The 57,671-nt window shown below is 61.3% G+C and carries 48 protein-coding genes, 1 tRNA gene and 1 pseudogene (1 of these 50 running past the window's edge); 27 read left to right on the top strand and 23 right to left on the bottom strand.

The genetic code is table 11. The features are described from left to right. The 8 genes from J1G34_RS14290 to J1G34_RS14255 form a co-directional block, all read right to left on the bottom strand. Positions 1-2,311: the 5' portion of a DUF927 domain-containing protein gene (locus J1G34_RS14290; protein WP_222994233.1), read on the bottom strand. The gene continues 578 nt to the left of window position 1, outside the view; only the first 2,311 of its 2,889 coding nucleotides appear in the window; its start codon is at positions 2,309-2,311; its stop codon lies off the left edge, out of view. Continuing rightward, positions 2,308-2,580: a DUF3077 domain-containing protein gene (locus tag J1G34_RS14285; RefSeq protein ID WP_222994232.1), complete on the bottom strand. Its 273-nt coding sequence runs from the start codon at positions 2,578-2,580 to the stop codon at positions 2,308-2,310. The genes J1G34_RS14290 and J1G34_RS14285 overlap by 4 nt, the downstream gene beginning before the upstream one ends. Next, a complete protein-coding gene (locus J1G34_RS14280; protein WP_222994231.1) occupies positions 2,577-2,861 on the bottom strand; it encodes a hypothetical protein in 285 nt (94 codons plus the stop codon). The genes J1G34_RS14285 and J1G34_RS14280 overlap by 4 nt, the downstream gene beginning before the upstream one ends. Before the next feature lie 527 nt (positions 2,862-3,388). After that, entirely contained in the window at positions 3,389-3,694 is a 306-nt protein-coding gene (locus J1G34_RS14275) for a hypothetical protein (protein ID WP_100491540.1), read from the bottom strand. Then, complete coding sequence (locus tag J1G34_RS14270; RefSeq protein WP_222994230.1) at positions 3,691-3,945, bottom strand: helix-turn-helix transcriptional regulator; 255 nt, start codon at positions 3,943-3,945, stop codon at positions 3,691-3,693. The genes J1G34_RS14275 and J1G34_RS14270 overlap by 4 nt, the downstream gene beginning before the upstream one ends. An 80-nt stretch (positions 3,946-4,025) precedes the next feature. Continuing rightward, positions 4,026-4,964 (bottom strand): hypothetical protein, encoded by a 939-nt coding sequence (locus J1G34_RS14265; protein WP_222994229.1) that lies wholly within the window; start codon positions 4,962-4,964, stop codon positions 4,026-4,028. Between the two features lie 246 nt (positions 4,965-5,210). After that, positions 5,211-6,446 (bottom strand): tyrosine-type recombinase/integrase, encoded by a 1,236-nt coding sequence (locus J1G34_RS14260; protein WP_222994228.1) that lies wholly within the window; start codon positions 6,444-6,446, stop codon positions 5,211-5,213. A gap of 167 nt (positions 6,447-6,613) precedes the next feature. After that, positions 6,614-6,690: transfer RNA gene (locus J1G34_RS14255), tRNA-Arg, on the bottom strand. Between the two features lie 370 nt (positions 6,691-7,060). Between J1G34_RS14255 and gabD the strand changes: the two genes are divergently transcribed. The 4 genes and pseudogenes from gabD to J1G34_RS27660 all read left to right on the top strand — a co-directional run. Then, positions 7,061-8,503 carry an NADP-dependent succinate-semialdehyde dehydrogenase gene (gene gabD / locus J1G34_RS14250; protein ID WP_065893843.1) on the top strand — a complete coding sequence of 481 codons (1,443 nt, stop codon included), beginning with the start codon at positions 7,061-7,063 and terminating at the stop codon, positions 8,501-8,503. A gap of 181 nt (positions 8,504-8,684) precedes the next feature. Then, positions 8,685-9,962 (top strand): 4-aminobutyrate--2-oxoglutarate transaminase, encoded by a 1,278-nt coding sequence (gabT, locus tag J1G34_RS14245; protein ID WP_065883128.1) that lies wholly within the window; start codon positions 8,685-8,687, stop codon positions 9,960-9,962. A 356-nt stretch (positions 9,963-10,318) separates the two neighbouring features. Then, complete coding sequence (locus J1G34_RS14240; protein WP_222994227.1) at positions 10,319-11,653, top strand: amidase; 1,335 nt, start codon at positions 10,319-10,321, stop codon at positions 11,651-11,653. A 16-nt stretch (positions 11,654-11,669) separates the two neighbouring features. Continuing rightward, positions 11,670-11,858: pseudogene (locus tag J1G34_RS27660) on the top strand (ADP-ribosylglycohydrolase family protein); the annotation flags it as partial. Between the two features lie 4 nt (positions 11,859-11,862). Here J1G34_RS27660 and J1G34_RS14235 read toward each other — a convergent pair. The 5 genes from J1G34_RS14235 to desA form a co-directional block, all read right to left on the bottom strand. Continuing rightward, on the bottom strand, positions 11,863-13,059 hold the full coding sequence (locus J1G34_RS14235) for a hypothetical protein (RefSeq protein ID WP_065895898.1): 1,197 nt from the start codon (positions 13,057-13,059) through the stop codon (positions 11,863-11,865). Positions 13,060-13,072: 13 nt separating this feature from the next. After that, positions 13,073-13,960 carry a nitrilase family protein gene (locus tag J1G34_RS14230; protein ID WP_065883122.1) on the bottom strand — a complete coding sequence of 296 codons (888 nt, stop codon included), beginning with the start codon at positions 13,958-13,960 and terminating at the stop codon, positions 13,073-13,075. A gap of 115 nt (positions 13,961-14,075) precedes the next feature. After that, complete coding sequence (locus J1G34_RS14225) at positions 14,076-16,019, bottom strand: flavin monoamine oxidase family protein (protein WP_222994226.1); 1,944 nt, start codon at positions 16,017-16,019, stop codon at positions 14,076-14,078. 277 nt (positions 16,020-16,296) lie between these two features. Beyond that, complete coding sequence (locus J1G34_RS14220) at positions 16,297-17,298, bottom strand: sensor domain-containing diguanylate cyclase (protein WP_065936123.1); 1,002 nt, start codon at positions 17,296-17,298, stop codon at positions 16,297-16,299. Positions 17,299-17,486: 188 nt separating this feature from the next. After that, a complete protein-coding gene (gene desA, locus J1G34_RS14215; RefSeq protein WP_057725344.1) occupies positions 17,487-18,671 on the bottom strand; it encodes a delta-9 fatty acid desaturase DesA in 1,185 nt (394 codons plus the stop codon). Between the two features lie 165 nt (positions 18,672-18,836). Here desA and dibA point away from each other — a divergent pair, with 165 nt between their 5' ends. From dibA to J1G34_RS14185, 6 genes are all read left to right on the top strand, one after another. After that, positions 18,837-20,750: a phosphodiesterase DibA gene (gene dibA, locus J1G34_RS14210; RefSeq protein ID WP_222994225.1), complete on the top strand. Its 1,914-nt coding sequence runs from the start codon at positions 18,837-18,839 to the stop codon at positions 20,748-20,750. Between the two features lie 300 nt (positions 20,751-21,050). Then, on the top strand, positions 21,051-21,233 hold the full coding sequence (oscA, locus tag J1G34_RS14205) for a sulfur starvation response protein OscA (RefSeq protein ID WP_003170956.1): 183 nt from the start codon (positions 21,051-21,053) through the stop codon (positions 21,231-21,233). Positions 21,234-21,298: 65 nt separating this feature from the next. After that, positions 21,299-22,309: a sulfate ABC transporter substrate-binding protein gene (locus J1G34_RS14200; protein ID WP_065893836.1), complete on the top strand. Its 1,011-nt coding sequence runs from the start codon at positions 21,299-21,301 to the stop codon at positions 22,307-22,309. A gap of 141 nt (positions 22,310-22,450) precedes the next feature. Beyond that, positions 22,451-23,269 (top strand): sulfate ABC transporter permease subunit CysT, encoded by an 819-nt coding sequence (gene cysT, locus J1G34_RS14195; RefSeq protein ID WP_065883112.1) that lies wholly within the window; start codon positions 22,451-22,453, stop codon positions 23,267-23,269. 13 nt (positions 23,270-23,282) lie between these two features. Then, complete coding sequence (gene cysW, locus J1G34_RS14190) at positions 23,283-24,155, top strand: sulfate ABC transporter permease subunit CysW (protein WP_065883110.1); 873 nt, start codon at positions 23,283-23,285, stop codon at positions 24,153-24,155. Positions 24,156-24,158: 3 nt separating this feature from the next. After that, positions 24,159-25,139, top strand: coding sequence for a sulfate/molybdate ABC transporter ATP-binding protein (locus J1G34_RS14185; protein ID WP_057725349.1), 981 nt, complete (start codon positions 24,159-24,161; stop codon positions 25,137-25,139). A 147-nt stretch (positions 25,140-25,286) separates the two neighbouring features. On the opposite strand, the gene J1G34_RS14180 is transcribed toward J1G34_RS14185, so the two are convergent. Continuing rightward, entirely contained in the window at positions 25,287-25,814 is a 528-nt protein-coding gene (locus J1G34_RS14180) for an Mpo1 family 2-hydroxy fatty acid dioxygenase (protein ID WP_065936122.1), read from the bottom strand. A gap of 83 nt (positions 25,815-25,897) precedes the next feature. Between J1G34_RS14180 and J1G34_RS14175 the strand changes: the two genes are divergently transcribed. Next, positions 25,898-26,584: a Crp/Fnr family transcriptional regulator gene (locus J1G34_RS14175; protein ID WP_122686307.1), complete on the top strand. Its 687-nt coding sequence runs from the start codon at positions 25,898-25,900 to the stop codon at positions 26,582-26,584. Here J1G34_RS14175 and uraH read toward each other — a convergent pair. Both uraH and J1G34_RS14165 read right to left on the bottom strand, forming a co-directional pair. Further along, a complete protein-coding gene (gene uraH / locus J1G34_RS14170; RefSeq protein ID WP_065893859.1) occupies positions 26,579-26,989 on the bottom strand; it encodes a hydroxyisourate hydrolase in 411 nt (136 codons plus the stop codon). The two genes, J1G34_RS14175 and uraH, sit on opposite strands and share 6 nt — an antisense overlap. 26 nt (positions 26,990-27,015) lie before the next feature. Further along, positions 27,016-27,489 carry a GlcG/HbpS family heme-binding protein gene (locus tag J1G34_RS14165; protein WP_057725353.1) on the bottom strand — a complete coding sequence of 158 codons (474 nt, stop codon included), beginning with the start codon at positions 27,487-27,489 and terminating at the stop codon, positions 27,016-27,018. A gap of 100 nt (positions 27,490-27,589) precedes the next feature. Here J1G34_RS14165 and J1G34_RS14160 point away from each other — a divergent pair, with 100 nt between their 5' ends. Then, positions 27,590-27,955 carry a response regulator gene (locus tag J1G34_RS14160; protein WP_057725354.1) on the top strand — a complete coding sequence of 122 codons (366 nt, stop codon included), beginning with the start codon at positions 27,590-27,592 and terminating at the stop codon, positions 27,953-27,955. 148 nt (positions 27,956-28,103) lie between these two features. Here J1G34_RS14160 and J1G34_RS14155 read toward each other — a convergent pair whose 3' ends face one another. After that, a complete protein-coding gene (locus J1G34_RS14155; RefSeq protein ID WP_065893833.1) occupies positions 28,104-29,108 on the bottom strand; it encodes an AraC family transcriptional regulator in 1,005 nt (334 codons plus the stop codon). A gap of 101 nt (positions 29,109-29,209) precedes the next feature. Here J1G34_RS14155 and J1G34_RS14150 point away from each other — a divergent pair, with 101 nt between their 5' ends. Next, positions 29,210-30,280 (top strand): fatty acid desaturase, encoded by a 1,071-nt coding sequence (locus J1G34_RS14150; protein WP_222994224.1) that lies wholly within the window; start codon positions 29,210-29,212, stop codon positions 30,278-30,280. Here J1G34_RS14150 and J1G34_RS14145 read toward each other — a convergent pair. Then, a complete protein-coding gene (locus J1G34_RS14145) occupies positions 30,267-31,082 on the bottom strand; it encodes an ABC transporter ATP-binding protein (protein WP_065935534.1) in 816 nt (271 codons plus the stop codon). The two genes, J1G34_RS14150 and J1G34_RS14145, sit on opposite strands and share 14 nt — an antisense overlap. Beyond that, on the bottom strand, positions 31,079-32,653 hold the full coding sequence (locus tag J1G34_RS14140) for an ABC transporter permease (RefSeq protein WP_222994223.1): 1,575 nt from the start codon (positions 32,651-32,653) through the stop codon (positions 31,079-31,081). The genes J1G34_RS14145 and J1G34_RS14140 overlap by 4 nt, the downstream gene beginning before the upstream one ends. 278 nt (positions 32,654-32,931) lie before the next feature. On the opposite strand from J1G34_RS14140, the gene J1G34_RS14135 reads away from it, so the two are divergent. Beyond that, on the top strand, positions 32,932-33,933 hold the full coding sequence (locus tag J1G34_RS14135) for an ABC transporter substrate-binding protein (RefSeq protein WP_122561802.1): 1,002 nt from the start codon (positions 32,932-32,934) through the stop codon (positions 33,931-33,933). 496 nt (positions 33,934-34,429) lie between these two features. On the opposite strand, the gene J1G34_RS14130 is transcribed toward J1G34_RS14135, so the two are convergent. Further along, positions 34,430-35,350: a LysR family transcriptional regulator gene (locus tag J1G34_RS14130; protein WP_222994222.1), complete on the bottom strand. Its 921-nt coding sequence runs from the start codon at positions 35,348-35,350 to the stop codon at positions 34,430-34,432. Between the two features lie 181 nt (positions 35,351-35,531). Here J1G34_RS14130 and J1G34_RS14125 point away from each other — a divergent pair, with 181 nt between their 5' ends. After that, positions 35,532-36,437 carry a TauD/TfdA dioxygenase family protein gene (locus J1G34_RS14125; RefSeq protein WP_065884684.1) on the top strand — a complete coding sequence of 302 codons (906 nt, stop codon included), beginning with the start codon at positions 35,532-35,534 and terminating at the stop codon, positions 36,435-36,437. 121 nt (positions 36,438-36,558) lie between these two features. On the opposite strand, the gene J1G34_RS14120 is transcribed toward J1G34_RS14125, so the two are convergent. Beyond that, positions 36,559-38,166: an alkaline phosphatase family protein gene (locus J1G34_RS14120; protein ID WP_222994221.1), complete on the bottom strand. Its 1,608-nt coding sequence runs from the start codon at positions 38,164-38,166 to the stop codon at positions 36,559-36,561. 183 nt (positions 38,167-38,349) lie between these two features. After that, positions 38,350-39,294: a LysR family transcriptional regulator gene (locus J1G34_RS14115; RefSeq protein ID WP_222994220.1), complete on the bottom strand. Its 945-nt coding sequence runs from the start codon at positions 39,292-39,294 to the stop codon at positions 38,350-38,352. 155 nt (positions 39,295-39,449) lie between these two features. On the opposite strand from J1G34_RS14115, the gene J1G34_RS14110 reads away from it, so the two are divergent. Further along, complete coding sequence (locus tag J1G34_RS14110; protein WP_222994219.1) at positions 39,450-41,774, top strand: TonB-dependent receptor; 2,325 nt, start codon at positions 39,450-39,452, stop codon at positions 41,772-41,774. On the opposite strand, the gene J1G34_RS14105 is transcribed toward J1G34_RS14110, so the two are convergent. After that, positions 41,745-42,932 carry a CynX/NimT family MFS transporter gene (locus J1G34_RS14105; RefSeq protein ID WP_222994218.1) on the bottom strand — a complete coding sequence of 396 codons (1,188 nt, stop codon included), beginning with the start codon at positions 42,930-42,932 and terminating at the stop codon, positions 41,745-41,747. The genes J1G34_RS14110 and J1G34_RS14105 overlap by 30 nt on opposite strands. 102 nt (positions 42,933-43,034) lie before the next feature. On the opposite strand from J1G34_RS14105, the gene J1G34_RS14100 reads away from it, so the two are divergent. The 11 genes from J1G34_RS14100 (at position 43,035) to J1G34_RS14050 (ending at position 57,430) form a co-directional block, all read left to right on the top strand. Next, positions 43,035-43,901, top strand: coding sequence for a LysR family transcriptional regulator (locus tag J1G34_RS14100; RefSeq protein WP_222994217.1), 867 nt, complete (start codon positions 43,035-43,037; stop codon positions 43,899-43,901). A gap of 223 nt (positions 43,902-44,124) precedes the next feature. Then, on the top strand, positions 44,125-44,931 hold the full coding sequence (locus tag J1G34_RS14095; RefSeq protein WP_122561794.1) for an energy transducer TonB: 807 nt from the start codon (positions 44,125-44,127) through the stop codon (positions 44,929-44,931). A gap of 28 nt (positions 44,932-44,959) precedes the next feature. After that, positions 44,960-45,679, top strand: a complete 720-nt coding sequence (locus J1G34_RS14090) for a MotA/TolQ/ExbB proton channel family protein (protein ID WP_065893821.1) — start codon at positions 44,960-44,962, stop codon at positions 45,677-45,679. Position 45,680: 1 nt separating this feature from the next. Further along, positions 45,681-46,082: an ExbD/TolR family protein gene (locus J1G34_RS14085; protein ID WP_065893820.1), complete on the top strand. Its 402-nt coding sequence runs from the start codon at positions 45,681-45,683 to the stop codon at positions 46,080-46,082. 647 nt (positions 46,083-46,729) lie between these two features. Beyond that, on the top strand, positions 46,730-47,311 hold the full coding sequence (locus J1G34_RS14080) for an alpha/beta hydrolase (protein ID WP_065896591.1): 582 nt from the start codon (positions 46,730-46,732) through the stop codon (positions 47,309-47,311). Between the two features lie 47 nt (positions 47,312-47,358). Continuing rightward, complete coding sequence (locus tag J1G34_RS14075; RefSeq protein WP_065893818.1) at positions 47,359-48,285, top strand: sigma 54-interacting transcriptional regulator; 927 nt, start codon at positions 47,359-47,361, stop codon at positions 48,283-48,285. A 106-nt stretch (positions 48,286-48,391) separates the two neighbouring features. Next, positions 48,392-49,174, top strand: coding sequence for a MetQ/NlpA family ABC transporter substrate-binding protein (locus tag J1G34_RS14070; RefSeq protein ID WP_065893817.1), 783 nt, complete (start codon positions 48,392-48,394; stop codon positions 49,172-49,174). Positions 49,175-49,869: 695 nt separating this feature from the next. Then, on the top strand, positions 49,870-50,952 hold the full coding sequence (locus J1G34_RS14065) for an efflux RND transporter periplasmic adaptor subunit (protein WP_222994216.1): 1,083 nt from the start codon (positions 49,870-49,872) through the stop codon (positions 50,950-50,952). Continuing rightward, on the top strand, positions 50,949-52,019 hold the full coding sequence (locus J1G34_RS14060; protein ID WP_065893811.1) for an efflux RND transporter periplasmic adaptor subunit: 1,071 nt from the start codon (positions 50,949-50,951) through the stop codon (positions 52,017-52,019). The genes J1G34_RS14065 and J1G34_RS14060 overlap by 4 nt, the downstream gene beginning before the upstream one ends. Further along, positions 52,016-55,081, top strand: coding sequence for an efflux RND transporter permease subunit (locus tag J1G34_RS14055; RefSeq protein ID WP_065893810.1), 3,066 nt, complete (start codon positions 52,016-52,018; stop codon positions 55,079-55,081). Before J1G34_RS14060 ends, J1G34_RS14055 begins: the two co-directional genes overlap by 4 nt. Positions 55,082-55,228: 147 nt before the next feature. Further along, entirely contained in the window at positions 55,229-57,430 is a 2,202-nt protein-coding gene (locus J1G34_RS14050) for a glycoside hydrolase (RefSeq protein WP_222994215.1), read from the top strand. Positions 57,431-57,671: the final 241 nt, after the last annotated feature.

Here is a 57,671-nt window from a genome sequence, read left to right as displayed (position 1 = left end):
TTTGAGTGATGAACTGCTCCACCGTGCGGCGAATGATCACCGTCCATCTGAGCATTTCGCCAGGCGCGCACAGTGCGTGCAGGAAAGCGGTGAGGGGCGTGCCGTAGTATTTGGCCACGCGGGCCTTGAGCGCATCGGAGAGGGCGGCAGCGTCCTCAAAACCATTCAGCACATCGAACATGCCGAGGCCTTTGCTGGCATCCGCTGGCACGGCGAGCATGCGAACCTCCATACCCGCTTTCAGCTCCTTGTTTGCGTCCGCCATGTGCTGCGCCAACGTCTTCTCGCCGGTCGAGAGAAACAGCAAGCGCCACTCCTGCACCTGTCGGCCCGCTTGTCCTCGATCATTCGCCCGGGCCTTGCCGGTGCCATTGCCGAGCATGTAGACCGTCTCGCCGATAATGCGCGGGTCGCACATGCCGATTTCATCCAGCACCAGGAGGCCGTCTGAGTGTGCAGCGGCGATGGACTCCAAGGCGTTATCTGTCGAGCGCCACGAACGCACCAGACGCGGCCCGCCATAAACCGAGGCTGCGACTTGCAAGTGAGTGGTCTTGCCGCCGGAGCTGTCGCCGTAGAGGTGGAAGCCGCCCGACTCATGCCCCAGCAGGTTCAGCAAAGGCCCTGCAAACGCCACAGAGACGACAAACGCCAAGCGGTGGTTGCCAACGCACAGTGCGCCGATTTGCTGCTGCCATTGCTCCAGAGAGCCCGCCTCGCTGATCGGTGGCAACTGCGCACCGGCCTCATAAAAATGCAGGTGTTCGGCGTGCGAGCCAATCTGTTGTTCGGGCAATAGAAACGCCTTGTCGTGCCAGCCCAAGCGCGTTACCAAGCGTGCGCGCTGGGCGCTGTCGAAGCCGCCGAGATAACTCTGCAGATCATTGCGTGCGTTACGCCCGGATCGACTTCCTGCAAGGCGCAAACCCATGTCTACCAGTGGACCTAGTACGTCCTTGCCGAAGTCACCGGTCATGGTTCGGGCTGGAATGTTCCAACGTTTTTTGGCGCCGTCCGGGTCGTCGAACTCGACCAACAAACCCCAGTTGTGGCCCTTGTCGTCGCGAGTGCGAGCGATGATTTCCAGAGGCGAACAGACGGGGCGCGCGTCGCCATCATCACCGGAATAAAACACCCCTTCAGGCGTCAGGCGAAAGCCGCCTGGCAACAGATCATTTTTCGATTTCGCGGGGCGTTTGGCGGGCGCCTTGGCCGCCTGTTCTCGGGGTTCAGTTGGCTCAGCGGCACTGCCGGAAAACTCACCGCTGCGCACCAGCTCGGCGACGTGCCCAGCGGTCCAGCCTTTGGCTAATGCGTCTGCTGCATCGTCGCCGTCAGCCCATTTTCCACCTTTGACGAGTGTCGGCTTGCCTCCTTTGCTGCTGGGCTTGAGCTTAAACACGTCGAGCGAGATTCGTTGCACTGACGCGGCGCCCAGCTCAATCAGCTTAAGCTCCACGGCGTCCATGCAGGTCTTGCCGCTGGCATCGTTATCCGGCCATAGCAGCACCGTTCGCCCTTTGAGTGGCGTCAGGTCGGCTTTGTGCCAAGAATTGGAGCCGTTCGGCCAGCACGTGGCTACGTGGTCGGGCATTAGTTCAGTGGCGGCGTCAGCAGCCTTCTCGCCTTCACACAACACCACAGGCGCATCGACACGCTGTGCCAGTTCATCCAGGCGCAGCAATGGCCGTGGTTCCGGCAATCCTTGCCAGCGCCATTGCGTGGTTTGTTCGTCGGAGCGCTTGCACCAGGTCAACGGCGCAAAGACCTTTCGCGGTTTGCCGCCTTCATCTGGGCCTAGGTCGAAGCGATACAGCGCCATGACCGGTTGGCCCTGTACGTCGCGATAGATCCACACTTTGGACGGAACACCGTGTTGCCGGTGTCTGGCTGGGCACTTGTTCATGGCCTCGGCCGGGATCGGCTGAATTGCGATCCACTCCGGCGTTGCGCTCTTGGCCGGTGCGCTTTTGGTAGTCGCAGAACCTGCGGAAACACTGAGCAGGTCCGCAAGCTTTTTGCAGGCCTCAACGTCCGTGCCGCCGTCGATGTAGCGCACCAGGTCGATCAGGTCGCCGCCCTTATCGCCGGTGGCAAAATCTGCCCAGGTGCCTTTGCTCAAATTAACCTTGAGTGAGCCTGCACGTTTGTCGGTGCGCGTAGGATTCGGTGTTGTGTATTCCTTGCCGCCGTCGACGCGTTTGCCGTTCGGCAGCCATTGAGCAAGCACGCGTTCGATGTTCTTCAAGGCAGCGCTTTTTACGTCGGCAAAGCTGGGGCGTTTTGAGGTGTTGCCGGTGCGCTGAGTCATGGTGCGATCCTCGACTCAAGCAACGCCTCGTTCACGTCATCGATCAGCGCTTTGGCCATCTCGCCGAGGTAGAACGCGGGCCAACTAAAACGCTCGCCCGCATCGCTGATGGCGGCGTCGAGGATCAGTTGATTGGCGTGGTGCAGAATTTGGGCGACGGCTTCAAGTGCGTCTTCCAGCGGGATACCGGCATTCACCCGAAACAGGTTTTGGCCGTTACCGTTGGCAGGGGAAAACTCGGAGCGTCCACGCGTGCTGGAGTGGGTCACAGCGCACCGCCTTTCTGGCCCATCGGCACAGAAGAGGCATCACCGTACATGGTGAGTGTTTTGATCAAGCCCAAGGTGCCGCGCACGTCCCAAATAACAGACGACAGCACGCGGTTGGAAAGCATGGGTTTATCGCCGTCTAAGTGATCTTCCAACAGCATGAGGACTGAGTCGGCACGGTCGAGCGCACAGGTGATGGCGTCGATAGGCAGACCGGCTTCGGCGTCCGGGCTGACGCAGAGTAGATCCTCGGGCAGTGCAAAGCCTGGGAGCATGCTCATTTGGCACCCCCTGCGGCTTCCAGGGCGCGAGCCTTGGACATATGGGCATTGTAACGGGAAAGGCGTGTAGCGAGGCTGGAGTTGGCGTGTAAAGCGGCGAGAGCCATTGCTCGATGAGCGGCGGCGCGAATTTTGGACGGATTGAGGGCAGGCATAGGTGACACTCCAAGTTTGAAGATGGAGCTGCCACTGATCGTCGCCAAACGAATTAGGGTGGCAGCTGTGCGCAGGTTGGCGAACCGGGAACTTGGAACCCGGCAGACCCGAAGGTCTCCCACGCACAGCTGCCATAACACGAAACGGCAGGCACAAAAAAAGCGCCTGCTGTCGGATGGGGCGCCTGTGCGCCAAGTAACTCGGGTCGCCAAACCCGGTCGCTGAATTTGCAGCGACGAGCAGAGGGTAACGTCCGTTTTTTGAAAGTGCAACTGTGCAGATGACTTGCGGATTTTTTCGATGCGGCATAAATTGATCAGGCATGTAGATTTACCTCAACGCCTCCGGTTGCCGCCGGGGGCGTTTTCGTTTCAGGCATGGACTTCCCAGCTCAGGGAAACAAAGGGCAAGAGGTCGCCTTCGAGGCAGGCGCGTGCATCCTCATAGGCGTCGATTTGTTGGCCTTCGTCGACGATGATTGCTTGGGGGGCTTGGCAGGGAACTGACAATGCGCACCAGATGCCATCTGCCCATCGCATCACCATCACATCCCGGTTAAGGCGTTTTTGCTCTGTGCGGTGGCGTTCAAAACGCTGCATACCTCGTGATGAGAAACCGACATTTCTGAGTACAGAAAAGGGCTGCAAGATGGCCCTGTTGGCTACACGATTTTTCATGCCGCCACCTGATCGCGGGCAGCGATGCGTGCGCGTGTCCATGCCTGAACTTCCCCCAATACCCACGCAACCGGAGCGCTTCGGGCATTGCTGTTACTCAGCTTTACCGGCAACGGGAATCCGCTATCAGGTTGACGCATCAGCTTGTAGATAGTCGGGCGTGCGAGCCCTACGATTGAAATGACCTCGGGCATGCGGATGAGGGTCATGGAGGGGTCATGCGAGGGAATTGCTTTTATTGCGGTAGTCATAGCGAGCTAACCCTTTGTTAATTGAGACAACGGGTCATACGCTACGCAGGGGAGGGGGAGTGGACTGTGTCTACTCCCTTTTATTTCAGAGGTCTAAGGCCCAGAGCGATCAAGTGCTCTCGAATGGTTTTTTTCGTGCCGTGGCCCGCCTGGTCGAAAAGCAGATTGGTCAGTTCAGCATCGGTCAGACTGCGCTTTTCACTTCTCCGGCCGTTAATGATTTGCTCAGCAGCCGCCTTGATTTTTGCCCGCCTATCCATAGCCAGGGTCTGTATCGCTGAGCTGGGATCTCGGTTCCCCTTACCGGCTTCTTGGCCCCTTCTCGTCGCCTTTGTCGACAAGGCATCGTCGAGAATTCGATGCATCAGGCTTGATGCGTTGAAGCCTTTTTTAAACACATCCATCTGCTCCACCTGGCGATAAAGACTCGCCATCAACAAAGCCTGGTTCGCCTCACCTAACAACGTAGCGAAGTTTTCTCGTGCTCGGATTTCGTTTCCGCTACTGCGGTCCCGCTCTTTTTCGATCAGGGCAAGGTACTGGCGGGGTGAGTCATGTTTCAGCTGTTCTATCAGATCTGCATCGATGTCGTAGGTCGCAAGCTCAAGATCGAATAGCCAATTTGCAAGCGTTTCCACAGCCTGAGTTCCCAGTACCAAGGCAATTGTCGCCACAAGCTGTGAGTCTGCTGCGGAATGACTGACCCCAAGATACCGTCGAATGACACTAGGCAATGAGCCTGCCTCTGCAAAACTGGCATGCTCGCTAATTGCATCGCGAAGTCGATAAAGGGTTCTTGTTACCGACTCTGCGCACTGAGCGTAGGAGCCGTCCTCAAGCCAGAACGATGTAGCGGTGTTGATCAGATCGAAGGCATCTTTGAAGTGTTCGTTGAACTGCGGAAATAGCACAAGGTTGCGAACGGCAATCTCGACTTCGTCCTGATCCCACACCAGGCACGCTACGTCGACGCCTGCAATTTCTAGCTCCTCTGCCTCGATGCCTTGTTCAATGTCCATTTAGGTCTCCCCGACGCCCCGAGGTCAGTGGGCTAACGCAGCGATTTGCGGATAAAAACGCCGATGCCAGCAGGGTCACGGTTGTGGCCGTTCTGTAACACGACTCCTCCATGTAACACGTGGTGCTCAAAAGTTTTTCAGCGCGTGTAATGCTGAATATATTCAATAAATACAATGACTTATTAGTTTTTGTAACGCGCGTAACACCCGTAACACTATTTTTGAAGGGGTATAGGGTTAACGGCTTCACACAGCCTTCCCAAATTGACCTTGCACTACATTTCCGGCCACTAGGGCATCAAGGTAATCGGCGTACCACTGCATCATCAATCTGCGCTGAGGCAGGTACACCGCTTTGTTATAGACTCCGGCAATACCCTCCTTTGCATGAGAGAGCTGGGCCTCAATGTGATTCTCATCGAAACCCTGCTCATTGAGTATGGTGCTGGCGATGTGACGAAAGCCGTGTCCTGTTTGCCGACCGGCATATCCCAGTCTGCGGAGCGCCATTAGAAAGACGGTGTTGCTACGGGGGATTGTCCTGTCTTTCCTACCTGGAAATAGGAGAGGGTACGCACCTGTAAGTGTTCGTAACTCAGTGAGCGCTTCAATTGCCTGTCGAGAGAGGGGCACCACATGTTCGCGACGACGTTTCATTCGCTCGGCTGGGATCGTCCATAGCTTTTTGGAAAGATCGATTTCTGACCAGCGTGCTTCTCGGATCTCGCTCGGGCGCGATGCTAATAAGGAAAGCAAGCGAAGCCCTATACGAACGTCCTTTGCGTGAGGGTAGGAGCTGATCGCTCGAAGCAGCGCAGGCAGTTCTTCAATCGAAACGTGTGCATAGTTTTCAGCGCTACGTGATTGCAGGAATTTGCTGAGACCTTCAAGGGGGTTGTGGACGGCTCGTCCTGTTACGCGGGCCAGGTCGTAGATCTCTTTGCAAAAGGCACGAACTCTGCCCATTTGTTCAATGATCCCCTTCTGCTCCATGCCGCGTAGAAACTCCATCCATTCCAGGGGCAGTATTTCTGTGTATACGCGTTTGCCGAACACGGGGAACACGTGCAGCTCAAGTGCGCCAAGCACTCGTCGAGACGTACCTGATTCCCAGCTTGTGCGTCTGGCCTCAAACCACTCGCGCCCTAACGCTTCAAAGGTGTTGTTGGCAGCAACCTGGTCTGCAACCTTCCGAGCTTGCTTGCTCACTAATGGATTTTTGCCGGTCGATGCGTCTTCCCGCAGTTGAGCTGCTTTCTGTCTCGCCAATGAGCCACTGATTTCCGGGTAGCCGCCGAGACCCAGCCAAGACCATTTTCCATCTGGCTTTTTGTAGCGCAGCTCCCATGATTTCTGCCCGTTAGGTTTCACCCGGAAGTACAGGCCATTCCCGTCCTGCTCCCGATACGTCGTGTGCTCAGGCTCCAGACCTGCAAGAGTGGTGTCTGCTAAGGGGCGGCGTTTGATTTCAGTGCGCTTCACTTCCTGTATGCCTCCAGTTATAGGAATCTCAAAGCATACACGTGGGCATACACGGCGGGAAGTTATAGGGGTAGACAGGGATGGATAGCCAGAAACAAGAAAGCCCGCACGGGGCGGGCTTCTTGGGGCGTTTCGTAGACTGTCTGAGACAGCCCGAGACTGCTATATGGTGCACCCGGCGGGATTCGAACCCACGACCCCTGCCTTCGGAGGGCAGTACTCTATCCAGCTGAGCTACGGATGCTTGTGCGGGCGACATCATACCCATGTCGACCTTGGGCGTCCATGCTGGTCTTTGGGCGTTTGAGTGTAGGAATCTGCCGTATAGAGGCCCTGCGCTGGGCGCCACTGAACGACGCAATGAAATCTGGGCCAGTTACGCTGATCAGAAAAATCCGGCAAAAGCCCCGTTTACGTTCTTTTTTTCGAACAGCCTATTGCCCCTTCCCCCCATTGATCCTAGGATTCGTTTGAGATTTCAAACGCTCTGTCTCCCGTGCGCGCTTTATTGATGTTGCGCACCGAGGCTGATTTCCCTGACGGCAGCCCACAAGGCGCCTTTCAATAACTCTAATTCGCTCCGCGTGCGCGCGGTGCTGTTAAGGAAAGCCTACATGCAGCTCAAAGATACCCAGTTGTTCCGCCAGCAAGCCTTCATCGATGGGGCTTGGGTCGATGCGGACAATGGTCAGACCATCAAGGTCAGCAACCCGGCCACGGGCGAGATTCTCGGTACTGTGCCAAAGATGGGCGCCGCGGAAACCCGCCGCGCCATCGAAGCGGCCGACAAGGCCCTGCCGGCCTGGCGTGCACTCACCGCCAAGGAGCGCGCCAACAAGCTGCGTCGCTGGTTCGAACTGCTGATCGAAAACCAGGACGACCTCGGCCGCTTGATGACCCTCGAACAAGGCAAGCCGCTGGCCGAAGCCAAGGGTGAAATTGTCTACGCCGCCTCCTTTATCGAGTGGTTCGCCGAAGAAGCCAAGCGCATCTACGGTGACGTGATTCCCGGCCACCAGCCCGACAAGCGCTTGATCGTGATCAAGCAGCCGATCGGCGTGACCGCAGCCATCACCCCGTGGAACTTCCCCGCCGCCATGATCACCCGCAAAGCCGGCCCGGCCCTGGCCGCTGGTTGCACCATGGTGATCAAACCGGCCTCGCAAACGCCGTTTTCGGCCCTGGCCCTGGTTGAGCTGGCGCACCGTGCCGGTATTCCCAAAGGCGTGCTCAGCGTGGTCACCGGCAGCGCCGGCGACATCGGCGGCGAGCTGACCAGCAACCCGATCGTGCGGAAATTGTCCTTCACCGGCTCCACTGAGATCGGTCGCCAGTTGATGGCTGAATGCGCCAAGGACATCAAGAAGGTCTCCCTGGAATTGGGCGGCAACGCGCCGTTCATCGTGTTCGACGACGCTGACCTGGATAAGGCCGTCGAGGGCGCGATCATCTCCAAGTACCGCAACAACGGTCAGACCTGCGTGTGCGCCAACCGTCTGTATATCCAGGATTCGGTGTACGACGCGTTTGCCGAAAAACTCAAAGTGGCCGTGGCCAAGCTCAAGATCGGCAACGGTCTGGAAGAAGGCACCACCACTGGCCCGCTGATCGACGAAAAAGCCGTGGCCAAGGTCAAAGAGCACATTGCCGATGCCCTGAGCAAAGGCGCCAAGCTGCTGGCCGGTGGCAAGGCGATGGAAGGCAACTTCTTCGAGCCGACCATCCTCACCGACGTGCCGAAAAACGCCGCTGTGGCCAAGGAAGAAACCTTCGGGCCACTGGCGCCGCTGTTCCGTTTCAAAGACGAAGCCGAAGTGATCGCCATGTCCAACGACACCGAATTCGGCCTGGCCTCGTACTTCTACGCCCGCGACCTGGGCCGTGTGTTCCGTGTGGCTGAAGCCCTGGAATACGGCATGGTCGGCGTCAACACCGGGTTGATCTCCAACGAAGTGGCGCCGTTCGGCGGCATCAAGGCCTCGGGCCTGGGCCGTGAAGGCTCCAAGTACGGGATCGAGGATTACCTGGAAATCAAATACCTCTGCCTGGGCATCTAAGCCCTGTAAGAGATTGCAACAGACGCAAAGGGCACGAGAGCGCTGTCCCTTTGCGTGTTTCACGTCGTTATTCGCAGTGGCCGGGAAAGCTGTGGCAGTCGATCATCGCATGCTGCCGTAGTTGCCTCCCCGTCACCTATCCTTGAACCACGCCGCCCGATGAGCGGCGAATGAGGACTTTATGAGCAAGACCAACGCATCCCTGATGAAACGCCGCGAAGCCGCTGTACCGCGCGGTGTTGGCCAGATTCACCCGATCTTCGCCGAATCGGCGAAGAACGCCACCGTGACCGACGTAGAAGGTCGCGAGTTCATCGACTTCGCCGGCGGTATCGCCGTGCTCAACACCGGCCACGTGCACCCGAAAATCATCGCGGCGGTGACCGCGCAGCTGAACAAGCTGACCCACACTTGCTTCCAGGTACTGGCCTACGAGCCCTACGTGGAAGTCTGCGAGAAAGTCGCGGCCAAGGTGCCAGGTGATTTCGCCAAGAAAACCCTGCTGGTCACCACCGGTTCCGAAGCGGTGGAAAACGCCGTGAAAATCGCCCGCGCCGCCACTGGCCGTGCTGGGGTGATCGCCTTCACCGGCGCTTACCACGGCCGCACCATGATGACCCTGGGCCTCACCGGCAAAGTCGTGCCTTACTCGGCCGGCATGGGCCTGATGCCAGGCGGTGTGTTCCGTGCGCTGTATCCGAACGAACTGCACGGTGTGAGCGACGACGACGCCATCGCCAGCATCGAGCGCATCTTCAAGAACGACGCCGAGCCGCGTGATATCGCTGCGATCATCATCGAGCCGGTGCAGGGTGAGGGCGGGTTCTACGTCGCGCCTAAATCGTTCATGAAGCGTCTGCGCGAGCTGTGCGACAAACACGGCATCCTGCTGATCGCCGACGAAGTGCAAACCGGTGCCGGCCGTACCGGTACCTTCTTCGCCATGGAGCAGATGGGCGTTGCCGCCGACCTGACCACCTTTGCCAAATCCATCGCCGGCGGCTTCCCGCTGGCCGGTGTGTGCGGCAAGGCCGAGTACATGGACGCCATCGCCCCGGGCGGCCTGGGCGGCACCTATGCCGGCAGCCCGATTGCCTGCGCCGCCGCACTGGCGGTGATGGAAGTGTTCGAAGAAGAGCACCTGCTGGACCGCTGCAAGGCTGTCGGCGAGCGCCTGGTGACCGGCCTCAAGGCCATCCAGGCCAAATACCCGGTGATCGGCGAAGTGCGTGCCCTGGGCGCGATGATCGCGGTGGAACTGTTCGAAGATGGCGACAGCCACAAACCGAACGCCGCAGCCGTTGCTGCGGTGGTGGCCAAGGCGCGTGACAAAGGCCTGATCCTGCTGTCTTGCGGTACCTACGGCAACGTGTTGCGTGTACTGGTGCCGTTGACCTCGCCGGACGAGCAATTGGACAAGGGCCTGGCAATCATTGAAGAGTGCTTTGCCGAGCTGTAAGCGGCAAGCCACAAGCTTCAAGTAATAAACGCTTGCAGCTAGTAGCTCCCACCTCGCTGCGCAAAGAAGCCGCCTCCTGAGCAAAAAACGCATATGCGGTTTTTTGTTCACGGGGCGGCTTCTTGCGTGATGTGCAGGCATTGCCGCTGGCCTGCTGCACCTCTTACCACATCCAGGACGGGGCAGGGCCGACCTGGCGCCGGCAAGACGATGGGACCTCGCACGAGGCTTTCCTGCCGGTGTCTTTATCTGACGGGCTCATCCCAACTCATTATGCGAAGCGGATGACATACATCTGCCTGCGGATCAGGCAGAGTTCCTGCTATCCACCCGTATGTGCAGGAGGTTTTTCACTCATGGCTCAACCTCATGGCTTCTTCCAGGGCAAAACTGTCGCAGAGCTTTCCCGACAGGTGCGCAACCAAGAGGTACGTTGCGTTCAACTCACTCAGGCGGCGTTGGACGCTATCCATCAACAGAACCCTGCGATCAATGCCTTCGTCTCGCTTAACGTGGCTGAGGCACTCCACACCGCACAATTGCTCGATAGGGAGATCGACGAGGGTCAGTATCGCGGGCCGCTGCACGGTATCCCCATCGCAATCAAGGACAACATCGATACTCGGGGTATGCCTACGACGTATGGTTCTCACCTGTTTCAAAACCACTGGCCTACGACTGATGCGCGTTGTGTCGCCCTGCTCAGGGCAGCCGGGGCGGTGGTGGTTGGTAAAACGCTGACCAGTGAGTTTGCGCTCGGCCCAACGGGCGAATTTTCATTTCAGGGGCCGTCTCACAATCCTCACGACCTGAACAGGGTCACGGGTGGGTCCAGCGCAGGGAGTGCCGCAGCGGTTGCCGGGGGGATGGTCCCCATCGCGATCGGCACTGATACCGCAGGGTCCATTCGTATTCCAGCGTCTTTTTGTGGCGTGGTTGGGCTCAAGCCTAGTTACGGGCGCATTTCTCTCGAGGGGGTTTACCCTGTCAGCGCCACCCTGGATCATGTCGGTCCACTGGCACAATGTGTAGAAGACATTGCCATACTGCTGGATGTACTCAGCGTCTCGCCAATAAGCTGCGTGAAACCTGCCGACAAACCTCGGGCGGTATGGGTGGACCCCAAGGCGATCCACGATGTGGACGAGCGCGTGCTTGCATGCTGCCGTGCACGATTCCACGCGATATTTGATACCGGACAACGTGCCGCCGATTTCGAAGCGCTGATTCCAGCGGTTCAAAGTGCTTTTAAAACCATTCTGCTCGCCGAGGCTTACGCCGTGCACAGTGCGTACCTGGAGGATGAGGGCAGCCATTTCAGCAGTGAGCTGAGAACTCGCCTCGCATCCGGCAAAGCGATTAGCGCCTGGCAGTATCTGAATGCGCTGGGAAGCCGCAAGTTGCTGCAGAGCCAAGTGGCTGAACTATTCGAAACAACTGATTTGCTGGTAATGCCATCTACCGCGATTGCGCCACCACGGTTTGGTCTCAAGAGCGTCACTGTCAACGGCGTTGAACATCCCATTCGAGAGGCCATCAATGGCTTGACGAGCGTCTGGAACCTGCTTGGTTTACCCGCCATCAATGTCCCCGCTGGCACCGTGGATGGTCTGCCCTGCGGGTTGCAAATCATTGCTGGCCCGAACCAGGATGAAAAGTTGTTGGCGTGGCTGGCGGCGCTGCAGGTTTAGTCTGCGCGCTCCGGGGTTGGCGGCTGCGAACCTGGGCGACGATGCAGGCATCACTGCCGCCATCGTAGGCCAGGTTGCAGGTGTGTATTACGGTGCGCAGGGCATTCTGCAGGTCTGATTAAACGCACTGTGGATGCGGGGCCAGATCCACGCCATTGCCTTGGCGCTGATGCAGGTGACGCACCAGGAAACCAGCCCATTCTGATGCGTTAATCCGCAATCACCATACCGATCAAAGGTACGATCAACACCGTACTGATCGCCATGGACAATACGTTGCCGATATACGGATGCATGTAGTCAGGCAGGCGCCCGGCAATTGCGCAGGCCAGCGGCGGGGCGATCAGGGCTCCCAACAATGCGCTGGTTACAATCACTGTCGCGTTTCCGCCATAGGTCAAGACGGCAGCGGGCACCACAGACACGAGAGGTACATAGGTTGGGTACCAACCACGCTCGCGCCATTGCCGGCGCCACAGGATGATGCCGATCAGAGAAGTCAGCGCTTGACCTGCAATCAGGTGTGGCAACCATCCAGATCCATAAGCGGGGCTCATTGGATTTAATGCATAGGCCAGCAATACCCCGGCGAGCAAACCCAGGCTGGCCCACTCATTGCCAAAGAATGGGGCTTCGGAGAAGTCCGCCAGCACGCGACGTAACGTCCAGCGTATGCCGTAGTCGGGTGTTTTCAGCGGGGCGGGGGGAGGGATGCCGGCCTTGGTTTCAGTTGCACGGCTGACCAGCGCCGGAAGTGCGCGGCAGAGTAAAAATGCGACCACGCTACCTAACGCCATGCCCAGGACATTGCCAATCACCACTGGCAAACCCAGGGGAATACAGAGGTAGTTGACCATCAACAGGCAGCTCGGCGTCACCAAAATCGCGCCGAGCAAGGCGCCGTTGAGCGTGACCTTCCATCCCCCGCCAAACAGCAACACCATGGCCGCCGGAAGTGACACAAATGCAGCGAACGTTGGTTGCCAGGAATCCGCTGTCAGGGTCCAGCCCCAGATCGCGTTGCTCAGCAGCAGTCCCAGCAATGAACTGGTCACCAACCAAGGCCAGAGCCCCGTGCCGTAGGCGATGCTGAAGCCTTGCCAGGCTTGCGCGTACCGACTGGCCCAGTAACCGAAAGCACCACCGAGCAGCAGACCGAGTGATGCGAACTCGTGTTTGTAGAAGGCCACTTCGCTGATATCGCCGACCACCCAACGTAACCACGCTATTGGCGAGGGCAGGCTGTCCATCATGTCGTTGTAACCTGGCCAGAGTACCGGTGCCGAGGTGGAGTAAGACACCGACAACGCAGTGAGTGACGCGACCAGGATGAGCGTGGCCGAGATCAGCATGACAAGGTGGCGAACAGATGAGTCCGATGACACTTTTGTGGGTATGTAATCCATGATCGACCCTCCGTCAGCGTGGCAGGCACGGGTGAAGGTGGTAGCCGAGCATCGTGTCATACAGGTCGCTCCGGCGATCCCGTTGCAGGTCGTTAAGGCTGTTCCAGATCGGCGCGCTGCGGGCGCTGGACAAGTCGATGTCGGCGTAAATGATCGCTTGCTCGTCGGATGAGGCGATTTTGCCGATGGGCCAACCGTTGGTGCCGGCAATCAGCGAGCACCCCAGGTAACGCGCATCCTGTTCTTCCCCGATGCGGTTGGCGGCAGCAATGAACACGTTGTTGGCGTGGGCGGCGGTCATGGTCAGGTAAGAGGCCATGCATTTGCCCGCTTCGTCGAACAGGGGCGGCGGGGTCCACACCCAGTTGTTCAGGCTGCAAATGATGTCGGCGCCTTGCTGGGTCAGTATGCGTGGGACTTCGGGGAACCAGATGTCCCAGCAGATCAGTAAGCCTATGCGGCCTATGGATGTTTCAAATACGGGGAATCCAAGGTTGCCAGGGGTGAACCAGAGTTTTTCCTTGTTCCAGAGGTGGGCCTTGCGGTATTTGCCAATCAGGCCATCGGGGCCCAGCAGCACTGCCGTGTCGAACAGCTGCATGCCTTCGCGCTCGGCCAGGCCCGCCACAAGATGTATTTGGTGAGCCTGGGCGAAGTCCATCCACGCCCGCAGGCTGGGACCGCCTGGAACGGGTTCGGCATGTAGATAGGCATCATGGCGATTGTTGAATAGATAACCGGTATTGGCCAACTCCGGAAGCACAATCAGATTGGCGCCATTGTTCACCGCTTGCAGGGCAAGGCTGAGGCTGGTTTCAAGGTTGGAGGCGCGATTGTGGGTACCGACTTGCGGATCAAATTGCACAACGGCGACGCGTACCGGGCTCGTGGAATCGTTCATCGTATAGACCTCTTTTTATTGTTATGAGCCCACCGGATCAGGTGGGCGTTTAATAGAAAGTCTTTTTTGCTTGTGCGTCAGTAGGCTGTTTCCTTTAGGGTCGTAGGCAGCTGCTCTATCGATTTGGCGGCCCTTGGTACCGGGGATATTCATCCAGGGTAAAGCCCCCATTGAACTTGGCGAGGGTGGTACTGCAGAGGTTGATCACTGCGTCGACGGCGCCACGTAGGCACGGCTCGGTCCAGCCCGCATCCACGGAAAACGATTCCCCGGCCAGATAAAGGCCGCTGACATGGGCATAGTCCCGGTTGTACTGCATCAAGCTGACTGCGTCGTAGTAGGTCCCCGCGCGATAGAGCTTGGCGCACCCTAGTGCGTTCTTGTCGGTCACCCAGCGTTGGACGATGGCGTTTTGTTTGTCGATGTAGGGCGATATCGCCGTTTTGATATTGGCGCTGCGTAAGAGGATGCGGTCCAGTTCCGTGACGCACTTATCGACCAAGGTTTGGTCGTCGAAAGAAGCCAGTTTGGTCGCGTCATCCTCCCAGGTGTAACTGAGCAAGATGCAGTCATAGGGATAGGCGTTGTGGTAGCGGTAGGTGTACACATCGTGGATAAAACTGTCGGTGACCATGATCTGGGGGATTTTTTTGTTTTTCGACAGAAAGCTTTTCTTGAGCGGCGCATAGACCTTGCAACTGGTTTCCCAGTGGGCGGTTTTGTAAGCATTGGTGACGGAATACGGCAGCATCGCCTGGCTGAAGTTTTCCAGCTGAATGTGTGTTTCGATAATCCAGGATGGCAGTGTCATGATCACGGCATCGAAATCTTCATGGCGTTCTGATGTGGTTGTGGGACTGCTGACCTGCCAGTCATAGGTCAAGCGGATTTGGCCGTTTTCAAGCTTGGTCAAGCGAGTCACTGAGGTGTCGGTAAGAAAGCCCTTCCCGCGTTGCCGACTGTGATCATAGAAGGACTTGCCGTCTAACTTGGCCTCCATAAAAAGCAGGCACTCGTCCAGTGCCGTTAGCCCCAGGTAACGCGGCGCATCGAACGGCAAGTCATTGCAGTCTTTGAGGGTGGTTTCCCCTAGATAAGGTGACGGAGCGGGATTGCCGTTAATGCCGACGCGCCCATGCACCAGTTGGAGTTGACTGCTGAAACCGAAGATCGCAGTACGTAAAGGGTAGAGGCAGCACACGTCATAAAACGCCCCCCAACTGCCATCGCCGATACCGATGGAATAGAAAAGGGTGGACTCTTCCTGGGTCATGCCGAGACCGCCAAAGTCCTCAGGAGTACGGGTGCTCCACGTAACGCTCGCCAACGCCACCAAGTCACGAAAGGACAGGCTTTGGTAACGTGCGACGATAGCGGCCCATAAGGATTCCCATAGTGGCGTGCCATACATCTGGGCGACTTCGTGCGTCATCTGATCGGCAAAACGGCACCACTTGGCATACACCTCCTGCAATTTTTCTGTTGGAGGTGGCGTGTGGCCTTGCGGGTTTTTCCAGATAAGCATCTGTGGCTGTGGCGTTCCCTCAAGTAACCCTTCGCGCAGGTAAATGCCGGTGTTGCGTACATGCGATGTGCCTGGGTTGGGAAAGTCGGACAGCTGCAGTTCAAAGAGTTTGCAATAGTAGGCCAGCAGCGATTGCCCATCTAAAGGCGATTCACCTGCCTGATTGAACATGGGCATGCGCATGGCGCCCATCTCGAAGGGGGTCTGGCCCAGCAGTGGAGATTGGCTGCGATTGAGCATCGATAGGTGACGCCCGCCAACCCGGTGAGACTGTTCCAACAATGTGACGTTGTTGAATCCGCACCGGAGTAATTCGCGCGCAGCGGTCAATCCGGTGATGCCAGCGCCAACGATGCAGATTTTGTAATCGGGTTGGGTTGCCTGGGCGATGCCAAAATCTTGTTCGACCAATTTGCGATAGTTGAAGCACAAGTCCGGAGGACTTGGGAACCGGCCTCGCCATGACGATGGGGCGTGGGCTGTTAAGTGCTTGGCGACCAGGGCGGGGTAGTCGTAGGTGGATCCGATGGTCATGGTTCATGCTCCAGAGTCTGGCCGGTCGGGAGGAATGACCGGCGGCAATGGCGAATGAATTTAGTACCGCGAGGAGGTGGCGGGGGGGTAGATCTTTGTGGTGAGGGTTGGGAGTCGGCTGGAGCGCGGGGCTGCCATCTTTCGACGGTCGTCCTACGGAGAAAATGCTATGAGTGATTGTTGTGGCCCAAGCGCAAAATGCGTTTTGGCGCAAGCTGCGCAGTGTGGAATAGAGACCTTGAAAAAAGCTGCGGGCAAGCCCCGTATTGGCCCCGACCTAACCCGCAATCACGCGGTTCTTGCCCTGACGCTTGGCCTCATACATCGCCGCATCGGCGCGGCCGAACAGTTTGTCCAGGGTTGAGTCATCTTCGCGCAGGCTGGTCAATCCCTGGCTGACCGTCACGGTAAACGCGTGGCCTTCGACACTGAAACTCAGCGCCTGGATTTCCTTGCCCAGTCGCTCGGCCACCTGCAAAGCCATCTCCGGGGCGCAGCCGGGCAGTACGGCGGCGAATTCTTCGCCACCGATGCGCCCGAACAGGTCGCCACGGCGCAACACGCCACGCCCGCTTTCAGCGATGCGCCGCAGCACTTGGTCGCCTTCCAGATGGCCGTAGGTGTCGTTGATGTCTTTGAAATCGTCGATGTCCAGCAGCAGGAATGCCAGCGGCGTGCCCTGCGCACAGGCGCTGTCAAAGGCCTGGTTGGCGAGCTCGAAGAAGTGCCGGCGGTTGCTGCTCTGGGTCAGCACATCGGTGGTGGCCAGGCGATGCAGTTCCAGCTCCAGGTGCTTTTTTTCGGTGATGTCCTCGGCGATGCCCACGACGATCATCGGCTTGCCCGGCTCGGCCTGCTGGTTGATGTAGCACTTGTCACTGAGCCAGCGGATCTGCCCGTCGAGCGTGACGATGCGGTATTCGCGGTCTTCCACGGCGCCCTGCTCCAATACACGGGCCAGGCTGTGTTCGGCATAGTCGAGGTCTTCGGGGTGGATGCTGTTGCGCCATTCCCGATGGTCGGCCAGGAGCAAACCGGCGCTGCGGCCGAATATCCGTTCGTAGGCGGGGCTGACGTACAGCACGCGACGGGTTTCCCAATCGATGGCCCACAGCACGGCGTTCACGCTCACCAGCAGCGAGCTGAGCAGCTGCTCACGCGCACTCAGGCGCTCGACCTCACCCTGGGCATGCATCAGCGCCAACAGCGTCGACGCGGCCGCCGGGCGCGGTGGCTGGGCAGAGGACACATCAGGCGTGCAGGGCTTTTCGTGAACCATCGGAACAACTCTCTCTGGGCGCGCCGCAGGATGGAACAGCGGTCACTACAAGCGGTCACCATGATGGCGAAGTGTTCTTTGAGAGAGGGGAATTGCGGTGAAGTTCCGTGATCGGGCTCGATTGGCGGTGCCCGGAAAATGGCGTCAGAAAGCCAATGTGCGGGAGGGCGAGCCCTCCCGCCGTCGCGTCAGACCCCTGCAGGGCGCAGTGAATAGGTCTTCAATTGGTGGGCAAAATCGCGCAGGGATTGGATACCGCTGGCTTCGGCTTCATGTACCCATTCCTTGATCGCCGCGAGCATGTCGTGGCCGTTGGTGCTGGTCTTGAGCCAGATCTGCTGCAGCGCCAGACGCTTCTCGTAGATCACGCTCAGTGCCTGGCTGTGCTCCAGCATGCTTTGGATGCGCACATGGTGGCGATCGCTCAGCAGGCTGGTTTCCCGCGACAACAGGCGCTTGGCGCGGTGGAACTGGTGGCGGACCGAGTGATCGACTTTCTCCAGCTCCTGCTTGACCAGCGGGCCGATGACCAATTTGCGGTATTGGGCCATGATCTGGAAGCGGTTGTTGAGGATCGCCATGGCGGTGTCCATGTCCAGGTGGCCCTTGCCTTCGACGCGGTGGGCGATCGGTGCGACGCGCTGCACCTTGGCCAGGCGCAGGAAGCTGAACACCTTGATCCAGGCCCAGCCCAGGTCGAACTCCCATTTCTTGACCGACAACTTGGCCGAGTTGGGGTAGGTGTGATGGTTGTTGTGCAGCTCTTCACCGCCCACGATGATGCCCCATGGCACCAGGTTGGTGGCGGCATCGCGGCATTCGAAGTTGCGATAGCCCACGGCATGGCCCAGGCCGTTGATCACACCGGCGGCCCAGAACGGAATCCACATCATCTGGATCGCCCAGATGGTGATGCCGATGGTGCCGAACAGCAGCAGGTCGATCACGCCCATGAGCGCCACGCCCAGCAGCGGGAAACGCGTGTACAGGTTGCGTTCGATCCAGTCGTCCGGGCAGTTCTTGCCGTAGATGCGCAGGGTCTCGGGGTTTTCCGCCTCGGCGCGGTACAGCTCGGCGCCTTTGCGCAGCACGGTGGACAGGCCCTTGATCACCGGGCTGTGGGGGTCATCGACGGTTTCGCATTTGGCGTGGTGCTTGCGGTGGATAGCGGTCCACTCGCGGGTGTTCTGCGCCGTGGTCAGCCACAGCCAGAAGCGGAAGAAGTGTTTCAGGCCGGCATTGAGCTCTAGCGAGCGATGGGCTGAATAACGGTGCAGATAGACCGTGACCCCAATAATGGTCACGTGGGTCATCAACAGCGTGACTGCCACCAGTTGCCAGGCTGACAGGTCAAGAAAACCGTTGTACCACATAGGCTGTATGGCCCTCAGATAAAGTAAAGAACAGCTCACGCATTATCACTAAGCCTACAGAGAAAACCAGCCGCTCTTTCAGATAGGAGTGACTGGATGTTTCTTATTCTATAATCCTCAGCCTTCGTAGGGCGATTCTGTTTTTTGGTAAGGATTACTGACCATATGCTGTTTACATACCGAGGAGCCCTACGTGCGGGGCTGGTATACCTGCTGATTTCCATTGTATGGCTCAGGCTCAGCCACCACTTATTGATCAACTTTATCGATGAACCCCGGGCGTTGGCGCATTGGCTGCAACTGCGCGGCTATGTCTGGGTGGGCCTGAGCGCGCTGGCTATCTACCTGATGGGCGTGCGTTTCGCCCGTGTCCACCAGCTGCAACAACCCCTGAAAGAAAACCATGAGCGCCTGCAACAGGCCGCTGCGGTGTTTGATTGCACCCGTGAAGGGGTGCTGGTCACCGATGCCCGAGGCCTGATCGTGCACGTCAATCGGGCGTTCATGGAGATCACCGGCTACCGGCGCGAAGACGTCATGGGCAAGCCCCCCAGCCTGTTCAAGTCCGGGCGCCATTCGTCGAATTTTTATCGGCAGATGTTCCAGACCCTCGAGCGCAGCGGTGAATGGAGCGGCGAAATCTGGAACCGACGCCAAAGCGGAGAAATTTACCCACAGTGGCAAACCATCCGCGTCATCCGCGATGAGCAAGGGCGCATCAGCCACTATGTCGCGGTGTTCTCGGACATCAGCGCCATCAAGGACTCCGAACACGAACTGGCGCACCTGGCCCATCACGACCCGCTGACCGATCTGCCCAACCGCCTGCTGTTCACCGACCGCGCCGAGCAGGCCCTGGCCTCGGCGCAAGTGCACAAACGCGGCTGTGCATTGCTGCTGCTGGACCTGGACCACTTCAAGATCATCAATGACAGCCTGGGCCACAATGTGGGCGATCAACTGCTCAAGCTGGTGGCCGAGCGTCTGAAGGGGCTGTTCAGGCCTGGGGTGACCCTGGCGCGCCTGGGCGGCGACGAGTTCGCCGTATTGGCGGAGAGTTGCCCGCAGGTGATGCAGGCGGCGGCCCTGGCGCAGCGCATGCTCGACGCCATGAAGGAGCCGTTTGTGTTCGACGGCAACCAGCTGTTTATCAGCGCCAGCATCGGCATCAGCCTGTTCCCCAGCGATGCGCTGAGCGCCGAGCAATTGCTGCGCAACGCCGATTCGGCGCTGTTCAAGGCCAAGCATGCGGGCCGTGAAGGCTACGCCCTGTACACCGAGGAACTGACGGCTCACGCACAGAACCGGGTGGAAATCGCCAGCGAACTGCGCCGCGCCCTTGAGCAACAGGAACTGCGCGTCTACTACCAGCCGGTGCACGGCCTGCAGGACGGCCGCCTGATTGGCGTCGAAGCGCTGGTGCGCTGGCAGCACCCGGAACGCGGCCTGGTGCCGCCGGGGGAATTTATCCCTATCGCCGAGCGCACCGGGTTGATCGCCGACATCGATGCCTGGGTGATGAACCAAGCCTGCCGCCAGATGTGCCAGTGGCTGGCGGACGGCGCGCCGTTGGGGTTTATCGCGATCAACGTGTCCAGCCGGTTGTTTGCCCGGCGCGAACTCTACGAACACGTGGGCCAGGTGCTTCACGATACAGGCCTGGACCCGGCCTTCCTTGAGCTGGAAGTCACCGAAAGCGCGGTGATGGACGACCCGGAAGTGGCCCTTGAACAGCTGCACCGCCTGCGCGAGCTGGGGTTGCGCCTGGCCATCGACGACTTCGGCACCGGCTATTCCTCGCTGCTGCGCCTCAAGCGCCTGCCGGTGCAGAAACTCAAGATCGATCAGGGCTTTGTCGCAGGCCTGCCGTGGGATGAAGACGACGCCGCCATCGTGCGCGTGGTCATCGCCCTGGCGAAAAGCATGGGCATGCAGGTGCATGCCGAAGGGATCGAGCAGGTGGAGCAGGCCCGCTTCCTGCTGGACCAGGAATGCGACATGGGGCAGGGGTACTGGTTTGGAAAGCCGGTGCCGGCCGATGAGATCAATTGGGCACAAGCACCCGCCATCCGGGATTGAAATGCAGTCCAAATGTGGGAGGGGGCTTGCCCCCGATGGCAGTGTGTCAGCCAAGACTGACTAACCTGACACACCGCTATCGGGGGCAAGCCCCCTCCCACATTGGAACTCCACAAGGCTTTATTTCAGTGCTGTGATTCAAAACCCACGCGCAACCCCACGTCCCACCAGAAAATTCTTTCTGGTTATATAAACATTCTTAAATAGTATTTTTAAGAATATCCCCGCTTATCTACTATCGCTCTCACGCCGCAAGCAGTGCCGCCACTGCCAGGCACTATTCATTTCAGGAGCGAGACCATGAGCGCATCTCTACGTAGCGTCGACGGCCAGGACGAAGCAGCCATTTTGCGTGAGATCCAGAGCGCCCTGCGCGATCTGCGGTTTGGCGCGGTGGAAATCACCGTACATAACGCTCAAGTGGTACAGATCGAACGCAAGGAAAAATTCCGCCTGCAGAACCCGGGTAACAAACCGAGCTGAGCAGCAACGGCGATAGACCCGCAATTATAAAAAAAGCCAACACTCAAGAATTTTCAGGAGCTTCTATGTCGTCGATTCGCCGTTACGCCCTGGCCGCGCTGGCCAGTGCCGTGTTTGCCGGTTCCGCCGTTGCCAAGGACTACGAGTTACTTAACGTCTCGTACGACCCCACCCGTGAGCTGTACCAGGACTACAACGCTGAGTTCACCAGCTTCTGGAAACAGTCCCACCCGGGCGACAACGTCAAGATCCAGCAATCCCACGGTGGTTCGGGCAAGCAAGGCCGCGCGGTGATCGACGGCCTGCGCGCCGATGTGGTGACCCTGGCCCTGGCCGGCGACATCGACGAAATCGCCAAGCTGGGCAAGACCCTGCCGGAAAACTGGCAAACCCGCCTGCCGGACGCCAGCACCCCGTACACCTCGACCATCGTGTTCCTGGTGCGCAAGGGCAACCCCAAAGGCATCAAGGACTGGGGCGACCTGATCAAGAAAGACGTGTCGGTGATCACGCCTAATCCGAAAACCTCCGGCGGTGCGCGCTGGAACTTCCTCGCCGCCTGGGCCTATGGCCTGAAGACCGGCGGCAGCGAAGCCAAGGCCCAGGAATACGTTAAAGAGCTGTTCAAGCACGTGCCGATCCTCGACACCGGCGCGCGCGGTTCCACCATCACCTTCGTCAACAACGGTCAGGGCGACGTGCTGCTGGCCTGGGAAAACGAAGCGTTCCTGGCGCTCAAGGAAGACGGCGGCGCCGACAAGTTCGACATCGTCGTGCCGTCCCTGTCGATCCTCGCGGAGCCGCCGGTGGCTGTGGTCGACAAGAACGCCGAGAAAAAGGGCAATACCGAGATCGCCACCGAATACCTCAAGCACCTGTACAGCCCGGCTGGCCAGGAGATTGCGGCGAAAAACTTCTACCGCCCACGCGATGCGAAAGTCGCCGCCAAATACGCTCAACAGTTCCCTGAACTGGACCTGGTTACCATCGACAAAGACTTCGGCGGCTGGAAAACTGCCCAACCGAAGTTCTTTAACGACGGTGGCGTGTTCGACCAGATCTACACGGCGCAATAAACCAAAGTACCTGTAGGAGCGAGCTTGCTCGCGAAGGTCGTCAACGATAACGCGTACATTCTGAATGAGCGCGGTGCCCTTGATTCTTTCGCGAGCAAGCTCGCTCCTACAGTGGTTTCTACCCTTTAACCAAGGACTCCTATGTCGCGTCGTATTTCCCCCGTCATACCCGGCTTCGGGCTGACGCTGGGCTACACCGTGGTGTACCTCAGCCTGATCGTACTCATCCCCCTGGCGGCGATGTTTGTACACGCCGCTCAACTCACCTGGGATCAGTTCTGGGCCATCATCTCCGCGCCCCGCGTGTTGGCGGCGTTGAAATTGAGCTTCAGCACCGCCTTGTACGCCGCGCTGATCAACGGCGTGATCGGCACGCTGCTGGCCTGGGTGCTGGTGCGCTACACCTTCCCCGGCCGCAAGGTCATCGATGCGATGATCGACCTGCCGTTCGCCTTGCCCACCGCCGTGGCCGGTATCGCGCTGACCGCGCTGTATGCGCCCAACGGCCTGGTGGGCCAGTTCGCCGCCGACCTGGGTTTCAAGATCGCCTATACGCCGCTGGGTATCACCCTGGCGCTGACCTTCGTGACCTTGCCGTTCGTGGTGCGCACCGTGCAGCCGGTACTGGCCGATATCCCCCGGGAAGTCGAAGAGGCCGCCGCCTGCCTGGGCGCCAAGCCATTGCAAGTGTTCCGCCATATCCTCGTACCGGCCCTGTTGCCGGCCTGGCTGACCGGTTTCGCGCTGGCGTTCGCCCGGGGCGTCGGTGAGTACGGCTCGGTGATTTTCATCGCCGGCAACATGCCGATGAAAACCGAAATCCTGCCGTTGCTGATCATGGTCAAACTCGACCAGTACGACTACCGTGGCGCCACCTCTATCGGGGTGCTGATGCTGGTGGTTTCCTTTGTCCTGCTGCTGCTGATCAACTTGTTGCAGCGGCGCATCGAACGTCCATAAGGAGGCGCGGAACATGTCCCAATCGTCTATATCCGCCGCGTCCTCGGCCAACGCCGCCCGGCGTGGCAGCGCGACCTCGCGACGCGTCCTGATCGGCCTTGGCTGGCTGGTGTTTGCCCTGTTCCTGCTGCTGCCGCTGCTGATCGTGGTGTCCCAGGGCCTGAAGAACGGCCTTGGCGCGTTCTTCACCGCGATCCTTGAACCGGATGCGCTGTCGGCGTTGAAACTCACGGTGATCGCCGTGGTGATCTCCGTGCCGCTCAACCTGGTGTTTGGCGTCAGCGCCGCGTGGTGCGTAAGCAAATATTCATTCCGTGGCAAAAGCATCCTGGTGACGCTGATCGACTTGCCGTTCTCGGTGTCCCCGGTGATCGCAGGCCTGGTCTACGTGCTGATGTTCGGCGCCCAGGGCTTCTTCGGCCCCTGGTTGCAGGACCACGACATCCAGATTGTGTTCGCCTTGCCCGGCATCGTGCTGGCGACCATCTTCGTCACCGTGCCGTTCGTGGCCCGTGAGCTGATCCCGCTGATGCAGGAGCAGGGCACCCAGGAAGAAGAAGCCGCGCGCCTGCTCGGTGCCAACGGCTGGCAGATGTTCTGGCATGTCACCGTCCCGAACATCAAGTGGGGCCTGATCTACGGCGTGGTGCTCTGCACGGCGCGGGCCATGGGGGAGTTCGGCGCGGTGTCGGTGGTGTCCGGCCATATCCGCGGCGTCACCAACACGCTGCCGCTGCATGTCGAGATTCTCTACAACGAATACAACCACGTCGCCGCCTTCGCGGTGGCCAGCCTGTTGCTGATCCTGGCGCTCTTCATCCTGCTGCTCAAGCAGTGGAGCGAGAACCGAATCAACCGCCTGCGCAACAGCGCCGGTGAGGAATAAGTCATGTCGATCGAAGTCCGTAATGTCAGCAAGAACTTCAACGCTTTCAAGGCCCTGGACAGCATCAACCTGGATATCCAGAGTGGCGAGCTGGTGGCGTTGCTGGGCCCCTCCGGCTGCGGCAAGACCACCTTGCTGCGCATCATTGCAGGCCTGGAAACCCCGGATGCCGGCAGCATCGTGTTCCACGGCGAGGACGTCTCCGGTCACGATGTGCGTGATCGCAATGTGGGCTTTGTGTTCCAGCACTACGCGCTGTTCCGCCACATGACCGTGTTCGACAACGTTGCTTTCGGCCTGCGCATGAAGCCGAAAAACCAGCGCCCGACCGAAAGCCAGATCGCGAGCAAGGTTCACGAGTTGCTGAACATGGTGCAGCTCGACTGGCTGTCTGACCGTTACCCGGAACAACTCTCCGGCGGCCAGCGCCAGCGTATCGCCCTGGCCCGCGCCCTGGCGGTGGAGCCCAAGGTGCTGCTGCTGGACGAGCCCTTCGGCGCCCTCGATGCCAAGGTGCGCAAAGAGCTGCGCCGCTGGCTGGCGCGCCTGCATGAAGATATCAACCTGACCTCGGTGTTCGTCACCCACGACCAGGAAGAGGCCATGGAAGTCGCCGACCGTATCGTGGTGATGAACAAGGGCGTGATCGAGCAGATCGGCTCACCGGGCGACGTCTACGAAAACCCGGCCAGCGACTTTGTGTACCACTTCCTGGGCGACTCCAACCGCTTGCATCTGGGCGAGGACAAACACCTGCTGTTCCGCCCGCACGAGGTGTCGCTGTCGCGGCATGAGCTTGAAGATCACCACGCAGCTGAGGTACGGGACATCCGGCCGCTGGGCGCGACTACTCGCGTGACCCTGAAGGTCGAAGGCCAGCCCGAGCTGATCGAAGCCGAAGTGGTGAAGGACCACGACAGCCTGACCGGCCTGACCCGTGGCGAGACCCTGTTCTTCAAACCCAAGGTCTGGCAAAAAGCCTGAGCACACCCCGGAACCGATCGTTCCCACGCTCTGCGTGGGAATGCCTCTGGTGACGCTCTGCGTCACGCTTTGGACGCGGAGCGTCCTGGGCTGCATTCCCACGCAGAGCGTGGGAACGATCAATCGGGGGCAAGCCCCCTCCCACATTTAGATCCCGCTGGGTTTGAGATCGCGGCGTGCCACCGGGCCTGAGCGTTGCTCAATCTGCTGCTTCAGCGCCTGGCGCAACCCCAGCGCAAACGCCAGCTCCGCCACCACAAACAACGGCCCCACGATCAGCCCGGATACATCATCAACGAACGCCGGCTTCCGGCCTTCGTAGTAATGCCCGACAAACTGAATCACCCAGCCCACCACAAACATTCCGATACCGCTGCTCAACCACACCGTCGTGCTCTGCGCCGCCAGCACGTGGCCGGCCCATACCGACAAACCCATCAGCAGCGTCATCAAGATTCCCAGGGCCAGTTCCAGGCGCAGGTAAAACCACGCCGAAAATAGCGCCAGCAGCACCGCCGGGGAAATCCACAGCGCGCCCACCGTCCATTCGGGGCGTGACAGCAGCACGGCGACCGCTACCACGATCAAGGGAATGCCGATGAAATGGCTGGCGATATTGCGTGGGTCGCGGTGGTAGGCGGCGTATTGACTGAGGTGGTCGACGAGGCTTTTCATTGTTGTTCCTCCTGTAGGATGTTTGATCATGCCCTGTCAGTCGGCGCCTAACTGTCAACTGGGCGACAATCTTCGGAGTTCCCATGGACACAGGCAAATGGCACGCGCACCTGGCCGGCGGCCACTGGTTTGGCCATCTGCCTGCAGACTTGCAGCATAGCCTGCTGGCGGCGGCGCGGGTGCGCACGCTGACGGCGGGGCAGTTTCTGTTCAAGCGCGGCGATCCACCGTGTGGCCTGTATGCGGTGCTGGAAGGGGCGGTGCGCATCAGCGCGGTGAATGCCCAGGGCAAGGAAGCGGTGCTGAGCCTGGTGGAGACGCCTCACTGGTTCGGCGAGATCTGCCTTTTCGACAACCTGCCGCGCACCCACGATGCGCTCGCCACGGGCCCTTGCACGCTGGCGCAGGTGCCGCAGGCGGCGATGCTTGGCATGCTCGAGCGGCACCCGGCGTATTGGCGCGATGTGGCCCTGTTGATGAGCCACAAGCTGCGCCTGTCGTTGATCAATATCGAACAGATGAGCCTGATGCCCGCGTCGGCGCGGCTGGCCCATCGGCTGCTGATGATTGCTCAGGGCTACGGTGAGCGAACGCAGGCGCGCCGGGTGTTGCAACTGCCCCAGGAGGACCTGGCGGCGATGCTCGGCCTGTCGCGCCAGACCACCAACAGCCTGCTCAGGGCACTGGAGCAACAGGGCGTGCTCGGCCTGAGCTACGGGGCCATCGAGATTCTCGACCTCAATGGCCTGCGGCTGGCTGCCGGCCTATGAACCGCGATAGGTGGAGAAGCCATAAGGGCTGAGCAGCAGCGGGATGTGGTAGTGCTGATCGGCCTGCTTGACCTGGAAAATCACCGGCACTTCGGGGAAGAAGGTTTCGCGGTTGGCCTTCTTGTAATAGTCGCCGGTCTTGAACACCACGCGGTACTCGCCCGGCTTCATGCTGCGATCAGCGGGAAACAGTTCGGCGATGCGTCCCTGTTCGTTGGTCACGCCTTGGGACAGCGATTGCCATTGGTCGCCCACGTGTTCTTCCAGGGTGACGTTGACGCCGGCGCTGGGCAGGCCGTTTTCCAGGTTGAGCACATGCACGCTCAGCGGGTTGCCGGCGGCCATGGCCAGGGTGCACAGGCCGCTCAGGCTGAGGGCGGCGAGGGTCATGCTGAGGGTTTTCATCGTGAAGTCCTTTTTGACAGGGGTAATCATGGGGTGATTTTCAGGCCCAGTTGCTCGGCGGCCTGTACGGCGCAGGCTTCGTCCTGCGCGGCGCCGCCGGCACCGGCGATGCCCAGCGCGCCGACCAGCTCGGCGTCGGCAAACAGCGGCACGCCGCCGCCGAGCAACAGCAACTCGGGCAAGCTGTTAAGGTTGGCGGCCTCGGGGTTGTTGCGCGCGCGCTCGGCGAACAGCCGGGTTGGGGTTTTGCTCGATAACGCCGTGTAGGCCTTGCGCTGGCTGGCGAGGCTGTTGTGTGGGCCGACGCCGTCGGCTCGCAGGCTCAGCAACAGGTTGCCGCCACGGTCGAGCACGGTCAGCGCGGCGGTGCAGTGCGCCAGGCCGGCATCGGCCAATTGGCGCGCGGTGCGCAGATCCAGCTCGGCGTGACGTGGCAGTTGCGGCGTGGCCTGGGCGGCAGTCGCCACGGCGAGGCTCAGGAACAAGGCAGTGCGAAACATGGTGAGGGCTCCAAAAGGCAGACCGTCACGGTAGCCAGTGGACGTGGTCAAAAGCCGCACAATTTGATGACAGGTTTGTAATCAAACCCAGAGGTAAGGCATGCAGGTGTTGTTAGTGGAAGACCAGCCGCAACTGGCGCAACGCATGGCCCAGGGCCTGAGCGAAGCGGGTTTCGGCGTGGAAGTGGCGGCCAACGGCATGGCGGCGCAGCGCTTTGTGGAAAGCACCGAGTACGACCTGGTGATCCTGGACGTGATGCTGCCGGGCCTGAATGCGTGGAAGTTGCAGCAGGCGATTCGCCAGCGCGGAGAAACCCCCGTGCTGTTCCTGACCACGCCTGACGGCATTGAAGATCGGCTGCGTGGGTTGGAATTGCATGAAGACGATTACTTGCTCAAGCCGTTTGACGCCAAAGTGTTGGTGGCGCGGGTGAGGAAATTGTTGCGGCGTGATCGGGGGCGGTGATTGATCCGGGATTTGCAGAGCCTCAAAGACCGCTATCGGGGGCAAGTCGAATCGTCGCACCGCCCCTCCCACACTTAAATGTATTCACAGTTCAAATGTGGGAGGGGGCTTGCCCCCGATGAGGCCCTCAAAAACACCCCCCATTCACCTACCGCAACCCATCCCTGAACTGCCCCGGCGTCATCCCCGTCCAGCGCTTGAACGCCCGGTTGAAACTGCTGGTATCGGCAAACCCCAGCAGATGACTGATCTCGGCCAATGAACACTGCGGATCGCGCAGGTGCAACAGCGCCAGGTTCTGCCGGCATTCATTGAGCAACGCGTCAAACCGGCAACCTTCATCCGCCAGGTGCCGCTGCAGACTGCGCAGACTCAAATGCAACGCCTGGGCGATCCGCTCCGCGCCGGGTTCGCCGTCGGGCAGTTGCGCCTCAATGGCGGCGCGCACCTTGCGCTCCCAGGTCAGCGGCTGCAGTTGCGCCAGGGTGCGCTTGAGCACGGTTTCATTGTGTTCGGCCAACTCCGGGTTAGCATCGTCCAGGTGGCTGTCGAAGTCCTGGGCGGCGAACTCCAGGCGGTCTTCCTCGGCGCCAAAGAACACCGGCGCGCGAAACACCGTGTGCCAGGGCGCGGGGTCGACCGGTTCCGGGCGCTGCAGGTAAACCGCCAGCGGTGCGTAGTCGCGCCCCAGGCGATTGCGGCAGGTGCGCACATAGATCGCCGCAAACGCATCGATGGCTTCCAGCGCCGGCGCCGGGCTGCCTTCGGGTTGCAGCAGGCGAAAACGGTAGCAGTCGCCGTGTCGGCTCAACTCCAGGCTCAGGGCATCACTGACCACCTGGTGATAGCGCACGATGCGTTCGAACACTTCGCGCAAACTGCCGCTGGCCACCAGCGCGTAACCCAATGCATGAAAGGTCGTGGGGCTGACAAACCGCGACACCCGCAAGCCAATCGCCGGATCGCCACTGGCCTGCACCGCCAGTGCCCACAGGCGCGTGGTGGCCGACAACGGGTAGCGCGCGTTCGGGTCGTCCATCAGCAACGGGTCGAGCCCGGCCTCAAGGCACAGCGCGGCGCTGTCCAGGCCCAGGGCCTCGAGTTGCTTGCGCAGGGCGCGGGTCCAGCTGGCGAGGGAAGTCGGTTCAGTCATGGCGATTGGCGCTTGCGGTCAACAGGTTGGCGTGCGGAGCTAGCGGCCTGCGCCAGGGTTGGGTGCAGGATGCAGGCATCACTCCACAAGAGAATGGAAGCATGGACGGTACTTGTGCAAGTCCCCAGCAGATGAACGCGCAACAGCGTTCGGCGCATATCCGCGAGGTGGTGCTGGCCGAGGGCGCGCGCCTGCGCCAGCGGCATTCCTGGCTGCTGCATCAGGACGCGCTGGGCGCGGGCATCCTGGCGTTCGCATGGGTCGGCATGCTGGGTTCGGCGGCGCTGTATATCAGCGGTCACATGGCCTGGTGGGTATGCCTGCTGCTCAATGCGTTCTTTGCCTCACTCACCCATGAGCTGGAACACGACCTGATCCACAGCATGTACTTTCGCAAGCAGCGCGTGCCCCACAACCTGATGATGGGCCTGGTGTGGCTGGCGCGGCCGAGCACGATCAACCCGTGGATTCGCCGGCACCTGCACCTCAATCATCACAAGGTCTCCGGCACCGAGGCCGATGTGGAAGAGCGTGCCATCACCAACGGCGAGCCCTGGGGCATCGCGCGCTTGCTGATGGTGGGCGACAACATGATGTCCGCCATGATCCGCCTGCTGCGCGCCAGGACCTGGCCGCACAGGTTCAGCATCCTCAAGCGCGTGCTGCTGGTGTACGCACCGCTGGTGCTGCTGCATTGGGGTGCGTGGTACATCTTCCTCGGCTTTCATGCCGCCAACGGCATCGCCGGCCTGGTGGGCGCGCCCATCGACTGGTCAGCCGGGACGCTGCAGATGATGCAGGTGATCGATATCGCGGCGGTGGTGATCATTGGCCCCAACGTGCTGCGCACCTTTTGCCTGCACTTCGTCAGTTCCAACATGCATTACTACGGCGATGTGGAGCCGGGCAATGTGATCCAGCAGACCCAGGTGCTCAACCCCTGGTGGATGTGGCCGTTGCAGGCGTTCTGTTTCAATTTCGGCAGCACCCACGGCATCCATCATTTCGTGGTGAAGGAGCCGTTCTATATCCGCCAGATGACGGTCAGGGTGGCGCACAAGGTCATGGCCGAGATGGGCGTGCGCTTCAATGATTTCGGCACCTTTGCGCGGGCCAATCGGTTTGAACGCGAAGAGCAACCGGACAGCGACCTCGCGTTCAGCAAGCAATGAATGCCAGCGGCAGGTCGCGAATCTGTTCGCGCACCGGTGGCTGGTAGTGATCGTCGCTGATCAATTCATGCAGCAGTTCTTCGCGCAATTGGTGGAACTCGAAACTGCTGCGCTGGCGCGGATGGGGCAGGGCGATCTCGACCACCTGCTTGATCCGCCCGGGCCGGGGCTCCATCACCACCACGCGGTCGGCGAGGAAAATCGCCTCTTCCACATCGTGGGTCACCAGCACCGTAGTGATTCTGGCGCGGGCGCGAATCGCCAATAGTTCGTCCTGCATCTGCTGGCGGGTCAGCGCATCCAGTGCGCCGAACGGCTCGTCCAGCAGCAGAATCCGTGGGCTGGCCACCAGGCCACGAGCGATGGCCACCCGTTGCGCCATGCCGCCGGACAGTTGGTGGGGATAGGCGCGGGTGAAGTCGGTGAGGCCCACCAGTTCGATAAAGTCGCCAATGCGTCGGCTGCGCTCGGCCTCGCTCAAGGGCTCATTGACCAGGCCCAGGCCGATGTTCTGCGCCACCGTCAGCCAGGGGAACAAGCGGTGTTCCTGGAACACGATGCCGCGTTCGCTGCCGATGCCGCTCACGGCTTTGCCATCGACCTGGATCTGCCCGCGAAACTGCGTATCCAGCCCCACCAGCAAGCGTAAAAGCGTGGACTTGCCGCAGCCGCTCGAACCGACAATCGCCACAAATTCGCCCTCGGCAATCTCCAGGTTGAATTCGCGGATGGCTTCCAGCTCGACGCCATCCACCTCGAAGGACTTGCCCACATGGTTGAAGCTGACAATCGGTGCGTTCATGCGTGTCTCCAGCCGGTGACGCGGCTTTCAAGGCGTTGGCCGATAAGGTTGAGGGTGGCGCCGGTAAGGCCGACCAGCAGCATGCCGCTCATGATCAAATCCATGCGCAGCAGCTGTTGGGCGCCGATCATCAGGCTGCCGATGCCGCCATTGGACGGCATGAAGTATTCCGCGCCGATGGTGCCCAGCCAGGCGTAGATCAGGCTCAGGCGCAGCCCGGCGAAAATGCCCGGCGCCGCGCCCGGCAGTATCAGGCGGCGCAGCCGTTGGAACAGGTTCAGGCGCAGCACCTGTGCGGCTTCGCTCAGTTGCGGTGACAGGTTCAACACGCTGCGCTGGGTGGCGATAAACAGCGGGAAAAACGCCGCCAGGCCGATAAACACCCATTTGGCCAATTCCCCCAGGCCAAACCAGGCCGTGAGCAACGGCACCCAGGCAAAGATTGCGATCTGGCGCAAGGCGGCCAGGGTAGGGCCGAGGACTCGCTCGCTGCGCGGTGACAAGCCCAGCCACAAGCCGATGGCAAACCCCAGGCTGGCGCCCAATGCCAAGCCGCCCAGGGTGCGCCCCAGGCTTTTGCCCAGCGCGCCCGACAGCGTCCCATCCACGACGCCCGTGGCGGTGGTCTGCAGCACAGTCCATGGGCTCACCAGGATATTCGCATCGACCCAGCCCTGCTGCGTCGCCACTTGCCACAGCGCCAGCAACCCCAGGGGCAGCAGCCACGGCTGCAGGCGCTGCCAGCCCTGGTAACGCGGGCCGCGCCGGATGTGCGCGGTGGCCGGATGCGGCCAGTGCACCCATTTGCGATCCAGCCAGCCGACGCCACGGTCCATCACCACGCCCAGCACGCCGATGACCACGATGCACACAAAGACGATGTCGAGCATGAACAACTGGCGTGCCCACACCATCAGGTAGCCGATGCCTTCACTGGAGGCCAGCAGCTCCACCGCCAGCAGCGACGTCCAACCGGCCGCCAGGGCCAGGCGCACACCGGCCATGAACGCCGGCAGTGCGGCGGGCAGAATCAGCCGGCGAATCAGCAGATGGGTGGGCAGGCGCAGCACGCGCGCGGCTTCACGCAACTGCGGCTGCGCATCGCGTACACCAACCAGCGTATGCAGGGTCACGGGTACCACGATGGCCTTGACCAGCACCACCAGTTTCAGGGTTTCGCCGATGCCGAAAAACACCATGAACAACGGGATCCACGCCAGGGTCGGCACTTGTGCCAACGCGCTGAACGTGGGAAACACCAGGCGCTCGGCGCGCGTACTGAAGCCCAGCCAGGCGCCGAGCAACGCCCCGGCGCCGATGCCCGCCAGCAAGCCCCAGAACAAGCGCTGCACACTGATCGCCAGGTGGCTCCACAGTTCGCCGCCCGCCAGTTCTACGGCGCTGCTCCACACCAGTGCAGGCGGCGGCAGGATTTGCTCGCTCATCCACTGATGACGGCTGGCCAGCCACCACAAGGCCAACAGCGTCAGCGGTAACAGCCAGGGGCTGAGTGCCGGCCAGCGCAGTGTGGGGGGTGTCAGAGGCGGGCTTAACCGTGCGGTCCGGGCCATCGAGGACCTCCCTTTCGTTATGTGATTTCGGTCTTATAAAAACGTAATCAAGATTATTGTGAGATAAGAGAGGTCATTTAAAGCCCGTGCCCGGCACGCATCCAATGCATTCGGAGAATATTTTCGATGCTGTTTATGCATAGCCCGCTGCAGCCTGCGGTTTGTCTCGCATAGTTCAAAAGGTTATTAAATTGTGAATTTATAGTATTTAAAGTTTCTATCTGCCTGTGCCTAATTTCAGCTCCCCAGGCGACCGCCGCCCACCAGGAGCTGCCCTTATGAAACTGTCCTTCAAACGTCTGATCACGCTGTTCGCCGCTACCGCGCTGGCGGGTCTGGTGCAGGCCGCCGAGCTCAAGGAAATCCGTATTGCCGTGCCCGATCTCAGCGCCGGGAGCCAACATAGCGGCGGCGGCATCACTGATGTGTTGCGCCAACAGCAGATCTTCGAAAAGGCCTTTGCCGACCAGGGCATCACGATTCAATGGAATTACTTCAAGGGCGCGGGCCCGGTGATCAATGAAGCCTTCGCCAATGGCCAGGTGGACCTCGCTTATCTCGGCGACCTGGCGGCCATCATCGGCCGTTCCAACGGGCTGGATACCCGCCTGCTCAGCGCCACCGCGCGCGACATCAAGCAGTACCTGGGCGTGGTGCCGGGCTCGGGCATCAAGACCCTGCACGACCTCAAGGGCAAGCGCGTCGCGGTGTTTCGCGGCACGGCCAGCCAGTTGTCATTCGACAGCGCATTGGCCAGCCAGGGCCTGAGTGAAAAGGACCTGAAAGTCATCAACCTGGATTACAACGCGGCCGGTGCGGCGTTGGCCGCCAAGCAGATTGACGCAACCTGGGGCGGCTCCAACCTCACGGCGCTGCAAGCCAAGGGGCTGGCCGAGATCGCCCTGACCACCAAGGACCTGAACGGCGCCGGCAGCATCCAGGCGGTATTGGTGGGCAGCAAACAGTTTGTCGACGGGCATCCCGACGCGGTGGCCAAGTTGCTCAAGGCCCAGCAGCAGGCGGTGCAATGGTTGACCGATGACAATAACAAACAGGCCTACATCGAGCTGGTGTCGGGGCTGGCCAGTTATCCGCCAGTGATCCTGAGCAATGACTTGAAGGACCAGCAGCTCAGCCAGATTTTCCCGGCGACGCTGGACCCGGTGTTCCTGGGCAAGTTACAGGATGCGGTGGATCTGGCTTCCAGGGAGAAGTTGATTCGTCGGTCGTTTCAGGTGAGTGATTGGGTGGCGCCTGGGTTGGCTGCGGCGGGGCTTTGAGTCCAGTGGTGCCTGGGCTATAGCTATCGGGGGCAAGCCCCCTCCCACACTTTGAAGGTATTCACAGTTCAACTGTGGGAGGGGGCTTGCCCCCGATGGCGGCCTCGGGGCCGACCAGGATGTTGGATCAGACCGAGTACATATCCGTTTCTGCGGTAACGGCTGCTAATGGTTCCGCTTTTACAGCGGCTCACTTTTGAAAAGCGCAAAAGTAAGCAAAACGCTCTTGCCCCACCACTCGGCACCTCGCTTAGGCTCGGTGTGCCCGAACGCAGGCTTGAATCCGTGGGCCGCCGCCACGCGCCATCCATGGCGCGGGGCGGCTAACCCGGCGTCCTGCCGGGTTGCCCACGGATTCAAGCCTGCGTTCGGCCAGCGTGGTTTGACGGGGCGCCTGAGATCAAAAGCAGATCAAGATCAAGAGCGGCTCGCTTCGCATCGGGGTTACGGTGGGTGCTGCGGAGCTGTGTAGATACCTATGCCCTGATGAGGCCCTTCAGACCGCCACACTCACCTCCTGCCTGTCGACCTCCACCAACACCTCAATCATCGCTTTAGCCGCCGGCGACAACCGCGCCCCCGTGCGGCTGACGATCCCGCACCGCGCACTCAGGGTATCCATGTTCTGCGGCAGGTTGCGCCAGTGCAGCAGCACCAGCGCGCCGCTGGCGATGTCCTCGGCGAACGCTTCCTCGGTGCCCACGCCAATGGCGTTGGACTGCAGCACGATTTTCACCAGCGCCGGGAAGTGTTCGGTCTGGATGCTCGGCGAAAAATCCATGCGCCCGCTCAGGTTTGCCAGCAGTTTGCGAATGCCCTGGGAGATCAGCGGCGCCGCCAGCGGGTAGTCGAACATGTCATTGGTCGACAGGCTGTCCTTGGCCAGCAGCGGGTGCCCCGGGCGGCAGAAAAACACGCCGCGCTTGGCGGTCAGCGCTCGGGTCTGGAAGTTCGGGTCGGCTTCGAACTGACGGATGTCGGCAATGAAGAATTCGATCTCCTCGCGGCTCAGGGCGCGGCTGAGTTTTTCCCAGTTATCCACTTGGAAACTGGTGCGGATTTTCGGGTGCACGCCGATAAACCGCGCCACCGCATCCGGCACCAGCTTGACCGCCGGCGCCGGGCCGCAGCCGAAGCGCAGGTCGCCGGCATCGAGCTTGGTCATGCGCGTGACTTCACTGCTCAGCAAGGCGGCGCCATGCACCAGGCTCAGGGCGTGCTGCAGTACCACCTGGCCTTCGGGCGTAGGGCGCAGGTCCTTGTGGCCACGGTCGACCAGCACGCAGCCGAACTCCTGTTCCAGCCCCTGGATACTGCGGCTGAACGCCGGTTGAGTGATGCCCATGGCGTCCGCCGCGCGTACGAAACTGCGGTGTTCGTTGAGGGCAATGAAGTAGCGCAGTTGACGCAGATCCATATGCATTCCCGGCATTTGAAAAATAGGTCGAAGGCATTTGCGAGCGACGGAGCTGAGGTTTTAAATGCAAGCTCTTATTCCGTCAACGAAGCATTAGTTCATTTGCTAGATCTAAAATGCATATGAATAGAGCGTTGCCGGCGAGCGTTCCACCATCCGCAGGCACATGAGGGTCACCACAATGAGCAACGCCGCATTAGCTGTTCAACCCATCGCCCAGGCACTGGACATTCATCCGGTCGCCGGCCGCATCGGCGCCGAGATCCGTGGCATCAAACTGTCCGGTCATCTCGATGCCGCCACTGTCGACGCCATCCAGCAAGCGCTGGTGCAGTACAAGGTGATCTTCTTTCGCGAACAGTCCCACCTCGACGACCAGAGCCAGGAGGCCTTTGCCCACCTGCTCGGCGAGCCGATTGCCCACCCGACCGTGCCGGTGCGTGACGGCACGCGTTTCCTGATGGAGCTGGACGGCACGCGCGGCCAGCGCGCCAACTCCTGGCACACCGACGTGACCTTCGTCGATGCCTACCCCAAGGCTTCGATCCTGCGTTCGGTGCTGGCGCCCGCATCCGGTGGCGACACCGTGTGGGCCAACACCTCGGCGGCCTACAACGACCTCAGCGTCGAGCTGCGCGCCCTGGCGGATAACCTCTGGGCCATCCACAGCAACGAATACGACTACGCCGCGCTCAAGCCGGATGTGGCGGTGGAGCGGCTTGAGGAGTACCGCAAGGTGTTCACCTCGACGGTGTATGAAACCGAGCATCCGGTGGTGCGCGTGCACCCGGTCAGCGGTGAGAAAACCTTGCTGCTGGGGCACTTCGTCAAGCGCCTCAAAGGCTATTCCCAGGCCGACTCGACGCAACTGTTCAACCTGTTGCAAAGCCACGTTACCCGCCTGGAAAACACCGTGCGCTGGCGCTGGAACAGCGGCGATGTAGCGATCTGGGACAACCGCGCCACCCAGCATTACGCGGTGGACGACTACGGCACCCAGGAGCGTATCGTGCGCCGGGTGACGCTCAAGGGCGATGTGCCGGTGGGCGTGCACGGGCAATCCAGCAAGACAACCAAAGGCCGCTGAGCAAACACAAATCCAAATGTGGGAGGGGGCTTGCCCCCGATAGCTGAGTGTCAGTCAACCTTTCAGTAGCTGACACACCGCCATCGGGGGCAAGCCCCCTCCCACAGTGATTTGCATCGTTCTACCAGACGCCAATCTGCACCACCTTCTCCGCCTCCGGCTCACCGTAGCGAAACCATTGGCCACGCACTTCGATCTCGGTGTGGCTGATGGTGGTTCGCCGCTTCAACCCGCGCAGCCAGTCGAACAGATAACCCACATGCACCTCGCGCACGTCGGCATAGGCCGGGTCGGCGCCCAGGTCGTGTACTTCCTGCGGGTCGTTGTGCAGGTCGAACAGCTGCGGGCGGAAGCCGTCATAGGCCAGGTATTTCCAGCGCTCGCTGCGCACCATGGTCATGCGGCAACGGTCGATCGGCTGGCCCAGACGCTCGCGGGCGGGGGCCTGGAAGGCGTAGTCGTACTCGGCAATCGCATAGTCACGCCAAGGCGTCGGGTCACCGTGCAGCAGCGGGATCAGCGAGCGGCCTTCCAGGCGGTGCTCGGCGGCAGGCAGGCCCAGGGCGTCGAGGAAGGTTGGCAGCGCGTCGATGGTCTCTACCAGGCGCGCGTCCACCGAGCCACGGCTGATATCGGCACTGGTACGCGGGTCGCGCACGATCAGGGGAATGCCCACGGCAGGTTCGAGCAGGAATTCCTTTTCACCGAGGAAGTGGTCGCCGAGGAAGTCGCCGTGGTCGCTGGTGAACACAATCAGCGTGTCATCCCAGCGCCCGTTGCTTTGCAGGAAATCGAACAGCCGCCCGAGCTGGTCGTCGATCTGTTTGATCAGCCCCATGTAGGTTGGAATCACCGTGAGCCGCACCTCGTCGCGGGAGAAGTTCAGGCTCTCCTGGTGTTGACGAAACGCCTGGTACACCGGGTGATCGCTGGTGTGCGCCGGTTGAATCGGCGCCTGGATATGCTCGGCGCCATACAGCGCGTGGTACGGCGCCGGGGCGATATAGGGCCAGTGCGGCTTGATATAGGACAGGTGCAGGCACCAGGGTTGTTCGGCCTGCTCCTGGATAAAGTCGATGGCGCGGTCGGTGGTGTAGACGGTTTCCGAGTGCTGCTCGGCAACCCGCGCCGGCAACCCGGCGTTGCGCATGTGCCAGCCGCTGAGCACTTCGCCGTTTTCACCTTGCGCGGCATTGGCCCATTCATGCCACGGGTTGCTGCCGCTGTAGCCCTGCTCGCGCAGGTAATGGGTGTAGGGCGCGGACTCGCGTTTGTCCTCGAACAGCGGGCTGTCGGGGTAGATGCCGTCGTGACGGAAATAAGTGTCGAAGCCCACTTCGTTCAGCACCTCGGCCTGGGCGCTTTCGGGGTCGATATTCAGCCGCTGCAGGGCATCCAGGTTTGGCGTGGCGTGGGTCTTGCCCACCAGCGCGGTGCGGATGCCGTGGGGGCGCAGGTAGTCGCCAATGGTCAGCTCTTCCAGGGGCAGCGGTACGGCATTCCACGCCACCTGATGGCTGCTGACATAGCGCCCGGTGTAGGCCGACATCCGCGACGGGCCGCAGATGGTGCCCTGGGTGTAGGCGCGGCTGAAACGCACGCCGGCTGCGGCGAGGCGGTCGATGTTCGGGGTGTGCAAATGGGTGTGGCCGTAGCACGACAGGTAATCGCGGCGCAGTTGGTCGCACATGATGTAGAGCACGTTGCGTACGGGTTGGGGTTGGGACATGCAGGCTCACCGGATGGAAGATAGGTGAGGTTTTTTCGCTGTTTGGGTGGGGCGCTGGCAAGTGCATTTGGGGACTGGGTTTCATGCAGTGAATGCATGGGTGTTGCCATCGGGGGCAAGCCCCCTCCCACACTTGAAATGCATTCCAGATGTGGGAGGGGGCTTGCCCCCGATGGCGTCGGTTCAGACCGCGATATTCTCAAGCGTATAACTATCTTCATCCCGCTCATCGACTTCCTTGATCTGCTCAATCATCGCCTCCGCCAACGGCGACAATCGATACCCCGCACGGCTGACAATCCCGTAGCGGGTGTAACGCTCCTCCAGATTTTCATCCAGCCCCGCGATTTTCAAACACACCAACTCGCCCCGGGCCATGTGCAGCATGTCGCTGTTGGCGCTGACGATGCCGATGGCGTCCGAGCGCAGTACCACGCCCAGCAGGCTGTAGCCGTTTTCGCATTCGACGTTGGGCTGGTAATCCGGTCGGCCGCTGAGGTCGACGATGACTTTGCGCAGGTTCGGCGGGCGGATGGTCACGGCCAGCGGGTAGCTCATCAGTTCGGCGGGGCTGACGCTGTCGTGGGTGGCGAGGGGGTGCCCGATGCGGCAGCAGAAATACCAGCGGCGTGAGCGCAGGCGGTGGGTGTGGTAGTCGGGGTTGGCTTCGAAGTGGCGGGTGTCGGCGACGAAAAACTCGAACTCTTCACTGAGCAGGCGTTTGCTCAGGCTTTCCCAGTCGTCCACCTGGAACTGTACGCGTGCCTTGGGGTAGCGCCCGATAAAACTGCCGATGGCGCGGGGGATCAAGCCACCGGCCGGCGCCGGGCCGCAACCGAAGCGCAACTCGCCGGCCTCCAGGCCGTTGAACTGGCTGATCTCATTGGCCAGTTGCTGCGCGCCGCTGACCAGGCGCCGGGCGTGTTCGAGCAGCACCTGGCCTTGTTTGGTCGGCGCCAGGTCTTTGCGCCCACGGTCGACCAACTGGCAGCCGGTGCTGTGTTCCAGCGCCTGGATGCTGCGGCTGAAGGCCGATTGCGACAGGTTCACCGTCAACGCCGCCGCGACGAAACTGCGTTGTTCGGCGAGGGCGATGAAGTGGCGAAGTTGGCGCAGGTCGATATGCATTTTTCACATCAAAAATATCCGGGAAATGCATTGGCTATGCATTAGGTCGACTCCTTATAAAGGCTATCTCTTATGCAGTAAATGTTCTTAAAACCATAAATAAATAACCTTAAGGAATATGCCTTGCTGGATATTCCTGGGTTCCGGAGCCGCCCATGAGTCTGTTCAAGCCCGTTGTACCCTTCAAGCGCCTGCCCCTGGCGATGCTGCTGGCGGGCAGTGCCAGTTGGACCCCCAGTCATGCTGCCGAGCCGGCTCCGGCAGGCGAGAGCGCCAGTGGCCAGTTGGAAACCGTCACGGTCACCGCGCGGCGGCGCACCGAAAGCGCCCAGGCGGTACCGACGCCCATGAGCGTGGTCGGCGGCCAGGCGCTGGAGAGCCAGCGGGTGTATCGGATTCAGGACCTGCAGCAGCTGGTGCCCAGCGTCAACGTCGCCTATATGCATGCGCGCCAGTCCAGTGTGTCGATTCGCGGCCTGGGCAACAACCCGGCCAGCGACGGCCTGGAGGGCAGCGTGGGGTTGTATATCGACAACGTCTACCTCGGGCGCCCCGGCATGGCGGTGTTCGACCTGATGGACATCGAGCAGCTTGAGGTATTGCGCGGCCCGCAAGGCACCCTGTTCGGCAAGAACACCACGGCGGGGGTGATCAATATCAGCACCCGCGCGCCGAGTTTCACCCCGGAGCGCAGCATCGAAACCTCGTTGGGCGAGGACGGTTATTTCCAGACCAAGGGCACGATTTCCGGGCCGCTTACCGATGAATTGGCCGGGCGTTTTTCGGCCTATCGCACGCGCAGCGACGGCGACATCAAGAATGAACATGACGGGCACGACCTCAATGGCGGTTCGCGCCAGGGCTTTCGCGGGCAACTGCTGTACAAGCCCAATGAGGCCTTCAACCTGCGCTGGATCGGCGACTACAACGAGGAGGATTCCAGCGCCGGTACACGTGTGCTCTACAGCACCGGGCCGACCATCAACGGCACCAACCTCTATCAGTCCCGGGCCAACGCCGCGGGTGCGACCCTGGTTGATGGCACCCACCGCAAGGTCAACCTGGACAACGACCAGCACGTCACCGTGTTTCAGGGCGGCACCTCGCTGGAGGCCAATTGGACCTTGCCGAGCGATTTCACCCTGACGTCGGTCAGTGCCTATCGCTGGTGGAATTTCACCCCGCGCAACGATGACGGTCTTAACGTGCCGGCCTCGTATAACGCCGGCGTATCGGTGGAGGACAAGCAGTGGTCCCAGGAATTTCGCCTGGCTTCACCCCAGGGCGGGTTTTTCGATTACGTGCTCGGCGCCTACTACTTCGGCTCTGACCTGGATAACAAGTCCTTCGCCTATTACGGCCCCCAGGCGGATATCTGGAACGGCACGCCGAGCGGCGCGTTGAGCAACGTGAGCAGCATCGGCAACGGGCATATCCGCACCGACAGTTTTGCGCTGTTCGCCCAAGGCACCTGGCACCTGACCGAACGCTTGGATTTCACCGCCGGCCTGCGCGGCACCTACGAAGAAAAAAGTGCCTGGGTGACACGCAATGCCCCGTTGGGCGGCGCTGCGGTAGCCGGCGCTGCTGCCACGGCGCGGCGCGGGCGTACCGGGGCGTATGACTCGGGTGACCTGACGCAATACAGCGCCACCCCGTCGGGGCTGCTCAACCTCAGTTACCACTTCAATGACAACCTGCTGGGCTACGCCACGCTGTCCCACGGCGAGAAGTCCGGCGGCGTCAACCTGGCGGTGGGCTCGGCGCCGACGGCGGGGGCCGACTCGCTGTTGATCGGCACCGAGCGCGCCAACAACGCCGAGTTGGGTTTCAAGAGCACGTTGTGGGATCGCCGCCTGCAACTCAACGCCAACCTGTTCTGGACCCAGGTCAATGGCTACCAGACCAACGCCTACGACCAGGACAACCGTGTGCAGTACCTCACCAACGCCGGCTCCGTGCGCTCGCGGGGGGTGGAAGTGGAAAGTACGCTGGTGCCGATCAAGGGCCTGACGCTGAACCTCAACGGCTCCTTCAACGACGTCAGTTACCTGTCTTACAAGGACGCGCCATGCCCGCCGGAAGTCAGCCTGCGCCCCGGCGCACCGACGTCCTGCGACCTCACCGGCCACCAGGTGGTGGGCGCGTCGAAATGGATCGCCAACGCCAACGGCGAGTACAAGTGGAACCTGGATAACGGCTTTGAACCCTACGTCACCGCCAGTTATGCCTTCCGCTCCAAGGCGGTGGGCACCGTGGAAGATTCCGACTACGGGCAGATCCCGGCCTATGCGCTGGTCAACCTCTCCACCGGCCTGCGCGGCAATTACCAACAGGGCCAGTGGGACGTGTCGCTGTGGCTGAAAAACGCTTTCGACAAAACCTACTACACCACCCTGTGGACCGGCGGCAACGGCGGATACGAAGGCCTGCTGGGCGCCCCGCGTACCCTAGGCGTGACCGGGCGCTACGACTTCTAGCCCGGTGCGGTAGGTGGCCGGGCTGAACACCCGCGTCACCAGCAGCATGGCCAGCACGGTCAGTGTCAGCACGATCCAGGCGCTGACAAAGTTGCCGGTCAGTTCGCGCAGCCAACCGGTCAGCCAGGGCGAAACGGCGTTGATCAAAAAGCCCACGCCCTGGACGAAGGCGGCCAGTTGCCCGGCCTGGCGTGGGTCGCGGTGATGGTCGAGGGTCAGCAGCAGGCTCAGGGCGAAGCACGCGCCCAGGCCGAAGCCGCACAGGGCCACCCACACGTGGGGAAAGGCCTGCGGCGCGATGATAAGGCCGAGGTAACCGAGGGTTTGCGCGACCAGGCTGATGCCCAGCAGCGGGCGGCGGTCGATGCCGCGTTGTGCCAGCACCGGCATCAGCAGCGCGGCGATCACCTGGAAAATGGTCATGAACGCCAGCAGCGAGCCGCTGGGCAGCACGCCCCACCCCAGTTGCTGATAGTAGGCAGGCAGCCAGGCCACCATGCTCATGTAGCCGCAGTTGACCAGGCCGAAATACAGCGCGAGCAACCACGCGCGACGGTTGCGCAGCCCCTTGAAGGCGGGCGCCACGTGTGGACTCCTGGCGGCGCCCAGCGGCAGCCACGTCCATAGCAACAAGGCAGCGAGCGCCGGCAACAGCCACACACCCAACCCGGCCTGCCACTGCTGGAAGTGCGTCGCCACCACCGGGCTGAGCAACGCCGCCAGGCCGCCGCCGGCCATCAGTGAGGCCGAATACACGCCCATCGCCACCGGTACGCGCTGATGAAACTCGCGCTTGATCATCGCCGGCACCAGCGCCTGGATCAGCGCCACGCCCGCACCACCGAGCAACGCGGTGACCAGCAGCGCCGACGCCTGACCCATCAGCCAGCGCGCCAGGCACGCCAGCAGAATCATCACCAGGCCCAGGGCGATACCGCGCCGTTCACCGAGCCGCGCTTCCACGCGCACGCCCACCAGCGCCACCAGGCCCATGCAGATGACCGGCAGGCTGGTCAGCAGGGCGCTGCTCTGGAAGCTCAGGCCGGTGGCCTGGCGAATTTCGCCGAGCAACGGGCTGATTGAACTGAGGATCGGCCGCAGGTTGAGGCCGAGCACTACCAGCAGGCTCCAGCCTGCAAAGGACTTATTGAGGGTCATGCAGCGCCTGTGCACCCGGTAAATGTGGCGTGAGTATGGCCAGCGCCCCGGGTATTCTGAAATTAAATATAACCATGCCAACCAGTGGCAAAGAGAATGATCATGTTCGATCCCGTATTACTGCGCAGCTTTGTCGCTGTGGTCGATTGCGGCAACTTCACCCGCGCTGCCGAGCGCCTGCACTTGACCCAATCCACCGTCAGCCAGCAGATCCGCCGCCTGGAAGATGCCGTGGCGTGCCAGTTGCTGGACCGCGATCAACGCCGTGTCGTCGCCACTGCCGAAGGCGAGCGCTTGCTGGGCTATGCGCGACGCATCCTGGCGCTGCATGAAGAGGCCGCCGATGTGTTGATCAACCAGCAAAGCGACAGCGTGTTGCGCCTGGGTGTGCCGGAGGATTTCGCGGCGCAGCGGTTGATGCCGTTGCTCTCGGCGTTTGTGCTGGCCTATCCACGGGTGCGCCTGGAGGTCACCAGCGGGCTGGGCCCCGAGCTGCAGCGCCAATACCGCAGCGGTGAGTTCGACGTGTTGCTGGTCAAGCAGATGGGCAGCAGCGATGACTGCCTGGCCTCGTGGCCCGAGCCGCTGTGCTGGGTGGACAGCCGCAGCACGCCGTGCCTGGGACGCGACCCGTTGCCGCTGGTGGCGTTTCCCGTGGGCGGCCTGTACCGCAATGAAATGCTGCACCACCTTGAAGTGGGCGGCTGGCGCTGGCGTATCGGCTATTCCAGCGCGAGCCTGGCCAGCGTGTGTTCGGCCGTGGCGGCGGGGTTGGGCGTGAGTCTGTTGCCGCTGCGGGTGGTGCAGGCCGGGCATGTGGTGCTGGGCGCAGAGAGCGGTTTGCCCGTGGTGCAAGGCGTGCGCCTGGCGTTGTATGCCCGCAGCGGCCTGAGCGCGGCAGGGCAGTGCTTACAGGCTGAACTGTTCGATTTGTGCGCCAACGGCCCCGTTGGGCCATGCCTCTACTGAATATTTTGCATGCCTGAAACGCATTGAAAAATGCCACCTCTGCGCCAGGCCGCGCAGACCGTGGCTTTGGCGTATGAGTCAGTTTTATTTATTCAAATTAGGCATAAGCATAACTTTAAAGATTACTTTAAGAGATAAGCACCCAGCCCGATGATTCAACCCTGGACGGCCTGCCACGCAGGCCCGTCGGTTTTTAGGTTTGAAAATCGTAGGGAGTGAATCAATGGGCAATGTCCAGACCGCCGCCCGTGCCACTGAGGCGCAAGGGCGCCTGGCACCGAGCGGTGAGTTGGTCGACCTTGGCCGGCCGCACCGCGCGCCGTTGGGGCAGTTGCGTCTGCAGCAGACCCCCAAGCGGTTTTCCAGCCGGCGCGAAGGCGTTCTGTTGGGCTTGTTGGTGCTGGCCTTGCACGGCGCGGTGATCTATTGGGTGAGCCAGAAGCCCACCCCGGTGCTGCCGGTGGTGCCGCCGGAAATCCCGCCGATGACCATCGAGTTTTCCCGGCCGGCGCCGCCGGTGGTTGCACCGCCGCCGCCAGTGCCGCCGCCGCCTCCCGTGGTCGAGCCACCGCCGCCGGTAGTGGATGAGTTGGCCGCCAAGCCGGCGCCGCCAAAACCGCTGGTCAAGCCCAAGCCAAAGCCTGTGCCCAAACCTGAGCCCAAGCCGGCACCCAAGGCCGTCGAACAACCGCCCGCGCCACCTGTACCGGCGCCCCCGGCACCGGTTGCACCACCAGCGCCGGCACCGGTAACGCCCGCTTCGGCCAACGCCGCGTACTTGAAAAATCCGGCGCCGGAATACCCGTCACTGGCTCAGCGGCGGGGTTGGGAAGGCACCGTGTTGCTGCGGGTACACGTATTGGCCAGCGGCAAACCCGGTGAGATCCAGCTGCAGAAAAGCAGCGGTCGCCAGCAACTCGATGACGCCGCATTGGCCGCCGTGAAGCGTTGGAGCTTCGTGCCGGCCAAGCAGGGTGAAGTGGCCCAGGACGGCTGGGTCAGCGTACCGATCGATTTCAAGATTCATTAATTATTCAGCGGCACAGAGGGAAAACATCATGGCTTTGGCATCTCCACTTGAATCCATCGAAAGCGCGGTGATCTGGTTGCTGGTGGTCTTTTCAGTCGCCACCTGGGGCTTGGCATTGTTGAAGGGCGTGCAGTTCGGGCGTCTCAAGGCCCAGGATCGCAAGTTTCACAAACAGTTCTGGGCCGCATCGAGCCTCGACGCCGCCGCCGAGTTGGCCGACACCCAACCGGGTGCGGCTGCACGGGTGGCTCGGGCCGGGTATGCCGCGATCCAGGTTGGCGATACGCAGCACGCGGCTGACCTGAGCCAGGCCATCAATCACCAGGACCGCCTCGAGCGGGCCTTGCGCCAGCAGATCGTGCGTGAGCGCCGTTCCCTGGAAACCGGCTTGGCGGTGGTCGCCAGTATCGGCAGTACCTCGCCGTTTATCGGCCTGTTCGGTACCGTGTGGGGCATCATGGAGGCGCTCAAGGGCATCAGCGCCGCCGGTTCAGCCAGTCTGGAAACCGTAGCGGGGCCCATCGGTGCGGCACTGGTCGCGACGGGGGTGGGGATTGCCGTCGCGGTACCGGCGGTGCTGGTCTACAACTATTTCCTGCGCCGCCTGAAGCTGACGGCTGCCGACCTTGACGACTTTGCCCACGACTTCTACAGCCTGGCGCAAAAAAACGCCTTCCGCGTGCTGCTGCATCCGGCGCTGAACAAAGCCAGCGTCGGCAACCCGCAGAAAGTGAAGGAGGCGTCCTGAGATGGCCTTTTCCACGCAAGACAGTGATGAGGTGCTGAGCGAGATCAACGTCACGCCGCTGGTGGATGTGATGCTGGTGCTGCTGGTGGTGTTTATCGTCACGGCGCCGCTGCTGACCAACTCGATCCCGATCAACCTGCCCAAGACCGAGGCCGTGGCCCCGGTCGAGCAGAAAGACCCGTTGGTGGTGAGCATCGACGGTGCCGGCAAGCTGTTTATCAATAAGGACGAAATCCAGCCGGACCTGCTGGAATTCAACCTGCAGGCGGCCAAGGCCAAGGACCCCGATGTGCGGGTGCAACTGCAGGCTGACGATGGAGTGAACTACGGCGAAGTGGCGCGAGCCATGGCGTCTATCGAGCGCGCGGGGATTACCAAGCTGTCGGTGATAACCGCTCGTTAGTTGCACAACAGCCTCGACGATTTTTGGGCCGTTTCCTTGGCAGGGTGCGGCCTTTTTTTATGTATGGCCGATGAGGTAAATGTGGGAGGGGCGGTGCGACGATTCGACTTGCCCCCGATGGCGGCCTCTGGGCCGACCACGATGTTGAATTGGGTTGAGTACATATCCGTTTCTGCGGTAACGGCCACTTAGGGTTCCGCCCTGACGGCGGCTCACTTTTGAAAAGCGCAAAAGTAAGCAAAACGCTCTTGCCCCACCACTCGGCACCTCGCTTAGGCTCGGTGTGCCCTCTCTCCGGCTTGAATCCGTGGGCCGCCGCAATGGGCCATCCATGGCCCAGTGCGGCTAACCCGGCGTCCTGCCGGGTTGCCCACGGATTCAAGCCTGCGTTCGGCCAGCGTGGTTTGACGGGGCGCCTGAGATCATAAGCAGATCAAGATCAAGAGCGACTCGCTTCGCATCGTGGTTACGGTTGGCGTTGCTGAGTTGTGTAGATACTTTGGCTATCGGGGGCAAGCCCCCTCCCACATTGACTGCATGCGGGATTGGGATTTTGGTTATTAATAAATAGCTTCTTATTCCTTAACGAATATAAACCGCGTCCCTATACTGGTCAGCAACGTTAAACGCTGCAGGAGGGCACACCCATGCACAGCGAGTCGATTCGTTACCTGATCGTGCCGGGCTGGCAAGGATCGCCAGAAGAACATTGGCAAAGTCACTGGCAGAACAGCCTGCCCAACAGTGCGCGCGTGGAGCAGGATGATTGGCTGACCCCGCGCCGCGCAGACTGGGTGGCCGCGCTGGCCGAGGCCATCGCCGCCGACAGCACGCCGGTGATCCTGATCGCCCATAGCCTGGGTTGCATCACCGTGGCGCACTGGGCGGCCACCGCGCCTGTGCAGTTCCTGCGCCAGGTACGCGGTGCCTTGCTGGTGGCGCCGGCGGATGTCGAACGTCCGGCCTGTGCCCCCGCCCTGCGCAACTTTGCGCCGATTCCTACCGACCTGTTGCCGTTTCCCAGCCAGGTGGTCAGCTCCGACAACGACAGTGCCGTCAGTGCGCCACGGGCGTTGGAGCTGGCGCGTCATTGGGGGGCTGAAGCCGGCATATTGTCGGGCGCCGGGCATATCAATGTGAAGTCCGGCCATCAGCGCTGGGAGCAGGGATTCGCCTACCTCTATCGCCTGCAAAGTCGCCTCGAGCATCACGCGCGACGCCGCGCATAAAATATTTCAACGCCCCGTCCCTTGAGTGGATGGGGCGGGAGCCCGCCATGAGTCTGCATGAAACCTACGGCCAGCCGTTGCTGACCTTCCCCGACGCCGAAAAAAGCCCGCTGAGCATCCGCGCCAAAGCGTTGGTGTTCGTCGATCCACGTTCGCGGCAGCTGCGCGAAGACCTGGAAAATCTGGCACCGCGTGCGTTGCCCGTGTTGATTCATGGCGAGACGGGGAGCGGCAAAGAGCTGCTGGCGCGGCATATCCACCGGGGCAGTGACCGCACGGGCCTGTTTGTGTCGGTCAACTGCGGTGCGATCAGCCCGACGTACGCCGACGCGGAATTGTTCGGCTATGCCGCCGGCAGCCACAGCGGCGCGGCGAGCAGCCGGGCCGGGTGGTTCGGTTCGGCCAATGGCGGCACCCTGTACCTGGATGAAATCGGCGATTTGCCGTTGCCGATTCAGGTCAAGTTACTCGCCGCCCTGGAAAACCACGAAGTCACCCGCGTCGGTGCCCAGCAGCCAAGCCCGGTGGACGTGCGCCTGGTGGCAGCCACCAGCATCGACCTGGCCCAGGCGGTGGCGGCGGGCAAGTTTCATGAGCGCCTGTTCCATTATTTGAGCGAAGGTCAATTGGACCTGCCGGCGCTGCGCGAGCGGGTCGGCGACATCCTGTCCCTGGCCGAATACTTCCTGGGCATCTACAGCCAGCGCCTGGACCTGCCGGTGCCGCTGATCAGCGACGCCGCCCAGCGCGTGCTGGAGCATCACAGCTGGCCGGGCAACACCCGTGAGCTGGAAAACGTCATTCACTTTGCGCTGTTGGTGAGCAGCGGCGATGAAATTCTGCCCGAGCATCTGAACTTGCCCAGCGCCGGCTCGCCGTTGGAGCAGGTGCAGCGGATTTTCGCGAGTGCCAGCCCTGCGGAACAGGAGACGCTGCGAACATTCCTGTATGAGCAAAATGGAATATCAACGTGAATAAAAGATATTGTTCGGGAATAAAAAATCTAGGTATTGTCCACTCCACGCCGCGATAGCACTTCGCTGGCACCTCACATGAAAACGGTCGTTAAAAGGACATTGCATGAAAAAGGTTCTGTTGTTTACCGCACTGGCGGCTGCCCTGACGGCCAGCTTCGCCCAGGCCAACGAGAAACTGGTGGTGGCCGCCACCCCGATCCCGCACGCCGAAATCCTCGAGCTGATCAAGCCAACCCTGGCCAAGGAAGGCGTGGACCTGCAGATCAAAGTCTTCACCGACTACGTACAGCCCAACGTGCAAGTGGCCGAGAAACGCCTGGACGCCAACTACTTCCAGACTCTGCCGTACCTGGAAAACTTCAACAAAGGTAAAGGCACCAACCTGGTGACCGTGGTCGGCGTACACGTCGAGCCCATCGGTGGATACTCGAAAAAAATCAAGAATATTTCCGAGCTCAAAGATGGCGCCACCGTGGCCATCCCGAACGAAGGCTCCAACAGTGGCCGCGCCCTGTTGCTGCTGCAGAAGAGCGGTCTGATCACCCTGAAAGACCCGACCAACGCGTTGTCCACGCCGAAGGACATCAAGGACAACCCGAAAAACCTCAAATTCAAGGAGCTGGAATCGGCTCTGCTGCCGCGCGTACTCGACCAGGTTGACCTGGACGTGATCAACACCAACTACGCGCTGGAAGCCGGCCTGAATCCGGCCAAGGACGCGCTGATTATCGAAGATGCCAAGTCGCCCTACGTGAACTTCCTGGTCGCTCGCCCGGACAACAAGGACAGCGACGCTATCCAGAAACTGTCCAAGGCGCTGACCAGCCCGGAAGTCAAAGCCTTCATCGAGAAGAAATACAGCGGCGCGGTCGTGCCGGCGTTCTGATGTAAGCCAAAACCCCCTTCAAGGTTTCAACGCCGGCGGCTATTACAGCGTCGGCGTTTTTTTTGTCCCTGAATTTTTAACGCAACCAAAACTGTGGGAGGGGGCTTGCCCCCGATGGCGGCCTCAGGGCCGACCAGGATGTTAGATTGGGTTGAGTACATATCCGTTTCTGCGGTAACGGCCACTTAGGGTTCCGCCCTGACGGCGGCTCACTTTTGAAAAGCGCAAAAGTAAGCAAAACGCTCTTGCCCCACCACTCGGCACCTCGCCTGGGCTCGGTGTGCCCTCTCTCCGGCTTGAATCCGTGGGCCGCCGCAATGGGCCATCCATGGCCCAGTGCGGCTAACCCGGCGTCCTGCCGGGTTACCCACGGATTCAAGCCTGCGTTCGGCCAGCGTGGTTTAACGGGGCGCCTGAAATCAAAAGCAGATCAAGAGCGACTCGCTTCGCATCGTGGTTACGGTTGAGCGCTACAGAGTTGTGTAGATACCTATGGCTATCGGGGGCAAGCCCCCTCCCACATTTGACTGTATTCACACGCCAGAACCTGTGAACCCAATTCAGTGTGGGAGGGGGCTTGCCCCCGATGGCGGCCTCCATTGGAGTATGGGATCCTCCATGCACATAAGGAACCCTGAACTAAGCTCACAGTCGCATAGACACTGGCAAGTCGGCATCACGCAAAAGGAGCCTGCATGGGCGGTCGCATTTCGGCATTTTTACTCGGATTTGGCTTACTGACGCTGCTTGGCGGTTGTGGTGAGGAAAAGACCGAGCCCAAAGCCCATTCCCGGGTGTTCGTGCAAACCGTGCAGCCTGCGGATTTCGCTGCGGCGGTCACGCTGACCGGCGATATCCAGGCGCGGGTGCAAACCGATTTGTCCTTTCGCGTGGGTGGCAAGATCATCCAGCGCATGGTCGATGTGGGCGACCGGGTGACGGCCAGGCAGGTGCTGGCCAAACTCGATCCCAAGGACCTGCAGACCAACGTCGACTCCGCCCAGGCCCAGGTCGTGGCCGAGCAGGCGCGGGTCAAGCAGACTGCCGCTGCCTTCGTGCGCCAGGAAAAACTCTTGCCCAAGGGCTACACCAGCCGCAGCGAATACGATTCCGCCCAGGCCGCGCTGCGCGGCAGCCAGAGCGCCCTGGCCGCCGCCCAGGCCCAGTTGGCCAACGCCCGTGAGCAACTCGGCTATACCGCGCTGATCGCCGACGCGCCGGGCATCATCACCGCGCGCCAGGCCGAAGTCGGCCAGGTGGTCCAGGCCACCATGCCGATCTTCAGCCTGGCCCGAGATGGCGAGCGTGATGCGGTGTTCAACGTCTATGAGTCCTTGCTGGTGGAACCACCGTCGGATGCGCCGATTACCGTCAGTCTGCTGGACAACCCGAGTATCAAGGCCGTGGGCAAGGTCCGCGAAGTCACCCCGGCCGTGGCCGCCAATACCGGCACCGTGCAGGTGAAAATCGCCCTGCAAAGCCTGCCCACTGGCATGGAGTTGGGCTCGGTGGTCAGCGCCACCGCCAATGGCCCGGCCAGGGCCAGCATCGAGTTGCCGTGGTCGGCCTTGACCAAGGACCTCAGTGAACCCGCCGTGTGGCTGGTGGACGGTGACGGCAAGGCGCAATTGCATAAAGTCACGGTGGCGCGTTACCTCACCGGCAAAGTGATCATCGGCGATGGCCTCAAAGGCGGCGAAAGAGTCGTGGTGGCCGGTGGGCAATTGCTGCACCCCGGCATGCCGGTTGAAATCGCCCAGCAAGGAGCCCAGCCATGAGGCAACTGACGGTAATTGTCGCCGCCAGCCTGTTGCTGATGGCCTGCTCCAAAGAAGAAGCGCCGCCCGAACCGGTGCGTCCGGTGTTGTCCATGGAGGTGAAGGCCGAAGACCAGGAAAACCTCGGTCGCTTTGCCGGCACCATTCAGGCGCGCTACGAAAGTAACCTGGGTTTCCGTGTCCCCGGGCGTATTGCGCGTCGCGCCGTGGACGTGGGCGCTGAGGTGGAGAAGGGCGCCCTGCTTGCAGTGCTCGACCCCACCGACCAGCAGAACCAATTGCGCGCCGCCCAGGGCGACCTGGCGCGCGTACAGGCGCAGTTCATCAATGCCCAGGCCAATGCCCGCCGCCAGCAGGAACTGTTCAACCGTGGCGTCGGTGCCCAGGCCCAGCTCGACGTGGCCCAGACTGACCTGAAAACCACCCAGGCCACCCTCGATCAGGCGCGCGCATCGGTCAACCAGGCCAAGGACCAGCTCAACTACGCCGAACTGCGCACCGACCACGCCGGCATCGTCACCGCCTGGAATGCCGAGGCCGGCCAGGTGGTCAGCGCCGGTCAGCAAGTGGTGACGCTTGCGCGCCCGGACGTCAAGGAAGCGGTGATCGACCTGCCCGCCGGGCTGGCCGAACGCTTGCCCGCAGATGTGGTGTTCCTCGTCGCCGGGCAACTGGACCCGAGCGTGCAGACCACCGCCATCGTGCGCGAGATCGAGCCTCAGGCCCAAAGCGCCACGCGTACCCGTCGCGCACGCCTGAGCCTGACCGAAACGCCCGCCGCGTTCCGCCTGGGTACCGCCATCAGCGTCACCTTGAGCAGCGCCATCGCGCCGCGTATCGAACTGCCCCTGAGCGCTCTGCAGGACGTCGACGGCAAGACCCGCATCTGGCTGCTCGACACCCAGAGCCAGACGGTGCAGCCGCGTGACGTCACGGTCGTCAGCCGGGATGCCGACAGCGCCGTGCTCAACGGCAGCGTCAAACCCGGTGAACGCATTGTCACCGCCGGTGTGAACAGCCTGAAACCCGGGCAAAAAGTCAAAATCGACGAGGACAGCCCGCGATGAAAGGGAGCTTCAACTTATCCGACTGGGCCCTCAAGCATCAGTCCTTCGTGTGGTACCTGATGTTCGTCGCGCTTTTGATGGGCGTGTTTTCGTACATGAACCTGGGGCGCGAGGAAGACCCCTCGTTCACCATCAAGACCATGGTGATCCAGACCCGCTGGCCGGGCGCGACCCAGGAAGAAACCCTCAAGCAGGTCACTGACCGCATCGAGAAAAAGCTCGAAGAACTCGACTCCCTCGACTACGTGAAGAGCTACACCCGGCCGGGCGAGTCCACGGTGTTCGTGTTCCTTAAGGACACCACCAGCGCCAAGGCCATCCCGGAGATCTGGTACCAGGTTCGCAAGAAGATCGACGATATTCGCGGCACCTTCCCCCAAGGCTTGCAGGGGCCGTCCTTCAACGACGAGTTCGGTGATGTGTTCGGTTCGGTATACGCCTTTACCGGCGACGGCCTGTCGATGCGCCAGCTGCGCGATTACGTGGAGCAGGTGCGCGCCGAGATCCGCTCGGTGCCGGGGCTGGGCAAGGTCGAGATGATCGGCCAGCAGGACGAAGTGATTTACCTGAATTTTTCCACGCGCAAACTGGCCGCGCTGGGCATCGATCAGCGCCAGGTGGTGCAAAGCCTGCAGTCGCAGAACGCGGTCACGCCCGCCGGGGTGATCGAGGCCGGGCCGGAGCGGATTTCAGTGCGCACCTCCGGGCAGTTCGCCTCGGAGAAGGACCTGGCCAACGTCAACCTGCGCCTCAATGACCGCTTCTATCGCCTGGCCGACATTGCCGAGATCAGCCGTGGCTACGTCGACCCGGCACGGCCGATGTTCCGTTTCAACGGCAAGCCGGCGATCGGCCTGGCGATTGCGATGCAGAAGGGCGGCAATATCCAGTCGTTCGGCAAGGCGCTGCACGGGCGCATGGATGAGCTGACCGCCGACCTGCCGGTGGGCGTCGGCGTGCACAAGGTGTCGGATCAGGCCGAAGTGGTGGAAGAGGCCGTCGGCGGCTTTACCAGTGCGCTGTTCGAAGCGGTGATCATCGTACTGGTGGTGAGCTTTATCAGCCTGGGCATGCGCGCCGGGCTGGTGGTGGCGTGCTCGATTCCGCTGGTGCTGGCGTTGGTGTTCGTGTTCATGGAATACAGCGGCATCACCATGCAGCGGGTGTCGTTGGGCGCCTTGATCATCGCCCTCGGCCTGCTGGTGGACGATGCGATGATCACCGTGGAGATGATGATCACACGCCTGGAAAAAGGCGAAACCAAGGAGCAGGCCGCGACCTACGCCTATACCTCCACGGCGTTTCCGATGCTTACCGGCACGCTGGTGACCGTGGCCGGTTTTGTGCCGATTGGTCTTAACGCCAGCTCGGCGGGCGAGTACACCTTTACGCTGTTCGCGGTGATCGCCGTGGCCATGCTGGTGTCGTGGGTCGTGGCAGTGCTGTTTGCGCCGGTGATCGGCGTGCATATCCTCAGCGCCAAGGTGAAGCCGCACGACGCCGAGCCGGGGCGCATCGGCCGCGCCTTCAATGGCGGCATGCTCTGGGCCATGCGCAACCGCTGGTGGGCCATCGGCATCACCGTGGCGCTGTTCGTGGCCTCGGTGTTTTCCATGCAGTTCGTGCAGAACCAGTTCTTCCCGTCGTCGGATCGCCCGGAAATCCTGGTTGACTTGAACCTGCCGCAGAACGCCTCGATCAACGAGACGCGCAAGGCGGTCGACCGCCTCGAAGCCATCATCAAGGACGACCCGGACATCGCGCGCTGGAGCACCTACATCGGCCAAGGCGCGATCCGTTTCTACCTGCCGCTGGACCAGCAGTTGGAGAACCCCTACTACGCGCAGTTGGTGATCGTCAGCAAAGGCCTGGAAGAACGCGGCGAGTTGATTACGCGTCTGCAGAAGCGCCTGCGCGATGATTTCGTCGGTATCGGCAGCTTCGTGCAGCCGCTGGAAATGGGCCCGCCGGTGGGCCGGCCGATCCAGTACCGCGTGTCCGGCAAGGACACCGACCAGGTGCGCAAGCACGCCATCGAACTGGCGACCTTGCTCGACCAGAACACCCACTTGGGCGAAATCATCTACGACTGGAACGAGCCGGGCAAAGTCTTGCGCATCGACATCGCCCAGGACAAGGCGCGGCAATTGGGGTTGTCGTCCGAAGACGTCGCGCAATTGATGAACAGCGTGGTCAGCGGCGCGTCGGTCACCCAGGTGCATGACGATATTTACCTGATCAATGTGGTCGGCCGTGCTGAAGACGCCGAGCGTGGTACGCCGGAAACCCTGCAGAACCTGCAGATCGTCACACCCAACGGCACCTCGATTCCGTTGCTGGCCTTCGCCACGGTGCGCTACGAACTGGAGCAACCGCTGGTGTGGCGTCGCGACCGCAAGCCGACGATTACCATCAAGGCCGCAGTGCGTGACGAGATGCAGCCGACCGACCTGGTCAAGCAACTGGCGCCGACTATCCAGAAGTTCAGCGACGGTTTGCCGGTGGGCTACAAAGTCGCCACCGGCGGTACCGTGGAAGAAAGCGGCAAGGCCCAGGGCCCGATCGCCAGCGTGGTGCCGTTGATGCTGTTCCTGATGGCGACCTTCCTGATGATCCAGTTGCACAGCGTGCAGAAGATGTTCCTGGTGGCCAGTGTCGCCCCGCTGGGTTTGATCGGCGTGGTGCTGGCGCTGATTCCCACGGGCACGCCCATGGGCTTCGTGGCGATCCTGGGCATCCTGGCGCTGATCGGCATCATCATCCGCAACTCGGTGATTCTGGTGACGCAGATTCATGAGTACGAAGTGGCCGGTTACACGCCGTGGGATGCGGTGGTGGAAGCCACCGAGCATCGGCGCCGGCCAATCCTGCTCACGGCTGCGGCCGCCAGCCTGGGCATGATTCCGATTGCCCGGGAAGTGTTCTGGGGGCCGATGGCCTACGCGATGATTGGCGGGATTATCATCGCCACGTTGCTGACGCTGTTGTTCCTGCCGGCCCTGTATGTGGCCTGGTACAAAATCCGCGAACCCAAGCAGGAATCTCAGGAACAACGCGGTTAAAAAAATGTAGGAGGGGGCTTGCCCCCTCCTACATTTGGATCTGCATCTTGTCAGGCTGTGGGAAGCTTCCGAAACCGCCGCTTGCCGCCCCGGCGAGCCTGAGCTTGTTCTACTCTTTCGGCCTTCTTCTTATCCAGGTCGATTCCCATGCAGTGCCTGCGTCCACTCCTTTTACTCTGCGCGCTTGTGCTTGCGCCGCCGACCTTCGCCACCAACGTGCTGGAAAATACCCAGTGGCGTATCGAACTCGATCCCGCCACCCTGGCGTTGCGCGTCACCCCCGCGGGCGAGGCTTCGGTACAAGCGTCCAGCGGTGTCGCCGCCCATGCGGTCAACGCGCTGCAAGCCGATGCCGAACAGGTCTCCTGGCAGTGGGACAACGGCGCGTATCGCCTGACGGCCCGGCTTGAACAGCGCGAATTGTCCCTGACGATCACTGCCCGTGCAGCGGGTAAGCTGGGCCTGCTGCGCCAGCCGGCCAGCGCCATGGGCCAGGGGCTGATCTGGCCGTTGGCCGAGGGGCATTACGTGCCTGCCGCTAATGCCGTGTGGAAAGATTTCCTGATCGGGTGGGGCGAGTTCAGTACCACCCAGGACCTCAGCCTGCCGTTATGGGGCGTGGATCATGGGCGCTTCACGTTCAACTGGCTGCTGACCAACCCCTATAACAATCGCCTCGAATGGCAGGCGGACGGCCAGGGTATGGCGCTGTCCGTGTCCCATGAATTTACCTCGCTCGAGCCTTCGACACCGATGACCCTGCGCTTGCATCTGGGCGAGGCCGACCCGTTGGCCGGCGCCAGGCGTTATCGTCAGTGGCTGGTCGAGCAGGGCCGTTACGAGTCACTGGCGGACAAGCTGCGGCAAACCCCCGAGGCGGTAAAATTGCTCGGCGCCAGTCACGTTTACCTGTGGGGCAACGACTTGCTCACGCTCGATGATGTACGTGATTGGCCCGCGTTGATCAAACGCCTGCGCACGCACGAGCTCAGTGAGCTGATGGGCAAGGAATCCGCACAGGTGCTCGCGCAGGCAGGCGCGTTGAATCGCTACGAGCAAACCGTGCTGTTGCGCGGCTTCAATGGGGCTATCAACAAGAAGGCCCGGCAGGCTTGGCAGGTGGCGGAACCCGACATGAATCGCCTTGCCGCTCGCTACGGCGAGTTGCGTCGCGAACTGGCCGTGGATTTCGCCGGCGCGTTGGCTGATCGCCCCGAAACCTGGGGCAATTCGAGCATCCAGGCCTTGCGCGACGCTGGGCTCAAGCGCTTGATGCTGACACTCGGCGAAGGCTGGGAAGGCGGCCTGTGGCATCCCGAAGCGATTCGCGCGGGGGTGGATGCCGGTTACCTGGTCGCCCCCTATGATTCCTATGGAACGGCGCTTTCGGCTACGGAAAATCCCGACTGGACCACGGCCCATCTGGGCGGCAAGGCCTACCGCGACTGCGCAATCATGTTGAAAGACGGCACGTTGAAAACCGGCTTCCAGCAGTCCGGTCACTACACCGATCCGCGCTGTGTGCGGCCTTTGCTGGAGGCACGGGTAAAGGCGGTGCAGGGCGCGGCGGGCTACAACGCCTGGTTCCTCGATGCCTACGCCACCAGCATGCTGTATGACAGTTACCGCGACGGTGCGCCGATGACCCAGGCGCAAAATGCCCAGGCCAATATCGACGCGTCGCGCTGGATCAACACCTCGCTCAAACTGCCCACAGGCTCCGAAGACGGCAACGCCATCACCGCCCAGGGCATCCTGTTTGCCCATGGCATGCAAACACCGGTGATCGGCTGGGGTGACCGGGAGATGACCCAGGACCTGCAGTCACCCAACTACGTCGGCAAGTGGTACCCGCCGGAGCAACCGGCCGTGTTCTTCAAGCGGGTGCCCTTGAAAGCGCCGCTGCGCACGGTGTATTTCGATCCGACGATGCGCCTGCCGCTGTATCAGGCGGTGTTCCACGGCTCGGTGATTACCACCCATCACTGGTTGTTCGACAGCCTGAAGTTAAGCAATGTGCAGGCGGAGAATGAGCTGGCCCAACTGCTCTACAACGTGCCGCCGCTGTATCACTTAAGTGCAGCAACGCTCAAGGAACGGCTGCCGGTGATTGAGCGCCAGGACCGGTTTTTCCGCCCGCTGCATGAGCGGTTGGCGACGCGGGCGATGACTGATTTTCGCTGGCTGACGGCGGACAAACTGCTCCAGCAAACGACGTTCGCCGATGGGACGCGGTTGGTGGCGAATTTTTCGGACGCGCAAAAAGACGGGTATGCCGCGCATAGTGTGACGGCGCTGGTGGAGGATGAAAAGCCGGTGGTGTATCAGGTGGATCAGCAGGGCCCTTAAGATCATCGGGGGCAAGCCCCCTCCCACATTTGGAATGCGTTCTCCTGTGGGAGGGGGCTTGCTCCCGATAGCCATAGGTATCTACACAACTCCGTAGCACCCACCGTAACCACGATGCGAAGCGAGCCGCTCTTGATCTGCTTTTGATCTCAGGCGCCCCGTTAAACCACGCTGGCCGAACGCAGGCTTGAATCCGTGGGTAACCCGGCAGGACGCCGGGTTAGCCGCACTGGGCCAGGGA

It is taken from the genome of Pseudomonas sp. Wu6 (assembly GCF_019891515.1).
Taxonomy (GTDB): domain Bacteria; phylum Pseudomonadota; class Gammaproteobacteria; order Pseudomonadales; family Pseudomonadaceae; genus Aquipseudomonas; species Aquipseudomonas orientalis_A.
The sequence above is the reverse complement of the archived record's forward strand: the minus strand, read 5'-3'. Positions and strand labels throughout refer to the sequence as shown.

Coding starts and splice junctions, on each gene's coding strand:
- J1G34_RS14280 (WP_222994231.1), bottom strand. CDS start 2,861: ATGAGCATGCTCCCAGGCTTTGCACTGCCCGAGGATCTACTCTGCGTC.
- J1G34_RS14275 (WP_100491540.1), bottom strand. CDS start 3,694: ATGAAAAATCGTGTAGCCAACAGGGCCATCTTGCAGCCCTTTTCTGTA.
- J1G34_RS14270 (WP_222994230.1), bottom strand. CDS start 3,945: ATGACTACCGCAATAAAAGCAATTCCCTCGCATGACCCCTCCATGACC.
- J1G34_RS14265 (WP_222994229.1), bottom strand. CDS start 4,964: ATGGACATTGAACAAGGCATCGAGGCAGAGGAGCTAGAAATTGCAGGC.
- gabD (WP_065893843.1), top strand. CDS start 7,061: ATGCAGCTCAAAGATACCCAGTTGTTCCGCCAGCAAGCCTTCATCGAT.
- gabT (WP_065883128.1), top strand. CDS start 8,685: ATGAGCAAGACCAACGCATCCCTGATGAAACGCCGCGAAGCCGCTGTA.
- J1G34_RS14240 (WP_222994227.1), top strand. CDS start 10,319: ATGGCTCAACCTCATGGCTTCTTCCAGGGCAAAACTGTCGCAGAGCTT.
- J1G34_RS14235 (WP_065895898.1), bottom strand. CDS start 13,059: ATGGATTACATACCCACAAAAGTGTCATCGGACTCATCTGTTCGCCAC.
- J1G34_RS14230 (WP_065883122.1), bottom strand. CDS start 13,960: ATGAACGATTCCACGAGCCCGGTACGCGTCGCCGTTGTGCAATTTGAT.
- J1G34_RS14225 (WP_222994226.1), bottom strand. CDS start 16,019: ATGACCATCGGATCCACCTACGACTACCCCGCCCTGGTCGCCAAGCAC.
- J1G34_RS14220 (WP_065936123.1), bottom strand. CDS start 17,298: ATGGTTCACGAAAAGCCCTGCACGCCTGATGTGTCCTCTGCCCAGCCA.
- desA (WP_057725344.1), bottom strand. CDS start 18,671: ATGTGGTACAACGGTTTTCTTGACCTGTCAGCCTGGCAACTGGTGGCA.
- dibA (WP_222994225.1), top strand. CDS start 18,837: ATGCTGTTTACATACCGAGGAGCCCTACGTGCGGGGCTGGTATACCTG.
- oscA (WP_003170956.1), top strand. CDS start 21,051: ATGAGCGCATCTCTACGTAGCGTCGACGGCCAGGACGAAGCAGCCATT.
- J1G34_RS14200 (WP_065893836.1), top strand. CDS start 21,299: ATGTCGTCGATTCGCCGTTACGCCCTGGCCGCGCTGGCCAGTGCCGTG.
- cysT (WP_065883112.1), top strand. CDS start 22,451: ATGTCGCGTCGTATTTCCCCCGTCATACCCGGCTTCGGGCTGACGCTG.
- cysW (WP_065883110.1), top strand. CDS start 23,283: ATGTCCCAATCGTCTATATCCGCCGCGTCCTCGGCCAACGCCGCCCGG.
- J1G34_RS14185 (WP_057725349.1), top strand. CDS start 24,159: ATGTCGATCGAAGTCCGTAATGTCAGCAAGAACTTCAACGCTTTCAAG.
- J1G34_RS14180 (WP_065936122.1), bottom strand. CDS start 25,814: ATGAAAAGCCTCGTCGACCACCTCAGTCAATACGCCGCCTACCACCGC.
- J1G34_RS14175 (WP_122686307.1), top strand. CDS start 25,898: ATGGACACAGGCAAATGGCACGCGCACCTGGCCGGCGGCCACTGGTTT.
- uraH (WP_065893859.1), bottom strand. CDS start 26,989: ATGAAAACCCTCAGCATGACCCTCGCCGCCCTCAGCCTGAGCGGCCTG.
- J1G34_RS14165 (WP_057725353.1), bottom strand. CDS start 27,489: ATGTTTCGCACTGCCTTGTTCCTGAGCCTCGCCGTGGCGACTGCCGCC.
- J1G34_RS14160 (WP_057725354.1), top strand. CDS start 27,590: ATGCAGGTGTTGTTAGTGGAAGACCAGCCGCAACTGGCGCAACGCATG.
- J1G34_RS14155 (WP_065893833.1), bottom strand. CDS start 29,108: ATGACTGAACCGACTTCCCTCGCCAGCTGGACCCGCGCCCTGCGCAAG.
- J1G34_RS14150 (WP_222994224.1), top strand. CDS start 29,210: ATGGACGGTACTTGTGCAAGTCCCCAGCAGATGAACGCGCAACAGCGT.
- J1G34_RS14145 (WP_065935534.1), bottom strand. CDS start 31,082: ATGAACGCACCGATTGTCAGCTTCAACCATGTGGGCAAGTCCTTCGAG.
- J1G34_RS14140 (WP_222994223.1), bottom strand. CDS start 32,653: ATGGCCCGGACCGCACGGTTAAGCCCGCCTCTGACACCCCCCACACTG.
- J1G34_RS14135 (WP_122561802.1), top strand. CDS start 32,932: ATGAAACTGTCCTTCAAACGTCTGATCACGCTGTTCGCCGCTACCGCG.
- J1G34_RS14130 (WP_222994222.1), bottom strand. CDS start 35,350: ATGGATCTGCGTCAACTGCGCTACTTCATTGCCCTCAACGAACACCGC.
- J1G34_RS14125 (WP_065884684.1), top strand. CDS start 35,532: ATGAGCAACGCCGCATTAGCTGTTCAACCCATCGCCCAGGCACTGGAC.
- J1G34_RS14120 (WP_222994221.1), bottom strand. CDS start 38,166: ATGTCCCAACCCCAACCCGTACGCAACGTGCTCTACATCATGTGCGAC.
- J1G34_RS14115 (WP_222994220.1), bottom strand. CDS start 39,294: ATGCATATCGACCTGCGCCAACTTCGCCACTTCATCGCCCTCGCCGAA.
- J1G34_RS14110 (WP_222994219.1), top strand. CDS start 39,450: ATGAGTCTGTTCAAGCCCGTTGTACCCTTCAAGCGCCTGCCCCTGGCG.
- J1G34_RS14105 (WP_222994218.1), bottom strand. CDS start 42,932: ATGACCCTCAATAAGTCCTTTGCAGGCTGGAGCCTGCTGGTAGTGCTC.
- J1G34_RS14100 (WP_222994217.1), top strand. CDS start 43,035: ATGTTCGATCCCGTATTACTGCGCAGCTTTGTCGCTGTGGTCGATTGC.
- J1G34_RS14095 (WP_122561794.1), top strand. CDS start 44,125: ATGGGCAATGTCCAGACCGCCGCCCGTGCCACTGAGGCGCAAGGGCGC.
- J1G34_RS14090 (WP_065893821.1), top strand. CDS start 44,960: ATGGCTTTGGCATCTCCACTTGAATCCATCGAAAGCGCGGTGATCTGG.
- J1G34_RS14085 (WP_065893820.1), top strand. CDS start 45,681: ATGGCCTTTTCCACGCAAGACAGTGATGAGGTGCTGAGCGAGATCAAC.
- J1G34_RS14080 (WP_065896591.1), top strand. CDS start 46,730: ATGCACAGCGAGTCGATTCGTTACCTGATCGTGCCGGGCTGGCAAGGA.
- J1G34_RS14075 (WP_065893818.1), top strand. CDS start 47,359: ATGAGTCTGCATGAAACCTACGGCCAGCCGTTGCTGACCTTCCCCGAC.
- J1G34_RS14070 (WP_065893817.1), top strand. CDS start 48,392: ATGAAAAAGGTTCTGTTGTTTACCGCACTGGCGGCTGCCCTGACGGCC.
- J1G34_RS14065 (WP_222994216.1), top strand. CDS start 49,870: ATGGGCGGTCGCATTTCGGCATTTTTACTCGGATTTGGCTTACTGACG.
- J1G34_RS14060 (WP_065893811.1), top strand. CDS start 50,949: ATGAGGCAACTGACGGTAATTGTCGCCGCCAGCCTGTTGCTGATGGCC.
- J1G34_RS14055 (WP_065893810.1), top strand. CDS start 52,016: ATGAAAGGGAGCTTCAACTTATCCGACTGGGCCCTCAAGCATCAGTCC.
- J1G34_RS14050 (WP_222994215.1), top strand. CDS start 55,229: ATGCAGTGCCTGCGTCCACTCCTTTTACTCTGCGCGCTTGTGCTTGCG.